This is a genomic window from Rhizobium sp. PvP014, from assembly GCF_017876855.1.
GTDB classification, from domain to species: Bacteria; Pseudomonadota; Alphaproteobacteria; order Rhizobiales; family Rhizobiaceae; genus Neorhizobium; species Neorhizobium soli.
This window is the reverse complement of record NZ_JAGIOT010000001.1, coordinates 122844-180514: the sequence shown is the minus strand read 5'-3', so window position 1 is coordinate 180514 and position 57671 is coordinate 122844. Positions and strand designations below refer to the sequence as shown.

The 57671-nt window shown below is 59.0% G+C and carries 51 protein-coding genes and 1 pseudogene (2 of these 52 cut by a window edge); 25 read left to right on the top strand and 27 right to left on the bottom strand.

Translation table 11 applies throughout. The features are described 5' to 3' along the window. The 5 genes from J3A65_RS00800 to J3A65_RS00780 form a co-directional block, all read right to left on the bottom strand. A protein-coding gene (locus J3A65_RS00800) for a tripartite tricarboxylate transporter permease (RefSeq protein ID WP_209898501.1) crosses the window boundary here: on the bottom strand, positions 1–959 show its 5' portion. The gene continues 556 nt to the left of window position 1, outside the view; the window shows 959 of its 1515 coding nt (coding positions 1–959); the start codon lies at positions 957–959; its stop codon lies beyond the left edge, outside the window. A gap of 17 nt (positions 960–976) precedes the next feature. Further along, the gene (locus J3A65_RS00795; RefSeq protein ID WP_209898498.1) at positions 977–1471 is read right to left on the bottom strand and encodes a tripartite tricarboxylate transporter TctB family protein; all 495 of its coding nucleotides are present in this window, start codon (positions 1469–1471) and stop codon (positions 977–979) included. A 70-nt stretch (positions 1472–1541) separates the two neighbouring features. Beyond that, complete coding sequence (locus tag J3A65_RS00790) at positions 1542–2531, bottom strand: tripartite tricarboxylate transporter substrate-binding protein (protein WP_209898495.1); 990 nt, start codon at positions 2529–2531, stop codon at positions 1542–1544. 623 nt (positions 2532–3154) lie between these two features. Continuing rightward, positions 3155–4132 (bottom strand): amidohydrolase family protein, encoded by a 978-nt coding sequence (locus tag J3A65_RS00785; RefSeq protein WP_209898492.1) that lies wholly within the window; start codon positions 4130–4132, stop codon positions 3155–3157. Then, positions 4133–5452 carry an MFS transporter gene (locus J3A65_RS00780; RefSeq protein WP_062458697.1) on the bottom strand — a complete coding sequence of 440 codons (1320 nt, stop codon included), beginning with the start codon at positions 5450–5452 and terminating at the stop codon, positions 4133–4135. A 135-nt stretch (positions 5453–5587) separates the two neighbouring features. Between J3A65_RS00780 and J3A65_RS00775 the strand changes: the two genes are divergently transcribed. Then, positions 5588–6634, top strand: a complete 1047-nt coding sequence (locus tag J3A65_RS00775; RefSeq protein ID WP_062458703.1) for a LysR family transcriptional regulator — start codon at positions 5588–5590, stop codon at positions 6632–6634. Between the two features lie 41 nt (positions 6635–6675). Here the strand turns inward: J3A65_RS00775 and otnI are convergent, their stop codons facing one another. Next, complete coding sequence (gene otnI, locus J3A65_RS00770; protein WP_209898487.1) at positions 6676–7443, bottom strand: 2-oxo-tetronate isomerase; 768 nt, start codon at positions 7441–7443, stop codon at positions 6676–6678. A gap of 4 nt (positions 7444–7447) precedes the next feature. Then, positions 7448–8362, bottom strand: coding sequence for an L-threonate dehydrogenase (gene ltnD, locus J3A65_RS00765; RefSeq protein ID WP_209898484.1), 915 nt, complete (start codon positions 8360–8362; stop codon positions 7448–7450). A 123-nt stretch (positions 8363–8485) separates the two neighbouring features. Here ltnD and J3A65_RS00760 point away from each other — a divergent pair, with 123 nt between their 5' ends. From J3A65_RS00760 to otnC, 3 genes are read left to right on the top strand one after another with little or no spacing between them, the layout of a single operon-like run. Next, complete coding sequence (locus J3A65_RS00760) at positions 8486–9529, top strand: LacI family DNA-binding transcriptional regulator (RefSeq protein ID WP_245341371.1); 1044 nt, start codon at positions 8486–8488, stop codon at positions 9527–9529. A gap of 33 nt (positions 9530–9562) precedes the next feature. Next, positions 9563–10825 (top strand): 3-oxo-tetronate kinase, encoded by a 1263-nt coding sequence (otnK, locus tag J3A65_RS00755; RefSeq protein WP_209898477.1) that lies wholly within the window; start codon positions 9563–9565, stop codon positions 10823–10825. Continuing rightward, complete coding sequence (gene otnC, locus J3A65_RS00750) at positions 10822–11469, top strand: 3-oxo-tetronate 4-phosphate decarboxylase (protein WP_062458713.1); 648 nt, start codon at positions 10822–10824, stop codon at positions 11467–11469. The genes otnK and otnC overlap by 4 nt, the downstream gene beginning before the upstream one ends. 32 nt (positions 11470–11501) lie before the next feature. On the opposite strand, the gene J3A65_RS00745 is transcribed toward otnC, so the two are convergent. The 3 genes from J3A65_RS00745 to J3A65_RS00735 form a co-directional block, all read right to left on the bottom strand. After that, a complete protein-coding gene (locus J3A65_RS00745) occupies positions 11502–11711 on the bottom strand; it encodes a hypothetical protein (RefSeq protein ID WP_062458716.1) in 210 nt (69 codons plus the stop codon). A gap of 145 nt (positions 11712–11856) precedes the next feature. Then, complete coding sequence (locus tag J3A65_RS00740) at positions 11857–12738, bottom strand: MBL fold metallo-hydrolase (protein ID WP_209898474.1); 882 nt, start codon at positions 12736–12738, stop codon at positions 11857–11859. Positions 12739–12783: 45 nt separating this feature from the next. Beyond that, the gene (locus J3A65_RS00735) at positions 12784–12984 is read right to left on the bottom strand and encodes a hypothetical protein (protein WP_062576573.1); all 201 of its coding nucleotides are present in this window, start codon (positions 12982–12984) and stop codon (positions 12784–12786) included. A 276-nt stretch (positions 12985–13260) separates the two neighbouring features. Between J3A65_RS00735 and J3A65_RS00730 the strand changes: the two genes are divergently transcribed. Next, complete coding sequence (locus J3A65_RS00730; protein WP_062458725.1) at positions 13261–13596, top strand: hypothetical protein; 336 nt, start codon at positions 13261–13263, stop codon at positions 13594–13596. A gap of 199 nt (positions 13597–13795) precedes the next feature. Beyond that, the gene (locus tag J3A65_RS00725; protein WP_209898471.1) at positions 13796–14200 is read left to right on the top strand and encodes a host attachment protein; all 405 of its coding nucleotides are present in this window, start codon (positions 13796–13798) and stop codon (positions 14198–14200) included. A 134-nt stretch (positions 14201–14334) separates the two neighbouring features. On the opposite strand, the gene J3A65_RS00720 is transcribed toward J3A65_RS00725, so the two are convergent. The 6 genes from J3A65_RS00720 to J3A65_RS00695 form a co-directional block, all read right to left on the bottom strand. Next, a complete protein-coding gene (locus tag J3A65_RS00720) occupies positions 14335–14742 on the bottom strand; it encodes a response regulator (protein ID WP_209898468.1) in 408 nt (135 codons plus the stop codon). 11 nt (positions 14743–14753) lie between these two features. Next, positions 14754–15860, bottom strand: coding sequence for a PAS domain-containing protein (locus J3A65_RS00715; protein WP_062458733.1), 1107 nt, complete (start codon positions 15858–15860; stop codon positions 14754–14756). A gap of 182 nt (positions 15861–16042) precedes the next feature. After that, positions 16043–16579 (bottom strand): hypothetical protein, encoded by a 537-nt coding sequence (locus tag J3A65_RS00710; RefSeq protein WP_192078658.1) that lies wholly within the window; start codon positions 16577–16579, stop codon positions 16043–16045. Positions 16580–16657: 78 nt separating this feature from the next. Next, positions 16658–17419, bottom strand: a complete 762-nt coding sequence (locus J3A65_RS00705; protein WP_113165070.1) for an amino acid ABC transporter ATP-binding protein — start codon at positions 17417–17419, stop codon at positions 16658–16660. Beyond that, the gene (locus J3A65_RS00700; RefSeq protein WP_209898465.1) at positions 17416–18096 is read right to left on the bottom strand and encodes an amino acid ABC transporter permease; all 681 of its coding nucleotides are present in this window, start codon (positions 18094–18096) and stop codon (positions 17416–17418) included. The genes J3A65_RS00705 and J3A65_RS00700 overlap by 4 nt, the downstream gene beginning before the upstream one ends. A gap of 94 nt (positions 18097–18190) precedes the next feature. Beyond that, positions 18191–18964, bottom strand: coding sequence for an amino acid ABC transporter substrate-binding protein (locus J3A65_RS00695; protein ID WP_209898462.1), 774 nt, complete (start codon positions 18962–18964; stop codon positions 18191–18193). Between the two features lie 272 nt (positions 18965–19236). Between J3A65_RS00695 and J3A65_RS00690 the strand changes: the two genes are divergently transcribed. Further along, a complete protein-coding gene (locus tag J3A65_RS00690) occupies positions 19237–19443 on the top strand; it encodes a hypothetical protein (RefSeq protein WP_209898459.1) in 207 nt (68 codons plus the stop codon). A 424-nt stretch (positions 19444–19867) separates the two neighbouring features. Continuing rightward, the gene (locus tag J3A65_RS00685) at positions 19868–20533 is read left to right on the top strand and encodes a DUF6030 family protein (RefSeq protein WP_209898457.1); all 666 of its coding nucleotides are present in this window, start codon (positions 19868–19870) and stop codon (positions 20531–20533) included. 14 nt (positions 20534–20547) lie between these two features. On the opposite strand, the gene J3A65_RS00680 is transcribed toward J3A65_RS00685, so the two are convergent. Beyond that, the gene (locus tag J3A65_RS00680) at positions 20548–20688 is read right to left on the bottom strand and encodes a hypothetical protein (RefSeq protein ID WP_209898454.1); all 141 of its coding nucleotides are present in this window, start codon (positions 20686–20688) and stop codon (positions 20548–20550) included. A gap of 1096 nt (positions 20689–21784) precedes the next feature. On the opposite strand from J3A65_RS00680, the gene J3A65_RS00675 reads away from it, so the two are divergent. Beyond that, complete coding sequence (locus J3A65_RS00675) at positions 21785–22465, top strand: sugar transferase (protein ID WP_256413911.1); 681 nt, start codon at positions 21785–21787, stop codon at positions 22463–22465. A gap of 85 nt (positions 22466–22550) precedes the next feature. On the opposite strand, the gene J3A65_RS00670 is transcribed toward J3A65_RS00675, so the two are convergent. The 4 genes and pseudogenes from J3A65_RS00670 to J3A65_RS00655 form a co-directional block, all read right to left on the bottom strand. Further along, a complete protein-coding gene (locus J3A65_RS00670) occupies positions 22551–24788 on the bottom strand; it encodes a glycosyltransferase family 4 protein (protein WP_209898451.1) in 2238 nt (745 codons plus the stop codon). Continuing rightward, entirely contained in the window at positions 24785–28018 is a 3234-nt protein-coding gene (locus tag J3A65_RS00665) for a glycosyltransferase (RefSeq protein WP_245341367.1), read from the bottom strand. Before J3A65_RS00665 ends, J3A65_RS00670 begins: the two co-directional genes overlap by 4 nt. A gap of 76 nt (positions 28019–28094) precedes the next feature. Then, positions 28095–29237: pseudogene (locus tag J3A65_RS00660) on the bottom strand (glycosyltransferase family 1 protein); the annotation flags it as partial. A 71-nt stretch (positions 29238–29308) separates the two neighbouring features. Next, the gene (locus J3A65_RS00655; protein WP_209898448.1) at positions 29309–30451 is read right to left on the bottom strand and encodes a glycosyltransferase family 4 protein; all 1143 of its coding nucleotides are present in this window, start codon (positions 30449–30451) and stop codon (positions 29309–29311) included. Between the two features lie 216 nt (positions 30452–30667). On the opposite strand from J3A65_RS00655, the gene J3A65_RS00650 reads away from it, so the two are divergent. Beyond that, complete coding sequence (locus tag J3A65_RS00650) at positions 30668–32341, top strand: FAD/NAD(P)-binding protein (protein WP_209898444.1); 1674 nt, start codon at positions 30668–30670, stop codon at positions 32339–32341. 4 nt (positions 32342–32345) lie between these two features. Here the strand turns inward: J3A65_RS00650 and J3A65_RS00645 are convergent, their stop codons facing one another. After that, the gene (locus J3A65_RS00645; protein ID WP_062576553.1) at positions 32346–33077 is read right to left on the bottom strand and encodes an MOSC domain-containing protein; all 732 of its coding nucleotides are present in this window, start codon (positions 33075–33077) and stop codon (positions 32346–32348) included. A gap of 99 nt (positions 33078–33176) precedes the next feature. Here J3A65_RS00645 and J3A65_RS00640 point away from each other — a divergent pair, with 99 nt between their 5' ends. From J3A65_RS00640 to J3A65_RS00605, 8 genes are all read left to right on the top strand, one after another. After that, complete coding sequence (locus J3A65_RS00640) at positions 33177–33578, top strand: NUDIX hydrolase (RefSeq protein WP_209898440.1); 402 nt, start codon at positions 33177–33179, stop codon at positions 33576–33578. A gap of 172 nt (positions 33579–33750) precedes the next feature. Beyond that, positions 33751–35574, top strand: coding sequence for a 4-alpha-glucanotransferase (gene malQ / locus J3A65_RS00635; protein ID WP_245341365.1), 1824 nt, complete (start codon positions 33751–33753; stop codon positions 35572–35574). Positions 35575–35735: 161 nt separating this feature from the next. Next, positions 35736–36650, top strand: a complete 915-nt coding sequence (locus J3A65_RS00630; protein WP_245341363.1) for a hypothetical protein — start codon at positions 35736–35738, stop codon at positions 36648–36650. A gap of 222 nt (positions 36651–36872) precedes the next feature. Then, complete coding sequence (locus tag J3A65_RS00625; protein ID WP_245341362.1) at positions 36873–37901, top strand: HWE histidine kinase domain-containing protein; 1029 nt, start codon at positions 36873–36875, stop codon at positions 37899–37901. 70 nt (positions 37902–37971) lie between these two features. Further along, the gene (recX, locus tag J3A65_RS00620; protein ID WP_281064455.1) at positions 37972–38553 is read left to right on the top strand and encodes a recombination regulator RecX; all 582 of its coding nucleotides are present in this window, start codon (positions 37972–37974) and stop codon (positions 38551–38553) included. A gap of 437 nt (positions 38554–38990) precedes the next feature. Next, positions 38991–39938, top strand: a complete 948-nt coding sequence (locus J3A65_RS00615) for a class I mannose-6-phosphate isomerase (protein WP_209898433.1) — start codon at positions 38991–38993, stop codon at positions 39936–39938. Then, positions 39935–42223 (top strand): glycosyltransferase family 4 protein, encoded by a 2289-nt coding sequence (locus tag J3A65_RS00610; RefSeq protein ID WP_209898430.1) that lies wholly within the window; start codon positions 39935–39937, stop codon positions 42221–42223. Before J3A65_RS00615 ends, J3A65_RS00610 begins: the two co-directional genes overlap by 4 nt. A gap of 33 nt (positions 42224–42256) precedes the next feature. After that, complete coding sequence (locus J3A65_RS00605; RefSeq protein WP_209898427.1) at positions 42257–43561, top strand: glycoside hydrolase family 130 protein; 1305 nt, start codon at positions 42257–42259, stop codon at positions 43559–43561. A gap of 49 nt (positions 43562–43610) precedes the next feature. Here the strand turns inward: J3A65_RS00605 and J3A65_RS00600 are convergent, their stop codons facing one another. Next, positions 43611–44537 carry a manganese catalase family protein gene (locus J3A65_RS00600; RefSeq protein ID WP_113110092.1) on the bottom strand — a complete coding sequence of 309 codons (927 nt, stop codon included), beginning with the start codon at positions 44535–44537 and terminating at the stop codon, positions 43611–43613. A 216-nt stretch (positions 44538–44753) separates the two neighbouring features. On the opposite strand from J3A65_RS00600, the gene J3A65_RS00595 reads away from it, so the two are divergent. Next, positions 44754–45665: a hypothetical protein gene (locus J3A65_RS00595; protein WP_062576535.1), complete on the top strand. Its 912-nt coding sequence runs from the start codon at positions 44754–44756 to the stop codon at positions 45663–45665. A gap of 144 nt (positions 45666–45809) precedes the next feature. Here J3A65_RS00595 and J3A65_RS00590 read toward each other — a convergent pair whose 3' ends face one another. The 3 genes from J3A65_RS00590 to J3A65_RS00580 form a co-directional block, all read right to left on the bottom strand. Further along, complete coding sequence (locus J3A65_RS00590; protein WP_209898425.1) at positions 45810–46601, bottom strand: metallophosphoesterase family protein; 792 nt, start codon at positions 46599–46601, stop codon at positions 45810–45812. A gap of 101 nt (positions 46602–46702) precedes the next feature. Next, positions 46703–48007 carry a UDP-glucose/GDP-mannose dehydrogenase family protein gene (locus J3A65_RS00585; RefSeq protein WP_062458806.1) on the bottom strand — a complete coding sequence of 435 codons (1305 nt, stop codon included), beginning with the start codon at positions 48005–48007 and terminating at the stop codon, positions 46703–46705. Between the two features lie 232 nt (positions 48008–48239). Then, the gene (locus J3A65_RS00580; RefSeq protein WP_062458809.1) at positions 48240–49259 is read right to left on the bottom strand and encodes an Ldh family oxidoreductase; all 1020 of its coding nucleotides are present in this window, start codon (positions 49257–49259) and stop codon (positions 48240–48242) included. Between the two features lie 215 nt (positions 49260–49474). Between J3A65_RS00580 and J3A65_RS00575 the strand changes: the two genes are divergently transcribed. The 5 genes from J3A65_RS00575 (at position 49475) to eutC (ending at position 55164) form a co-directional block, all read left to right on the top strand. After that, positions 49475–51769: an FdhF/YdeP family oxidoreductase gene (locus tag J3A65_RS00575; protein ID WP_062458812.1), complete on the top strand. Its 2295-nt coding sequence runs from the start codon at positions 49475–49477 to the stop codon at positions 51767–51769. Continuing rightward, positions 51766–52056 (top strand): hypothetical protein, encoded by a 291-nt coding sequence (locus J3A65_RS00570; protein WP_348635241.1) that lies wholly within the window; start codon positions 51766–51768, stop codon positions 52054–52056. Before J3A65_RS00575 ends, J3A65_RS00570 begins: the two co-directional genes overlap by 4 nt. 605 nt (positions 52057–52661) lie before the next feature. Beyond that, complete coding sequence (locus J3A65_RS00565; protein WP_244631534.1) at positions 52662–52916, top strand: hypothetical protein; 255 nt, start codon at positions 52662–52664, stop codon at positions 52914–52916. Positions 52917–52990: 74 nt separating this feature from the next. Continuing rightward, positions 52991–54388, top strand: coding sequence for an ethanolamine ammonia-lyase subunit EutB (locus tag J3A65_RS00560; protein ID WP_209898422.1), 1398 nt, complete (start codon positions 52991–52993; stop codon positions 54386–54388). Continuing rightward, positions 54385–55164, top strand: a complete 780-nt coding sequence (eutC, locus tag J3A65_RS00555) for an ethanolamine ammonia-lyase subunit EutC (RefSeq protein ID WP_209898418.1) — start codon at positions 54385–54387, stop codon at positions 55162–55164. Before J3A65_RS00560 ends, eutC begins: the two co-directional genes overlap by 4 nt. 63 nt (positions 55165–55227) lie before the next feature. Here the strand turns inward: eutC and J3A65_RS00550 are convergent, their stop codons facing one another. Continuing rightward, a complete protein-coding gene (locus J3A65_RS00550; RefSeq protein ID WP_062458822.1) occupies positions 55228–56556 on the bottom strand; it encodes a dicarboxylate/amino acid:cation symporter in 1329 nt (442 codons plus the stop codon). Between the two features lie 214 nt (positions 56557–56770). On the opposite strand from J3A65_RS00550, the gene J3A65_RS00545 reads away from it, so the two are divergent. Beyond that, on the top strand, positions 56771–57671 hold the start of the coding sequence (locus J3A65_RS00545; protein ID WP_209898415.1) for an ATP-binding protein. The gene runs 989 nt beyond the window's last position; the window shows 901 of its 1890 coding nt (coding positions 1–901); it begins with the start codon at positions 56771–56773; its stop codon lies off the right edge, out of view.

The following is a 57671-nucleotide window of genomic DNA, read 5'->3' as shown; positions in this document are numbered from 1 at the left end:
AGCATCGGCAGCATGGCGCAGGTGCCGGCCGAGTGGTCGGCGGTTTCCGGTGCAACGATACCTTCGGGACGGCCTGTGCCAAACTTTTCGCCTGGCTTCGACCACTGACGTGCAAGACCATAGCTCATGAACGATGCTGCGGTCGGGCCACCGGGCGTGATGCCCATCCAGATCCCGACGGCAGACGAACGCACGATCGTGGTGAAGTATCTCGGCAGCTCCAGCATGGTCTTGAAGACGTCGCGCGGATCGATACGGGACGCGACTCCGCGGAATTTCAGCCCGTCCTGAACGGTTGCCAGAAGCTCGCCGATCCCGAACAGACCGATGACGACGACCAGGAAGCTCACGCCGCTCAAGAGTGCTTCGATGCCGAATGTCAGGCGAAGCGATCCGGTAACGGTATCCATACCGACAGTGGACAGAAGAAGGCCGAGGCTGAGCGAGACGGCCGTCTTGATCGGCGAAGCGCTGCCCATGCCCACAAAGGCGCAGAAAGCGAGGAAATAGACGGCAAAATATTCAGCCGCGCCGAAACGAAGCGCGAAGCGTGCCGCCCAGGTGGACAGAAGCGTGATGACGACGATACCGACGAAGGCGCCGATGCCGGCAGACATGAAGGCAAGCGTGAGTGCGCGGGTCGATTGCCCGGATCGCGCCATCGGATAACCATCGAAAGTGGTCGCCACCGAACTCGGCTCGCCGGGAATGTTGAAGAGGATCGAGGTCGTCGAGCCGCCGAACAGCGCGCCCCAATACATCGACGCCAGCAGAATGATTGCCGAGACCGGGTCCATTGTGAAGGTCAGCGGAATGAGCAGCGATACGCCGTTCGGAGCCCCGAGGCCGGGGAGGACGCCGACGATCAGCCCGAGAAGGACGCCGACGATCATCAGGGTGATGTGCATCGGCGTAAGTGCCGTCGCAAAGCCACCCATAAGCAGTTCAAAATTTTCCATGATCAAGCTCCGGGTGCTTAGTAAATGCCGAGCATTTCTTCGATCGGGCCCTTATGCAGCGGCACCTGGAACGCTTTTTCGAAGACGAAATAAAGCGCGATGGAGAAGACAACACCGATCAGGATCGCGATCCACGGCTTGTAGCCGCCGTTGCGCCAGGCAACGTAGAAGAGATACAGCGCTGTCCCGATATAGGTGCCGAGAAAGACCGTCACGATGACGAAGACGATCATCGGCAGAAGGAAGGAAAGAACCCTTCGCGTCTGTTCCGGCTCAAGGAACGTCTCGCGCATCTCCTCGCTGCCCATTCTCAGCCTGAAAAGGGCCTGGGCCGCGCTGGCAAACGCCGCAACGATCAGGATGATGCCGACGTAAAACGGAAAGTAGCCCGGCATGGGGCCGGATTCACTCCAGCTGACGCCGAGTTCCAGGGCACCTGTTGCACCCAGCGCGCCGACGGCGGCAAGAGTGATGGCGGTGACAATCTCGACATGGAGTCGCTTGATACGCATGATTGATTTCCCTCGATCGAAAGATCCGGCATGAACATGCCGGACCTAAAATCGTATTGGCGTCAGGATTTTACTTAACCAGCCAACCTTCGGCTTCGAAGACGCCGACGGCGTTCTTCTCGCTGGTAACAATGAAGTCCTGCAGCTTCTGGCCAGACATGAAATCGCCGGTCTGCGAGGTCTTGCGGATATAGTCGGCCCATTCTGGGGTCTCGCTGACCTTTTTCAGAACGTCGCTGTAGTAGGCGACCGCATCATCAGGCGTTCCTGCCGCGGTCCAGACAGTGCGGGGCATCTTGTAGGACGGAATGTTGACGCCGCTCGAGGCGCAGGTCGGGATATCGCCCCAGCCCTTGCCGTCATGGACCGGATCGCTCTTGGCCATCGGCTTGTCGGAGAAGACGCAAAGCGGCTTGATCGCGCCCGCCTGCCACTGGCCGACATTCTCGTTCGGATTGTTGACGTTGGCAGCGACATGGCCGCCGGCCAGCTGAACGCCGACTTCGCCACCGCCATTAAAGGGCAGATACTTGAAATTGGTGCCCGTCGTCTGCTCGATCAGAGCGACCAGGGTTTCATCCGTGTCCTTCGACTGGCTGCCGGCGAAGGAAAGCATGTTCGGCGCAGCTTTCGCGGCTTCGATGAGATCCGTCGGCGTCGCGTATTCGGAATCGCCCTTCACCCAGATCAAAAATTCGTCGAATGCGAGCGCTGCGACGGGACGCAGGTCCTCCATCGAATAGGCAAGCTTTGCGACATGCGGCAGGAGATAAGCGTTGTTGGTTCCGAAGTAGAGCTTGTTCGGATCGCCTTCATTCTTGCGGGCGTAGAGGAACGCTTCCGCACCGCTGCCGCCGCCCTTGTTGAGGACCACCATCGATTTTTCCATCAGCTTGTGCTTGGCGATGATCGACTGGATGGTGCGGGCAAAGTTGTCGGTGCCGCCGCCCGGGCCGGATGCGACGACGAACTCGACGGGGCGTGTCGGTTCGAAGGCAAGCGCCTGTCCCGCCAGCACGACCGCGGCCGCAAATGTCAATCCTACGGATAGCTTCTTCATCTTATTCCTCCTTTAGATGAAATGGCTGCAGGTTTGCCTACAGCCGATCGGTCCTCGTGTTCACGAAGCGGCAGCGAACTGCGTCCTCGGCGCACCTCGTGAGATCGACCCGGCAATGAGCGGCCAGGCAGACGCCGGCTGCGATCTCGTGATGTCGGGCAGTTCTTTGAATTCGAATGAGAAAGAAGCGAGCGCGCTGAAGCCACTCTGATCGTGGCGGTTGGGCCTCGCCGAGACGCCTCTTGCGGGCGCAAGTCCGACTGATTTTGGGCTTCGTCCTGACGCCATAATCTCCTCCATCCGAGGAAAATCATAGGCCATCTATTAGCACACATCAAGTCTTCAGAATTTTGTATACAAAATTTTGCGGACAGGGAAGCGCAGGCGGCGATACGATCGATCAGCGCGATCTAATCGATTTGCTCTTGCTTTACGCGATAGCCCGACTGTTCAAACTCGCGTTTGCGAACGCGAGTTTGAACAGATCGCGAGATTTTTTTTAGAGAACTTAGGCTGATCGGCACCGGGAACCGTCATGCGGATAGCACAACAGCAACCTTAGATTCAGGTCCCGATCGGCGATTCGCGATCGCAGCCAGGTCTATTCAGCCTTCGACTGCGTGCTACCCAAAGAGAGCCGTCCGGGCGACCTCAGGCGCGGTGCCGGTCATGCCGGCTTCGTTCGCCATCGGCAGCCGGTAGTATTTGCGTGCAGTCCCCGCAAAGAGTTTTGCCTGATCTCTCAGGGAATAGCGTGCCGCCACGTGCTTGAAGCCCGAATAGATCGTGTCAAATGAACCGCATAGACTATCGACCGGGAAATTGCTGGCAAACATCGTCCGCTCGGCTGAGAACATAGCAATGGTTTCGGTGATGATGGCGCTGTTGTCCTCGATTGACCAAGGCCGCCCTTTCTGGCCGATCCCAGAAATCTTGACGCAGACATTGGGCATATCCGCAAACTTGCCCATCGCCGCGTGCCATCCCTTCATCCCTTCGCTGGATCGATCCGATGGCAGACCCGTGTGGTTGAGGATGATGGTCGTGGAAGGAAAATCCCGTGCCAGCAGCATGGCCTCGTCGAGATGCCACCAGTTCGTCTGGAGATCGAAGCTCAGTCCATGCGTCTCGAGAAGGGCGTAGCCTTTGCGCCAGGTCTCGTCGGTCATGAGAGTTCGGTGATCGGCAGCAACAGCGGCGCTTTCGGCGCCGCCCGGCTTGTGACGCACGCTGCGCACCAGCTCGAACGCTGCCTGATCGGCAAGGACGTCAGCCACATCGGGCCTATCGAGCCATGCCTGGGCGACGATGGCATTGGGAAGCCCGAATTCATCCGCGACCTTGGTTGCGTATCGGCTTTCCCCAATGGGATCGGCCGGATCCCACTCGGTCTCGACATAGACCGTCTGCACGACGTTGTGACCTTCCGCGTCCTTCAGGTAGTCGGGCGGAAGATAGCGCCGCTTGATCGAGCTGTAGTCGCCATACCGAAAGGGGATTTTTGCCTCCGGCTTTAGCCAGGGATGGTCGTTGGCTACGGGGTCCCAGAAATGCTGATGCGCATCGACGATAGGGCCGTCCCAAAGAGGAAAGTCGTCCAATTAGCTGCCCTTCCGTTCACGAGTACCTTCGTTGAAGTCGATGGTGAGAGTGGCGATGACATAGACGACGGCGCAGCCCGCAAAGAAGCCGAGCACGGTGCCATAGGAGCCACCAGTCCATTGAAGGATGAAGCCTGTCAGGATCGGGACGATGATGCCGCTGACACTGCCGGCAAAGTTCATTGTGCCGCCGATGACGCCGACCCGGCTCTTAGGCGCGAGGATCGAGGGAAGGCTCCAGTAAAGGCTGCCGAAGTAGAGCAGGAAAAGCGTGGCGGAGAGAAGCGCGACCGCGGCAACCGGGCTGCTCACATGCGGCAGAGCGATGAATGTCGCGGCGACGCCGAGGCCTGTGATGCCCAGAAGAAGCTTGTAGACGACGGATCGTTTAAACCCTGCGGCCACCATCTTGTCGGCGACGAAGCCGCTTGCGAGCGAACCCAGCATGCCGGCGAGGAAGATGACGAAAGTCGCTCCGCCCATTTCCTTGAGGTTGAAGTTGCGCGCCTGCGCAAGATAGCTCGGGCCCCAGGTCAGCAAACCGAAATTGATCATCGCCCATCCGGCGCGACCTGCCACGAGGCTGACGATCGACCGGCGAAGGATTTCGGTCGGTTCGCTTTCCGTAGCCTCGGACTTCGGTTGCCCCACTTCGTTGATGATATCCATTTCCGTAGCGTTGATGCCCGGATGCGTGGACGGATTGTCACGGAGGTAACGCCATGCGAGCCAGCCCAAAAGAATGGTCACGAGCCCGGCGACGATGAAGGCAAGCCGCCAGCTTCCGAGCGTAAGGATGAGCCAGCTGATCAGGACGCCGCCGATGGCAGCCCCGAGCGGGGCACCGCTATCCATGAAAACGGCACCGCGTGCCCGTTCCCGTTTCGAAAGCCAGATCGAATTGAGTTTTGCTCCGGCCGGGAAGAGAGGCGCTTCCGCCGCGCCGAGACCGATGCGGGTCAACAGAAGCGAGATGCCGCCGGTCGTGAAGCCCGCAATGGTCTGGAAGATACCCCAACCGAGTGTGGACACCGTGATGACCGAGCGTGCGCCAAAGCGGTCGATCAGCATGCCTCCGGGGATCTGCATCAATGCATAGCTCCAGAAGAAGGAGCTCAGGATAAGACCCTGCATGGCGGGGCCGAGCGAGAATTCGGCGGCAATGCTGGGCATGGCGATCGACAGAGCCGTACGGTCGACCATGTTGATGACAACGAGCAGGAAAACGACGACGAAGATGTACCATCGTACATTCGTTGCCGCTTTACCCTTTAGCTCCACGCGGCCAGCGGCAACGGGTTGCTGTTCAATTTCGGACATAGATACAAATCCTCCCTGACTTGTCGGCGCAGGCCTCATCAGGCTTGCATCCACCCGGTTGTCACCGACCTCCTTGATCGGCGTTCCTCTCCACCGTGCATCCCGGGAATATAGTTGACTGGCTATGCCGAAATAATGAAATATACAGATCATGTGATCGGCTTTTCCGATCACGGCATCCGCCGGCTGAAATGGATTGCGCCAATGACATCAGAGCGTTTCGACCGCGGGCTGTCGCTCCTGCGCCATCTGAAAAGCACTCAACTCCTGCTTCTCGTCGAGCTTGGAAAGGTCGCGAGCCTGCGAAAAGCCGCGTCGGCTCTCAACATGACGCAGCCGACGGCGACGAAACTGATTCAGGATCTGGAAGCGGCCGTCGGCCATCCGCTGTTCGAGCGCAGTTCCAGGGGCATGCGCGCAACGCCCTATGGCGAGGTGATGATCAGACATGCGCGGCTCATGCAGATGGAAATCGTCCGGACGAGGGAGGATCTCGATTCGCTGTCGTCGGGCGCATCCGGCACGTTGCGGATCGGGGCTGTCATCAGCGCCGTTCCGTTTCTGCTGGCAAAGGCTGTCGCTGCGCTCAAGCGCGAGCATCCCGGCCTGCAGGTCTCGATCGATGCTGGGACAAGCGATGCGCTCGTTGGCTCCCTGTTGAACGGTCACCTCGATGTGCTGCTGGCACGACCGATCGTGCTCGGCGATCGCAACGACTTCGATTACGTCGATCTCATCGACGAACCGCTGAAAGTCGTCGGCCGGCGGGACCATCCGCTCGCGAGCAGGTCGTCCGTCACGGTGCGCGAGCTCGGCGAATGGCCCTGGACGCTTCTGCCGGCCGGAAGCCCGATGCGAAAGGTTCTGGCGCCCGTCTTTGCCGAAATGCGACTGTCCGGTCCCCAAAACATCGTCGAAACTTCGTCAATGATGACGATGGTGGCGCTGATGCACGAGAGCGACATGCTGGCCGTGATGCCCGGCGACGTATCGGACTTCTACATCCGCCATAACCTGCTGGTCGAGATCCCGGTCACGCTGCCTGCGGTGATGGGATCATACGGGATCGTCACGCGTCGAGATCGGCCGATGACGCCCGGCGTCGAGGCGTTCTTGACGCAACTCCAGACGGCGCTGCAAGAACAGCGACGGATCAGGGCGGAACTGACGAGCGACGGATGATGCAAGCCGGATGCATACTTCGGTAAAGGGGTGAGCCGGGTTCAGATCGAACTCATCCAGTCCAGTCCGTCCTCGGTTACTCCCGCAGGCCGGTATTCGCAGCCGACATAACCCTGATAGCCGAGGGCGTCGATCCCTTCGAAGATCATGCGGTCGTTGAGTTCGCCTGTCATGGGTTCATGCCGGGTAGGAACCGCCGCAATCTGGATATGCCCGATGCGCGGCGCCATCTGCCTCAAGGCTGTGATGACATCTCCGTGCATGATCTGGCGGTGATAGATGTCGAACTGAAGACTGACATTGGGGCGATCGAGATCGACCACGAGATCGAATGCGCGATTGAAGTCGTTGAGAAAATATCCCGGCATATCGCGTTTGTTGATCGGCTCGATGACGAGACCGATACCGGCTTCGGCCGTTGCATCGGCCGCCTTTTTCAGATTGTCCACATAGCAGGAAGCAGCGGTGGGATCATCCGCTGGCGCGATCCCGGCCATCATGTGAAGAAGCGGCGTTCCGAGCGCCTTGCCATAGGCAATTGCCTTGACCAGCGACGACTCGAACTCCTCGCGCCGGTCGGAGAGGCTCGCAAGACCCCGATCGCCGCCTGTCCAATTCCCGGGTGGCATGTTGAACAGGGCCTGGTTTAGCCCGGCATCACGAAGCTTCTCGGCGACGACCTCGGCTGGATAGTCGTAAGGGAAGAGATACTCGACGGCGCTAAAGCCAGCCGTGGCCGCAGCCGCGAACCGCTCCAGGAACGGTCGCTCGTTGAACATCATCGACAGGTTTGCGGCAAACTTCGGCATGGGCCTATTCTTTCTCTGGCATGCCGGGCAGGTGAAGCCCGGTGATCTGGGCGAGCAGCCGCGCAACCGAACTGTCGTCATCGCGACCCATCCCGGCGGCCTCGGTCATGATGAAGAGTTGCAATGCGGCCGCGGTGATCGGAAGCGGAAACTTCTGCTGGCGGCCTATGTCGGAGACAATGCCGAGATCCTTGGTGAAGATCGAGACCGCACTGTGAGGGCTGTAATCGCCATCGAGCACATGCGGTATGCGGTTTTCGAACATCCAGCTATTGCCAGCCGATTTGGTGATGACGTCAAAGACCCTGGCAATGTCGAGATCGAGGCTTTTCGCGAATGTGATCGCTTCGCAGGCGGCCGCTATATGGACACCTGCCAGCAACTGATTGACGATCTTGAAGGAGGAGCCGACACCCGGCTGGTTGCCAAGCTCGTAGACGGTGGCCGCCATCGCATCGAGCGCCGGCCGCGCCGCCTTGAATGCTTCAGGCGAGCCCGATGCCATGAAGGTCAGTTCTCCCGAATGCGCCTTTTTCGAGCCCCCGCTGATCGGGCCGTCGAGATAAAGCAGCCCGGCTGCCTCGGTCCGTGCGGCGAAGGATTTCGCATCGCTGGGCGAGACGGTGGCGCAGCAGACGATGACGCCGCCGGAATGCATCGCGCTGACGATCCCGGCCTTGCCGAAAAGGACTGTTTCCGTCTGTGCCGCATTGACGACCACGACGACCGCGATGTCAGCGCCTTCAACAGCATCGCCCGGCGAGGAGGCAGCAACGCCACCCTCATTTTCGAGGGTCGAAAGCGCGTCCCGGTTGACGTCGAAGCCGCGAACCTTGTGACCGGCGCTCAGCACAGAGCGTGCCATGCCTAGTCCCATTGAGCCGAGGCCAATGATGGCGATAGTGGTTGGGCTGGACATGAGCGGCACCTCCATGAAGCGCTGTGTAGTTAGAATCTCAGCGCTAACATGTTTTCAACCACATCCTCTTGCCCTGTTCAAGCGACATATGTTAGCGCTGAGATAAATGGAGGAGAGAACGACTTGGACGGGGAGGGGAGGTCGATTGCAGACGATAGCGTGCCCTCGGCCGCTGAGACGCCGACGCTTGCGCATGTCGCTCGGCTGGCAAAAGTTAGCGAGAACACCGTCTCGCGCGTGATCCGCAACAAGGGGCCGATCGCACCGGAGACAAGACTCCGCGTCAATGCGGCAATCGACGCACTCGGCTATGTCCCTAACAGGGCTGCCGGTTCGCTTGCGTCCTCGTCTTCGCCGATCATCGGCGTCATCTTGCCGTCGTTGTCGAACATCGTTTTTCCCGAAGTGCTCAGGGGTATAAATGCTGGGCTGATCGGCACGTCCTATCGCCCGATGATCGGTGTGACCGATTACAGTCTCGAGACCGAGCAGGATATTATTTCGTCGCTTCTGGCCTGGCATCCGGCGGCGATCATCACCACAGGTTTCGAGCATACCACGGCCGCAAGACGCATGCTTGAAGGCAGCCGGGTGCGGATCGCCGAACTGATGGATATCGATGACCGGCCCATCGACCTTGCGGTCGGCCTGTCGCATCGCGAGGCCGGCCGCGCGATGGCACGCCATCTCGTTCAGCGCGGCTATTCGAGGATCGGCTATGTCGGCCATGACTGGACTGCGGATCGGCGCGCGCGTTTACGGTATGAGGGGCTTTGCGAAGGTTTGTCTGAGACGGGCCTGTCGCTGGTCGCAGAGTATCGGACAGAGGCGCCAAGTTCGACGCTCGAAGGACGTCGAGCTCTGGCCAGTCTTCTTGCCGACGGTGCCGCCATCGATGCGGCGGCGTTTTCCAACGACGACATGGCGGTGGGCGGTTTCATGCACTGCATGGCGGCCGGAATGCCGGTGCCGGACGGTCTCGCGTTGATGGGCTTCAACGGGCTCGAGATCGGACAGGTTCTGCCAAAGCCGCTGACGACGGTGCTTTCCAATCGCTTTGCCATCGGCAAGACGGCAATCGAAGCCTTGCTGGAGACACCTCAGCGTCCGCAGGAGGCAAGGATCATCGACACGGGTTTTTCAATTGTAGAGGGGGCAACCGCCTGAAGGCGGAGCCCATCCTCAAGACGGGAGAATGATATGCTGCTTGGCGCAATCGCCGATGATCTGACCGGCGCAACGGACCTTGCCCTGATGCTGTCGAGGGAGGGCATGCGCACGATCCAGACGGTGGGCGTTCCGCCCGCCGATTTCGATCTGAGCGATGTCGACGCGGTCGTCGTCGCCCTGAAATCCCGTACCAATCCCGCTGACGTGGCGGTCGCGATGTCGCTCGAGGCACTGCGTTGGCTGAAGACGGCCGGTGCCCGCCAGATCATCTTCAAATACTGCTCGACCTTCGATTCGACGCCGAAGGGCAATATCGGGCCGGTTACCGATGCGCTCGCACGCGAGCTTGGGACGGATCTGACGATCGTCTGCCCCGCTTTCCCTGCCAACCGCCGGACGATCTACAAGGGTCATCTCTTCGTGGCAGATCAACTGCTGTCGGATAGCCCCATGCGCCATCACCCCCTGACGCCGATGACGGATTCGTCGCTGGTGCGTCTGATGGCGGCACAATCCAAACTTCAGGTCGGCCTTGTCTCACATGAGAACGTCGCAAAGGGTGCCGAGAGCGTTCGTGCGGCATTCGACGAGGCGCGTCGGCGTGGTGACGGCGTCGTGGTCGTCGACGCGATTACCGACCAGGATCTGCGCGTGATCGGTGAAGCAGTCGCGGAGTTCCCGCTTATCACCGGCGGTTCCGGCATCGCAATCGGTCTGCCCGAGAACTTTCGGCGCGCGGGGCTTTTGCAACGAGACATCACGGCAGGACAGTTTCAGGCGCCGGACGGGAGAGCCGCCATTCTTGCCGGTTCCTGTTCAGAGGCGACACGGGGCCAGATCAAGGCCGCTATCGAGGCCGGCATGTCAACGCTCAAGCTCGATCCGGTCGATATCGCACAAGGGCGTATGGACGTTGACGAAGTGATCAGATGGGCTCTGGCGCAGGAAGGCGTTCCACTGATCTACTCGAGCGCCGATCCCAAGGATGTTCTGGCAGCCCAAGACAGCCTCGGACAGGAAAAGGCTGGCGAGATCGTCGAGCAGTTCCTCGCAAAAACCGCCATCGGACTGCGCGAAAACGGGGTCCGGAGGCTGATCGTTGCCGGCGGAGAAACGTCAGGCGCCGTCGTTGGAGCACTGGCGCCGTCCGCCTTGTTTATCGGCCGCGAGATCGACCCGGGTGTGCCCTGGACACTGACGATGGGTGATGGAAAACCTATGGCGCTTGCACTCAAATCCGGCAATTTCGGCACCGCCGACTTCTTCCTCAAGGCGTGGGAGCTTTTGAAATGACGGCAGTTCTTTCCGAGGAAACAAAGCTTCGCGACGAGATCGTCACGGTTGGCAAGTCGCTTTTCGACCGGTGCTTCACGTTCGGATCGACCGGCAACATCAGTGCGCGGCTATCGAATGGCGATATGCTGATGACGCCGACAAACGCATCGCTTGGCGCGCTCGATCCGGCGCGCCTTTCGAAATTCTCGGCTGAGGGCGTGCATGTCTCCGGCGACAAACCGACCAAGGAAGCGTTCCTGCACCAGTGCATGTATTGCGAACGCAGCACGGCGTCAGCGGTCGTTCACCTTCACTCGACGAATGCCGTCGCGATCAGCCTCATCGAAGGACTGAACCCGGAGGATCTTCTTCCTCCACTGACGGCCTATTACGTCATGCGGGTGGGAAAACTGCCGATGGCTCCGTATTTCCCGCCAGGCGATGCCGCTTTGGCGGAAGCGGTGCGGGAGCGTGCTCGCGACAGTCACGCCGTTCTGCTCGCCAATCACGGGCCGGTGGTTGCCGGGAAATCGCTGCGCGAGGCGCAATACGCGACAGAGGAGCTCGAAGAAACGGCGAAACTATTCCTGATGCTGCGTGGCGAAAAAATCAGGCCACTGACGCAGGAGCAGCGTGACGATCTTATGGAGCGCCACGGCTGATCCTGCTGGGGTAGGTGACCGCGTGCTATGCTTCAGCCGCGGAAACTGCCTTCGTTCATGTCCTTGGGATCATAGTTGAGATCAAAATCCTTTTCGGATTTCTTTCCCGGCGCATCGCGGTGAACGGTCGCGTCTTCAGAGCCCGTCACGACTGTCGGCTTTGCGCTGTGAACCCCTGTCGCCTTGCGATCGGCCTGGGACGGGGCGTACTGACCCTTTGCATCGTCTTCCGGTTTACTCATTGCAGTGCTCCTCTTCTGTCCTATCCAACAGACAGGAATAGCAGGAGTTCCGTGACGAGCAGTCTGAAACTCGCAAAAGGGGAACGAGGATTGTTCTCGCGCTCCGTCCGGTTCGAGCAAACACGCGTGCCGGAGGACGGACAGTTCAGATATAAGCGACACCGGCCTTCCGGGCTTCCGCTGTCGCATAAAGGTTGGACCGATGGCAGCGTTCGTAAAACGCTACCGTTTCGCCCGGCATATCCTCTGGCAGGCTCAGGAAGTCCCGCAGGCGCAAGCCGTCTTTCTGGTCGAGATCAGCGTTGGCCAACGCGGAGCCGTCAAGAGCGGCGACGCGGTCGTGCAGTCGTGAAAAGTAAGCAAGGTTCGATTCAACGATCGACGGTGCGGAGGTCTGGCCGTGAGCTAGAACGACGTGGCGGGCATCAAGATCACGGATTGTTTTCAACGAGCAGCAAAGCGCCTTGAGATCGTGAGGATCCTTGCTCCAGACTTCGGGGATCGGCCACTCGACGGCATCGACCGCAAGACAGGTTCGGATGGAAGGGATCCAGACCACGACATGATCGGGCGTATGTCCGGGCGTGTGAAGCAATTCAAGGACCAGATCGCCGCCATCCAGGATCATGCTCTCGCCAGCGAAGCATAGATTGGGGGCAACAATCTCGACATCCCGAAATCGTGCGTCGCGCTGTTTTTCGACCAGCTTATCTCGTGCAGCGGGATCGTTCAGCCGCTCCAGCGCCTTGGCGTGCGCGATGATCGGTATGCGATCGCCAAGCCCGGAATTGCCCCAAAAGTGGTCCCAGTCCATGTGGGAGTTGATGACCAGCAGAGGCCGGTCGCCCATCTGGTCGTCGAGCAGTGCTAGCGCCTCCCGACACAGGGATGGGGTGCCAAGCGTATCGACGAGGACATTGAACCGATCAGTCCGCACGAAGACGGCATCGACCTCGTCGCCAGCCCTCACGATGACAATCCGATCATCGAGGCCAGGGTAAGTCGTGAGCCGAACCGAAATATCCATCGCCAATCCCTTGCGATGCGTCAATTGAAAAGGCGATGGCCCGCGTCAGCGGAACGAGGGCAACCCATGACTAGGTTTCGGCATATCCAGCTTCGGCAGAGAATTCGCGAGAGCCGCAGCCTCGCCGGAATAAGGGAAGTCATCGCCCAACTGGCGATCGCCTTCGTACACCTTGAAGGATGGCCCATCGACCTCGACGATCTTGTAACCGTTCACGTATTCGACCTTCGGCGTTTTCCAACCCATATCGATCTCTCTTTCTTGAAAGCTGACACGACGGTCAGCGCGATGTCATGACGGTCGATCCGTTGGCAAAGGTCTAACAGGTACACGCTCAAACGCCTAATCATGACCGAGCGGCAGCCGAGCGCTTGATCGGCGCAGGAAATCGCTAAGGCCACCACGCCGTGCGTATCCTGTTGTGCCACAATCGGCGCGGCTTAGCCTCAGGATCGAAGGGAACAAATCGAGGTCAAATGCATTCGAGGTCGCAGTCAATGCCGACTTTTCTTGGGGGCCCTTATGAAACGACTTTCCGTGACCGCCTTTGCCGCTCTTTGCCTCACCGCCGGAGCAACCTACGCCCAGACGAACAACGACGAGGCAGCCCAGGCATGCCAATCGACCGGCTTGCTGGCGCTGCAGGAAAAATCGTCCGCCATCACCGATCTCGTGCTCGACATGGAAACCCTGGCCGTGAGCTCGGCCGATACCAAGGTCGAGAATGTCGCGGTGAAGACCGTCGTCATGGGCGATGCCTATATCGCACGCGGCGGCGAAACCGGTAAGCCTGATCGTTTCGTCTGCCTTCTGGGCGAAAAGGGAAAAGTGCTTCTGACGTTTTTTACCGCGCAGTAGCCGACGGACCCGCGTCGCAGCTGGTGCCCGATTTGCGACAGTTCGACCAGGTACGGCGGGTGTCAAGGATCAAATAACTCAGCGCTATCCACGTCATTTGCTCGGAACCGATCCGCCGCTGCGGGATTACTGTAGGCCTCGAAACATGCACCGGCTGGTTCCTCGAAGGAAGCAGGCGGTGCTGACTATGGAGACCCTTATGCAGCTACCACAGAACACGATCGTTGCCGTTGCCGATGGCGAAAAGCTCAGCCTTTTCAAAAATGAAGGTGACGCAGCAAACGTCAAGCTGAGAGCGATGCCGACCACGGACATCGACAGTTCGAAAATTTCTTCCGGTGCACGCCATTCCAGCAGCTCCGCAAACCCGGATGACAGCCAGCAGGACGAAGACGGTTTCAGCAACGGCATTGCCGACATGCTGAACAAGCATGTGCTGGATGGAAAGATCAAAAATCTTGTTGTCGTGGCGGCGCCCCGCACACTCGGCGAAATGCGCAAGAGCTACCACAAGTCGCTGTCTGACGTTCTGATTGGCGAACTCGACAAGGACCTTACGGGCCATTCGATCCAGGATATCGAAAAGGCGCTGGCTGCAGCCTGATCGCTACACCAGACCCGGAAGTGGAGGCCCTGCAGCAGCGGGGCCCTACTTTCGAGAAGCGAAGGCCATCAGTATCCGATGTCTGCGGATAGATGGACACTGTTAGACAGGGCGGCGCCCATGCTTCTAAACAGTCAGGCGACCTCGGAGGCCAGGATCAGGCCAGGAGGGGGGCTCGATACTTCCCCACCTTCGACCCGTAGCGCTAGATAATCCAAAGCGTTCTGCAGTCCGTTCATTGTGTACGGCTTCTCTATTGCGCCGAGCGCGCCTGCAAAATCATCCGGGATCCGCTTCAAATTTCCTGAAACAAATATGTAAGGGACGTTTTTCGAAGCAAGGAATTTTCCGACGTCGATCCCTGTCGGGCCATCAAGAAGTTGGATGTCGACGAAAGCGAAGTCAGGCGCAGTCTTTTCAGCAAGTTCGTATGCGGTCGAGCTTGAAGCCGCCTGGCCGACAACATCGTGACCCGCAGCCTCGACCTCAGTTTCAAGTTCGAGCGCCAGCAGCGCCTCGTCTTCCACGATCATCACGCGCAAAATTCTGTTCCTTACTCATTGACCATCAGGGTAACGCTCACTTCTGTGCGCTTGCCATCCGTTTTCCGTTCGATTTCAGCGCCCAGCTGCCTGGCACAGGTCTCTAGCATCAGTCTGCCGAAGTCGTGTTCGCGCTGGTCAAAGACAACGGGGGTGACCGTGTCGACGACCCTTACCAAGAAGTGTCCGTTCAGGCGTCTCACTTCCAGGTGAATTTCGCCGCCCCCATCGCTCAGGCCGCGTCGAACGACATCACCGATCAGCTCGTTCAAGATAAGAGCAAGAGGTGATGCCTTGTCAGCCGGGACGATGACTTCGTGCAGGTCGGTTGTCATCACAATGTCAGATCGCCTAAGCGCACCGACCACATCGACGATCAGGTCGCCTGCGAACTCTGCAACATCGAAATGGCCGACATCATCGTCATTCAGAAGCTTGCGGTGAACAGTGCTCAGCGCCTCGACGCGGCTGAGGACGGAAAACAGGGTCCGCTTTGCCACTTCGTCCTCCGCCATCCGCGCCTGGAGCTTGACGATCGAGGCGATGGTCAGGAGATTGTTTTTGACGCGGTGGTCGACTTCGTGAACGAGCGCGGTCTTTGTTGTCAGCGCGTCCGTCAGGTCCGCTGTCCGCCTTGCGACTTCCTCTTCCGCGATATGCCGAGCCGCCGCTAGTTCTGCCTCTTTGCTTTTGATGTTGGTAAAGTCCAACTGAGACGCGAAGAAGTAGATGACTTGCCCATCTTCGTTCCGAACCGGGCTGACGAAGAGAGCATTCCAGAAGGTCGTGCCGTCGCGCCGGTAGTTGAGAATGTCGATCGCAAGATCCCGCTCTTGCGACACCGCTTCCCGAATTTTGGCAACAGCCGCAGGGTCAGTTTGCGGACCCTGTAAGAGGCGGCAGTTGCGCCCAACAAGTTCCTGCGCCGAGTACCCGGTTAACTTCGAGAACGCCCGATTTGAAAAGATGATCGGGTTATCGACCTGGCGTGGATCGGTGATGATCATCGGCATGCGTGTTGCTTTGAAAGCTGCTGCGAACGGATCTCCGGATGCGTGGGCGGCGATTAGCCGGTCGCCTGCGTCTCTTGCGCCGCGAACATCTTTTTCCACAGCCATAAAGTCCGTCGCCCCTCATAAGCGTTGCGAAAAATAATGCTTTAACCGCGGACAGGTTCCGACATCCTGTTAAAATTGACGGTCGTCAGCAATCCGCTCCATTCTCTAGGGAAAACCTGAAAATTCCGTGTTTCCAGATGTTGCGGAGATTAGGCACTGTGCAGTCGCGGGATCACAAATGGTTAGTGGCGCTCACGTCTGGTCTCAAGACCGGCATAACGTATCGCAATAAAGGCCATCAGGCATGCGACCGAGAACATGTTGAGCCTGAGCAGGATGGCAAGGTCAGGATCGCTCCAGACCCGCAATGGTGGACCGAGAAGATACTGCGAGAATAGAAACACAGCGAAGACAAAGGCCGCCATGCTGCGCTGCCACCACTTCTCCTGGGCAAAAAAGGACAGTGCGGAAAGCATGAAGCAGGCACCAAAAAAAAGCGCTGTCCCCGAACCATGCCCGAACAGTTTTGTCTCGAACAACGTGTCGAGCGTGCCGACGATTGGCAACGCCAACCGCGCCATGAAGGGTGATTGGCGAGCAATGAAAGGGATCGCGAGAAACAGGGGGGCGGCAAGCAAGGTAGCGCATGACGCAGCCACGCCATTGCCGACGAGATACCAGACATAGACGGGATAGAATGGCTTGTTGAATACGATCACCCAGGCGATCGTGACCGTCGCCTGGGTGAGGGGATCGAGTGGCGGTCGTGTCTGTGTCATCGCTCGGCAACCCCTGTCTTTGAATATGCAAACAACGGCCGCACGCGGTTTCAGCAGTGGCGTGCAGCACCGGAATGGCTACGCCGAGAAGGTCTGCGCGGCGTTGATCGACGACACGAACTGACGTGTGCGTTCGTGGACAGGGTTGCGAAAGACCTGTTCGGCGCTGCCGATCTCGACGACCTGCCCCGCCTCGAGAAAGACAACGAGATTGGCAACCTGCGAGGCAAGTCGCAGATCGTGCGTCGCCATCACCATGGTCGTGCCCTCTTTGGCAAGGGTGCCGAGCACGTCGACGACCTCGGCGGAAAGCTCCGGGTCAAGCGCCGAAGTCGGTTCGTCGCACAAAAGAACCTTCGGCGAGGGCGCGAGCGCCCGTGCAATTGCCACACGCTGCTGCTGGCCGCCTGAGAGATTGGCGGGCCAGGCATCGGCCTTGTGTTCCATGCCGACTTTCGTCAGCAATTCCATGGCGCGCGCCCTGGCTTTTTCGCGGGACCATTTCTGGACGACAAGCAGCCCTTCCATGACGTTTTCGATGGCCGTGCGATGTGGGAAAAGCTGGAAGTTCTGAAACACCATTCCCGTCTGGCTGCGCACTTTCTGAATGGATTGCCACGGCGCCTTGCGGCCGGGTTCAAAGTCGACGCTCTCAGCGCCGATGCGGACGCTTCCGGCGGTCGGTTGCTCCAGGAGGTTGATGCAGCGGAGCAAGGTACTCTTGCCGCCGCCCGACGGTCCGACCAGAGCCGAAACGCTGCCCTCCGGAAAGCTGAGAGAGATATCCTTCAGAATTACGGCGTCGCCGAAACGCTTTTCGATATGCGACAGTTCGATCATCGGTTGGCCTCCAGCATGCCGCCGTATCGGGCAAAGCGAAATTCGAGCCGGGACTGCAGGTGAGACAGGATGGAGCTCAAAGCGAGATAGATGATGGCGGCCTCGATATAGAGGATGAGCGGCTCATACGTCGTGGCAACGATACGCTGCGCGGACTGGAAAAGTTCGGGCACGGTGATTGCCGCGGCAAGCGAGGTATCCTTGACCAGCGATATGAACGTGTTTGACAGAGGCGGCACGGATACCCGGCTTGCCTGCGGCAGGATCGTGCGCCGCATCGCCTGGCGCCAGTTCATGCCGGTGGAATAGGCGGCTTCCCACTGACCCTTGGGGACGGAGGAGATGGCTGCACGGATGATTTCCGACGTGTAGGCACCGACATTGAGCGTAAAGCCGATCAGGGCCGCCGTAAAGGCATCAAGCAGAATTCCCACACTCGGCAGGCCGTAGAAGATCACGAAGAGCTGCACAAGGAGTGGTGTACCGCGAATGATCCATACATAGAAGCGAGCGATTGCTGAAACCGGCCACGGCCCGAACAACCGTGCGACCGCGGTGACAAGCCCCAGCGATAGGCCCAGTACAAAGGAAAGGAGTGTCAGCGGGATCGTAAATTGCACGCCGGCCCACAGAAGTGTCGGCAACGAATCGATCATCAATTGAAGCCAGTGCGGCACGGCGAACCTCAAAACATATGACGCCCGGCGATGGTCGCCGAGCGCTCTGATCTCGATACATATGGCGCAGTTTCAAGAACGGAACAGTCCGTTCTTACTTCGAAACGTCCTGACCGAAATACTTGTCAGAAATCGTCTTGTAGGTTCCGTCCGCCTTGATGTCGGCGAGCGCCTTGTTGATGGCTGAAACCAGCTCGTCGTCGCCCTTGCGAACGATGATGCCAGAGAAATCCGCATCCGCCTTTTCGGCAACGATCTTCACGGGAGCCTGAGGCTGCTTCTTCTTGAAATCGAGGAAGGAGAGACTGTCGTTGATCGTGGCATCGGCGCGGCGGGTCAGAACCAGCTGGATCGACTGGTCAAAGCCGTCGGTGCCGACGAGCTCTGCTCCAGACGCCTCGGCCAGCTTGCCGAAGTTGCTGGTCAGCGACTGTGCCGACTTCTTGCCCTTGAGGCTTTCGAACCCTTTGATCTCCTCGTCATTGCTGCGAACGATCAGCACGGCCTTGGACGCGATATAGGGGTCGGAGAAGGCATATTTCTGCTTGCGGGTTTCGGTGATGCCGACCTGATTGATGACGGCATCATAGCGTTTGGCATCGATGCCAGCGATGAGGCCATCCCACTTGCCTTCGACGAATTCTGCCTTCACGCCAAGCTTGTTCGCGACAGCCTCGCCGATCTCGACATCGAAGCCGGTCAGCTTGTTGGCGCTGTCGTGGAAAGTGAAGGGCGCATAGGTGCCTTCCGTCCCGATCTTGATCACGCCGGCGGCCTTGATCTGGTCGAGGTTTTCGCCAGCGACAGATGGGGTGATGGCAACGGCCTGCAGCAGGGCGGCAGCAGCGATGGATTTCAGCCAGTTCATGGTCATTCCTTTCGGGCATCAGGCCTGATGGCCTTTCGATGAGGTGTTATCTAGGAAAACCTGTGCTGTTGGAGGAGAGGATCGAGCAAATAAAACAGGCAAACGAGATTATTTTGCTCATTTTTCTTCGCGCATGACCCGACGCAACCATGACACAGCCTTTGCGCAGGATTTCCGGCAAGACGCCATCGTGCCGCAATCTGTTGTCCGGGAAAACCCGGGCGGAACCCTTGCGTGCTCTAGCTGTTGTTTCGCCGAACAGGAGCAACATCATGACCGACGAAAAACGCGACGTAACCGGCAATGAGGAGGCACAGGCGGAAGAGAGCCCGCAGGGCGAGCGTAGCCCGAAGCGCGAGCCGACGGCGGGCGATTCAAAGCCTCATAACAGCTCGCCGCAGACGTGGTCGGCCGATCACGGCGGAGGTGTTTCGCCGCCAACCAGCAAGCCGGTGAGTTCAGACGATAAGGCGGACTAGGCGTCTGAACATCTGGAGCCTTAGAACTGTACTAGCGCCCTTGCCAACGGATTTTGGCCGGAGGCTGTAATACCCCCGTCTAGGGTCGAATCATCGTTCGTTTAGTAGCAGCTGAATAACAAAACACCTCTAGCGTGCACTGCGGTAGCGAGATATTATGCTTTCCGTTAGCGCATGCGCTCGGGTTCAGTGCCAACGTAATATTGGAATAATAAAACGATCGATATTGCCATTTTTGTAAATAAGAAAGTCGGGTTCGCGCATTTCTAATGCACGCCAGATTGTTCTCAGTTTTTATTTCCTAAAGTACATTTCCTGTTTTTTGAAGTGCTCACGAGGTTTTCTTGGCTTGAGCAGATATTACAACGATAGGCGGTTTGCGGAAGGGGCAAGGCATCGGGGGCCGGGAGGTCTCGTCGTCTTCATGCTCCTGTTCGCCGCCTTCTCAAGCGCAATCGGCGCAAGCCTTCTCCTGTCCAATGATCACATGCGTCTCAAGCTTTTGTTGATGCGGCTGGGTTTCCAGCAAAGCAGCGTTGCGAACCTGAGCGTGCCCTTTGTCAATGCACAGTCCGCCGCTCAGGCAAGCATGGGGGCGTCGGTGGTCTTTGCAAAGAAAGCCCGCCTCTTGAAGGGCCGCGCCCCGATACGTGCTGACGAGCAGTGCGCTACTCTTGCAGCCCTTGCCGAGGTGGAACCTGTGTTTACCCGCGAAGACGGTGGCGCCAAATGGGAATGCAGCTATCTCGTGACGGGAGCGGATTTGGGACGTCAGTCATCGATATTCGTCCAGATCCGGGGTAGGGAGGCTGCAGGGAACGCGACATTTCGGCTGAAAATAAGCTTCGGAACTTTGTCCGAACGGGAAGCGCTCGCCTATCAGGCGTCCGCAATTGCAGCACGCTTGCTCGATCTCGATGCGTATTTGTCCATTTCGCTCGGAGACGCCTTGGCGCGCGGGCAAGATTTTCGCAGAGAGATTGCGGCGGCAACCATTTCATATAAGCGGGAAATGCTGGATGAAAGTCGATACAATCTCGTTGGAACGTATCCGCTTCCGAAAGCCCCTGCTCAGCAAGTCACAAACTGAGTTGCGTTTCGTATCTACTTGATACTTGCCGTGACAGTCGTGTCGTGAGGCGCGCCGATGTGCTCGGCAATCTGGCTGATGCCCTGGATGATGACAGCCCAGAGAGCAATGGAGACACCGAAAGCAAATGACAAATTTCTGAAACGACGCGACATTTTTCCCTCACAAGATGAGGAATATGTACCGCACAATAGTTCGAATACAGTTAGTGTGATCGGTCAAATTGAAGCGAACTGTAGCGCCCGCGAATCGACCATGAAAACGCTCGCCGAGAAACTTCGCGCTCAGAAAATCGGCGGGTAACAGACCCTGACGATTTCGATCTGGCGCGGTTCTCGGTAGGTGATCTCAAGCAGTTCGCATTCCTCTGTGACGTAGCTCGAGCGGACAAGATGTGTGTTCGGTTGCGTCTCGTTATACCTCGACCGCTGAATGATATCCGCCGCGTATGCCGACGCCCCGAGCGAAGCTGCGAGGAGTGATGTCGCAATAGTTAACTTCGAAATTACGTGTAAAGCGGCCATCTCAACCTCTCTAATCACCCGTACTTTGCATCTACATCTAGTATATTTTTCAGATTAAAACGCAAGGCACAAATAACATCACGCCGAATGGATCGTAGCTGTTGGCGAGTGATGTGACCCTAGTCCTGGAGTGCTGCGGCAAGAGCCTGATTGTAGGTCGGAGCGATCACCTTTTCTAACGATCATTTCAGAGCGCTTGCCGTCAGTTTCGGCGCTCACGCAATCTTTCTGTCCGTTCGGAAATCGCAGGCAGATCTTGCCGTTGTCGATCTTGTACCCGATCGTCTTACCCGTTTGGTAAGTATACCCGTCCCCTTTTTTTGCAGCGTTCCCCGAACCTTCGCTCATGCGCCCGGGGATTTCTGCTTGGAAGCAACGCACATCTCGGTATGTGCATACTGTGCGGGAAGCGACGAAATTATTGCGGCAATGATAGCTAAAACTGTGCAGCGGATAACTTGATCGATCTCTCAAGTCGTCGCCGCAAAATATCACGGTTCTCTCGAACGAACCGGAGGGCTTCGCCGCACGTTGCTGCGAATCTACGTATCGAATCTAATTTCATATGTAATAATAAAGCAATATTGCTTGTTTTATATTTAACCATTTATTAAGTTCCGGGCTGACTCGTGTTTAGAATCGAGATATGGAGTATTGATAAGACGGTCATATATTAACTCTCGTATATTGGATGGTTCCCTTGAGTGCTGTGGAGCTTGTGGTACAACTGGATGCTAGTGAGTACCTCGCCGGTAGTTCGGCGAATGATAATTATAAGCTTACATACAGTGATCAGCCTGCGGCTTGGGAATTTGCGGCCAAGCGCGCAGTCGACATGCTGATATCCCTGATTGCCCTGGTTACGCTTCTTCCCCTGTTCGTCCTGATATGCGCGATCATCCGTGCCGAGAGCAGAGGGTCACCGCTGTTTTCCCAGATTCGATGGGGGAAGGACGGTCGCAAAATTAAAATCTATAAGTTCAGATCGATGTTTACCGACCGGGGAGATGTGTCTGGCGTCGCACAGACAACTCGGAACGATCCCCGGATTACACGGGTCGGCCAATTCATTCGCAAATCCAATATCGACGAACTGCCGCAACTCATCAACGTGCTCAAAGGGGACATGTCTCTTGTCGGTCCAAGATGCCACGCCGTCGGCATGCTTGCGGCCGGCGTTACCTATGAGGAACTCGTTCCGGATTATCACCAGCGACACAGCATGCGGCCTGGTCTTACCGGGCTGGCGCAAATGCGCGGCCTGCGAGGGCCAACGGATCGTGCTTCGAAAGCCCGGGCTCGCATCGCCTGCGATCTCTATTATGTTGCCAATTTCTCGATCTGGCTTGACGTCTACATCATCCTCCAAACCATCAGGATGGAACTGACGAATGGCAAGGGCTTCTAAGCCAACCGTTCTTCGAACCGATCTAATAGCAAACGGCGGCACACTCGTGCCGCCGTCGCTTGTTTGATATTTCGGCGGTTGGGTCTCAATCAATGCTGCCTTGGATCGCCGACGACAACCCGGGGTCAACCGCTCGGCCCCCTGAAGACACAACGCTTGCTAGCAATCCGTTTTGACAAGCCCGTCCGTCGTCCCATCCCGGATGATTGGCGATCGGGTAAAGGCAAATCCCCTCGAACGGGACACCGGACTGCATGGCACGTTTTGCCTGATCCGAGACATAACGGTACCAAGGCCCACGCCGCTCATCCTCGATGCCGGTTTCTGCAATCAAAATCGGCTTGCCATAACGCGCGTAGGTTTCGGCAAGGATCCTGCTCAGCGGCTTGTAGCTGGGATGACCGATGTCGATCGGCGGCCCGCCATGGATCCATTGGTTGTTGAAATAGTAGTTGACGCCAATGATATCGAGAAACCGCTCCTGACCGCCGATCTGCGGCCACATGCGGCCGGCGATGAGGTCCCATCCCTGGAACTGCGACTGCCTGTGACCTTCAGCAACGCCGGACTCGAAAGGTCTCGATTGGTCCGCCACGACATTGATAACCGGATCGCAGTGAACGAAGCGCGCGCGGGGGTCGACCGAGAGGATTTCCTCCATGGCAGCGATTGCGGCACGGGCGAGCTGAACCTTGAGCTCGAATCCTCGACCACGCGCGAACGGGTTGAGATAGGCGGCGTCGCCGCCGCCCCACGAGAAGAATGAGATTTCGTTGACGGGGCAGTAGAACGGCACTTCGCTTGTGTTGTCGCGAACCAACCGTGCGCAGGCGCCGGCGAAGGCTGCAAACCGATCGACGAATTGCGGCGACCAGATATCGAGATCGTCAGGCCATCCGTAGTGTAAGAGGTCCCAGATGACCTGCGTGCCGGTTTTCTGCGCGGCTTCGATCATCGGCAATACGCTCGACCAGTCATAGGTCCCGGACTTTTCGATCAGATGCCAGCGAAAACCATCGCGGACCGTACGGATTCCAAGTCCTGCAAGCTGACGATAATCCTGCTCCGCAAAGCGATCGTGCTCGATTGCCGCAATCATATCCAGGCGTCGACCGGTTGTTTCGCTGTCATCGGGACGTAGTCGATGCGTCGAGCATTCGAAACCGCCCATCAGAAACGATTTGAAGATGCCGGTCGGCCCCTGCGGCGATTTCTCCGCAAGGACGTCGCTGAAAAGCTGTGTCCACTGCGGCAACACGGCCTCGATCGAGTAGCTCGCCTCGACCTTGCGCCGCAACGCTTGTCCGAGAGAACGGCGGAAACCTTCGTCGCCCGCAAGTAAGCGGATCTTGTCAGCGACGGCGGCCGGATCGTTATAGGGCACGAAGAGGCCGGAGACCTGGTCGTCGATCTGCTGCTGGGCGCCGTTGTCAGGTGTTGCGATGACGGGCAGGGCGGCGGCACCTGCCTCGGCAATGACATGCGGCATGCCTTCGCCGCGCGACAGCCAGACAAATATATCGAACGCCGACAGAAGCTCGGCCACATCCTTGCGATCGCCTAAAAACGTGACCCTGTCTGCCAAGCCCAGCCGGCGGGTGAGATCCTTCAAGTGATCGGCATAGTCCGGCATGAAAGCATCGGGTCCGCCGACAATGACGAACTGCGCATGCGCATTGTCTCTGACGACCAGTGCGGCGGCATGGATGAAGTCTTCGACATTCTTTTTCGGATCCAGCCGACCGACCCAACCGATGACGACCTGCTCGTCCCGGAACCCAAGCTTCGACCGCATGACCGAGCGGTTCGCCGAATAGAACTCGGAGAGATCGACCATCGAGGGTATCTCGAGCGCGTGCTGCTCACGGCCGGGCATTCTTGACGCAGCCGCGTCGCGGATGGAGCGGCAGACGCCGACATACCGGCTCGTGAGGTGCTTCGGGCCAGCTTCCGCCTCCGAAACAAGACCGCCATGCTCGATCAGCGGGGGGCGGAGATGGAGCCGTTCGAGCGCCGGATAGATGTCGGCAACGTTCTGGCTGGAAACGACGATGTCGTATCCAGGAACCTTGCCGGCCAGATAGCCAACCGTGTCTTCGAAGGACAGATCGTAAGGCGTCGTATCGACATCGACCCCGAGCGCCCGCAGTTGCTCGTGGGTCTGCTCCGGCATTCCGGGCTTGCGGAAGCAGGCAACGACGTCGATCCGGTAGAGATCAGGATCGAGGTTTGCCGCGAGGAGCCGCACTTCGGTCTCCTCGCCGCCGACCACCAACCACGCGAAGACGAACAGAATCCGTACAGGCTGAGGTTCAGGTGTCATTCGCCCACCTTGAAGACAACCTGCAGGAATTCCGGACGGTTTTCGATCAGGTCCGTCAGGAAGGACGGCGCGTCGTCCATCGGAATGACGTGGGTGATCATCTGCTCGCGGATGATGTCGCCATGCGTCCGGAGAAGATCGACCGTTGCGCGGGCAAGGCGGCCGCGGTTCCAGAGCGCACCAAGACCACGCGGAACGCGGTTGATCTGCGCGCAACGGATGTTGAGGCCGTTATGGTGGAACTCTTCACCCAGCCGCAACTGATCCGCGCCGCCCTGGTAGAAGGCAAGGTCGATCACCGTGCCCTGAGGCCGCAGGGCTTTCAGCGCCGTGTTGAGGCTGCCTGAATACGCACGTGTCTGGAACACGAGATCTGCACCGCGTCCCATCGCGCCATCATGCCAGCGGGCCTTGGCATGCTGCCACGCGTGCTCCTCGGTCATGGCCTGAAGGCCCATCGCTTCCGCTTTTTGACGGCGGAACTCCGATGGGTCGGTCACGATAACCTCGGATGCACCCAGGGATTTCGCAAACAGGGCAGTCATCAGCCCCACTGTGCCGGCGCCGATCACGATAACCGGGCGATCCTTCACGCCCGCACCGAGGAAGGGCACGTGAGCCCCATAGGCTTCGGCATCGGCATGCAGAATGCCGTTTGCGGCAATCGGCCCCATCTGGGCGACAAGGACGCCGAGCACGGGATCTATTTCGGCCGGCAATGGCACCAGCAGATCGTGGAACGGGTTGGCCGTGTGGCCCGATTTATGGCCGTAGGCGGATGCGACCACCTCGCCTTGCGCAAAACCGCCTGTGCGCGACTCTGAGACCCTGGCAACTTCCATGTAGCCAAGGAACGGGACCGGATAGTGCAGGTCCGGTTCGTTCTCGATAAACACCCCGCGCTCGCCATCAAAGCGCGAGCGGAAATAGGGGTTGGTGTTTTTGAGGAACGTCAGTTCGGTCCCTGCGGAAAGACCGGTGTAGAGCGTGTCGAGCCGAACCTGGCCATCGCCGGGAGGGCCTTCCTCGTATTCGAAGAAATAGGACCGCCCGGGGGCCTCGACGCCGAGCGAGCGGATGATCCGGTGGCCCGGTGCCAAGCCCGGCGCGGGTGCTTCCGGCCGAGGCTGGAATTGCAGGGGCAAAGGCTCGGGCTGGCGCATCTCTGGCGGCGCGATCGAAACCGGCTTGCCTTCCTGCACGGAGGCAACGACAGCCAGCGCCAGCCGGTGCGTTGCAAGGGCTTCGGAATAGGGGCAGCGGATCCGGTTTTCCCCGCCGCGAACGGCATCGATGAAGTCGCGATCTTCGCGCCACACGGGGTCGCCGTCTGCGCCACGGACCGGCCGGCCTCGGCCGACATCCACCATGATGTCGCGGTCGGTAAGCTCGATTGCGAGACGGTCTGCGAAGATGTGAAGCCCGACGCGATGGCTCCAGCCGAGAAGGCAGGTGGAGGCAACGTTTGCGACGACGCCGGTTTCGAATGTCAGAGCGGCCGTCGTCACGGTGGGCACGTCGAGGCCCGGAAATTCGGGCCTGTCCGTGTGACCGGCACGTCCGTAAACCTCGGTCACCTCACCAACAAGAAAACGCGCAAGGTCGAGAAGATGGGTCGCCTGCTCCACCATCTGTCCGCCGGACTTGTCCTGCTTCCACCACCACTGCGGCGGAGGCGTGCTATCCAGCCAGTAGCCGGACAGAAGCTGGGCGGGATTGTCCTTGAGGAGATTGCGGGCCTCATCGACGATGTCGAGGTAGCGCCAGTGGTAGCCGACGCCGGTCACGAGACCCTTCGCCGTCACGGCAGCCGAGATCTCTTCGGCCGTCTCGATGTCAAGCGAAACCGGTTTTTCGACGAAGAAAGGAATGCCGCGCTCGATCAGGTCCCGCTCCGGTTCCCCGTGCGCAAACGGCGGCACGCAGACATAGACGGCATCGGGGCGGACGGCGTCCAGCATGTCGCGGTGGTGGGCGAAGGATTTCGCTCCGAAGCGCGCTGCGGCCTGATCGGCGCGGCCGATATCCGGATCCGCGAACCCGACGAGTTCCACATCGTCGAAGCCGGAGATGACATCGAGATGGCGGTGCGCGATACCTCCAACGCCGATAAAGGCGAGGCGTGTCTTCTGCATGGATAGGTCCTTTTGCATGAGATTGGCAGGCTGAGAAAGGAAGCGGTCGTAGACCGCTCTCGTTTCCCTCGCCATGCGATGTGCGGAAAAGTGATTGTCGAAGCGGACGCGCGCAGCCTCGGCGACATGCGCAAGTCTCTGCCGATCCGAAAGCGCCGCGATGACGACAAAGGCCATTGAAGCGGAACTGCCGGGTGTGGCGAAAAGCGGATGGTCCTCCCCGAGCGCCTCGACGGTGCCGCCGATCCGGGTGGCAACGACCGGGCAGCCGAGCGACATCGCCTCGAGCACCGCAAGCGGCAGGCCTTCGAACAGCGATGGCAGAACGAAGAGGTCGCCAAGAGCGATGATGTTGGCGACATCCGGGCGATGTCCGGTAAATCGAATGCGGTCGGAGATGCCGAGCTCATCCGCCAAAGCCCCGAGCCTCACGCGTTCCTCGCCGGATCCGACCAGAAGAAGGCACAAGGAGGGGTGCGCCTCCAGAATCTGCGGCATGGCTTCGAGGAGGGTCTTGTGATCCTTCTGCGCGGTCAACCGTGCAATGGTCACGAGCACGATCTCGTCACGCACATCGAGGTCGCGACGAAGTGCGTCGCCTGTTGCCGTCTGCTGCGGCACGAAGATACCGTTGCGGATAACCGTCAGTCGGTCGGGCGCAATGTGCCCGCGAAAACTGTCCCGGGAGGCTTCCGAAACCACGACGTGATGGGCGACATCCCGCGTGCGTCGCTGATACTCGTCCTGCTGGTCGCGGTCGGTGAGGAGATAAGGAAGATGCTCCGTGCGAATGACCGGGATACCGGCTCGGTTCGCGGCCTCGACCAGCGCGTGCCCCTCCCATCCGATCCCCGCATGGACATGCAGGAGGTCGACATTGCTGCTGGACAGCCATTGAGCAAAGTCATCGACGTCATCCGCAAGTTTGATGCCGAGGCCGAGACGGGCAGCGCGCGGGAGCAATCCTGCCCGGTCTTCCGACAATAGCGCAATGAACGCATCAGCCTGCCCGCACAGCCCGCGCGCCAAGGCAAGCATATGCTCGCCCATGCCCGATGGGTCCAGGCTATCCGTCGCAAGGACTATCCGCGGCATCCTAGTCACGCTCGGAATGCACCAGAATGTCGTTTTTGCCGAGCAGCGCAGATGGCAATGGAGGATCTACAGCCGTCTGGTCGACGATCATCGCCATGCTCTTGAACGTGGCATCCCAGGACGAGCGCGCGAGCATCCTGTCAACCGCTTCGAGCCAGGACGTATCGGCGAGGGCAATGGCAAGCGCGGCATCGCATCCGCTGACAAAGCTGTCGGCATCGTCGGCAAAAAACACGCCCGGCGTATCGCCGTAGGTACGAACGACGTCTGCAATCTTTGTGCTGACGACCGGTCGCCCTGCCGCCAGATATTCAGGCGTCTTGGTGGGGCTGATGAAACGGGTTGCCTCGTTGAGCGCAAACGGCATGAGCGCCGCATCCCAACCCGCCAGATAGGACGGCAGGTCGGCATAGGACTTGTGCCCGAGGTAGTGAATATTGGCCGCGCGAGGCAGATCGGACGGCGATATCTTGGCGATCGGACCGAGAAAAACGAAGGAGTAGTCCGGTCGCGCTGCAGCCGCTGCGCGGATCAGGTCGAGATCGAGGCGTTCGTCGATGACGCCGTAGAAGCCTAACCGTGGGTGAGAGATCTTTGCCTGATCGCTTGGATCGGCAACCGAGTTTCGTGCTGCGCGGAAATGGTGCGAATCGACACTGGATGGGAAGGCATGGATGTTGTCATGCAGATCGCGCTTTGCCTCGTAGAGGCTCACCCCGCCGGTAAAGACCGCGTCCGCGCGCGCCATCAGCGCGTTTTCCATATCTTTCAGCTGAGGCGGCGCAAACTTGAAGTTGGCCAGCTCGTCCATGCAGTCGTAGACAACCGCCGCCGCGTCCACATGCTGCGCGAAAGAATACATCATCGGCGTGTAGAACCAGAGTATCGGCCGCCGCCCACCGTGAAGCAGGATGAGATCGTCGAGCAGGCGGCTAAGCGCCCGATCCCGCTCGGCTTCGCTCCACCAATGCGGAACTCTTGGCCGGATCGCCTTGACGGACGTATCGGCGAATGGGTGAATTTCCAGGTAGGCAAGATGATGATCGGTTGGAATGAATTCCTCGAAAAAGAAGACCTGACGATCCTGAGAAAAGCGCTGCATTAGGTGCTGCGGCCGCTGCAGGACAAAGTCCCAGCGCAGATGCGAGAAGCAGATGAGCGGCGTATCGATAGGCAGGGAGGCATCAGGCGTTTGCGGGAAGGAATTCAGAACGTTCATCAAGCACCTCGAAACAGATGCCGCCAAACAAAGCCTGGGCAGCAAAGTTCCGGACGCTCATCATAATTCTGTTACCTGTCGTTCATCAAATCTCGCAGGCGGCTGATGCTATGCTGCCACGTCCAGTTTTCCAGCACTGTCTCGCGTGGTTTCATCCCGTCGGCGAGCCCGAGCAGATCCCGGATACCGTCGTGAAAGTCCTGCTCTGAAGCCATTCGGCCCGTCTCCGGCATAATGTATTGTAATCCGCACCGAAGCGCGCTGTTGGCGAGGACGGGAATGCCGGCCAGCATATATTCGGTGAGAATGGCAGGTGCCCCATCGTCGACACCGCAGACGACGCCGATCCGTGACTGGTTCATCAACCGGTTGACGTCATCGAAGGCTATTCCCGGCGGCTCAATGAAATCGACATTGATGCCCAGCGCGTCCGCATGGCGCCTCAGCTCCGGTACGAGTTCTCCGTAACCGAAGACGCAAAGGGTCCGAAGCGACCGCGGTAGCTTACCCAGCGCTTCGAAGAGCATGTCGTGGCGCTTGTATGGCTGGGCGGCGGCCACATAGATCACGTGATAGATCTTCGGAAGGTTCAGCGGCCGGAATGTCATCTCGGATGCGAATTCGGGTCCGATCGGCATCACGACTGTGCGCATGTCAGGATGCCGGGCGCGAACAACCTCCGACTGCCACTCCGCTCCCGTGATCACGAGATCGAAATGACGGCTGACCTCGAACGGCACGCGAAGTGCCGGAGCGTCGATGGAGTTGTAGATCTTAAAGCTGTCGCGGCAGGCAAGCATGATCTCCTCGCTCACCCCAAGTCCCCAGACACACAGTATGTCAGGAGCGCCGAACGCCTCGATATGCCCGAGCATATCGTTCGAGGCAAAGGGAGCCTCCGGACCGTTCATCCGGAATGAACGGCGCACCAGCGACGGATTGCCGGAACGCCACTCTGGCGGAGGATCACCGCCGCGCCAATGCGTCCAGATTTCCGCGCAATCGACCAGCCCGTCCTTGAGGGCTGCGAGTGGAAGCCGCTCGATATAGCCGCCGTCGACAACCACGTCGTTCGTATCCGGAATGGACAGGGGAGGAGATCCGCGTGAACCTGATGACCATAGCGTTTCAAAGCTTCGAGGGGACGGGAGGTCTTCGCCGCTCCAGCTTCCATCCTGAAAATCACTGATGACGACAATACGCCGTGGTCTCATGCACGTCTCTAATCTTTGACACTGAAGAACGGGATGGCGATGTTCGACGTCACCAACTTCCGGAAATGGGAACGGTTCCACTGTCAGGCAGACATACAGCCGCACCTTAATTCTGACGAGGAGCGGCGATCATTGCGTCGTGACGGAACCTCGAGGCATCAGCCTTGTTGGCGCAGTCTCCAGACTTTCTGGTTCCTGCAAGGATAGATCGGGCATATGGCTTTGAGAGTTGCAATCATCGGATCCGGTCCGACCGGCATCTACACGCTGAAGGGCCTCATCGGGAAGTCTGAACCGCTTGAGATCACCATCTTCGAAAGCGACGCGGAACCCGGCAAGGGAACCCCCTATCGCCCCGATCTTAACGATGCGGCGATGCTCTCCAACATTGCCAGCATCGAGCTGCCGCCAATCTGCGAAACGTTGACCGAGTGGCTTCGCCGTCAGACGGACATGGAGTTGCAGCATCTCGGCGTCGAACGCGATGCCATCAGCGAGCGGGAGTTTTATCCGCGCGTGGTTCTAGGAGAGTTCCTGCACGCGCAGTTTCAGCAGCTTCTGAATGCCGCCACCGCCAACGGCCACGCCATCCACCTGAAGGCGCGGCATCGTGTCGTCGATATCGAGCTGCGCGCAGACGATATCCGGTTGAGCGTAAAAGCCTTGGATGACGAACCGGCGGAATTCGGTTTCGATCACGTGGTGATGGCAACGGGCCACGACTGGCCGGAGACCACCGAGGTGCGGCCCGGATACTTCATCTCGCCCTGGCCGGCACCGCTTCTCAAAACCATCCCTCCATGCAATCTCGGCATTCTGGGCACGTCGCTGAGCGGCATCGATGCGCTGATCACCGTCTCGACTGCGCATGGTGCCTTCATGCTCGATGGGCAGGGTGATCTTCAATACGAGCCCCTGCCGGGAACCGAAGCCTTCCGCGCAACGATGATGTCGCGCAAAGGGGTGCTGCCAGAAGCCGACTTCTACTGCGAGATCCCGTACCGCCCGCTGACATTCTGTACCGAAGCGGCGATCGAAAACGCGATCGCCACGCGGAAGCTCGATCTTCTGGATACGATCTTCGACCTGTTCAAGCAGGAGCTAGTGGCCTGCGATCCGGATTATGCAGCAAGCATCGGCCTGTCACTTCTGACCGTTGAGACGATTGCGCCTGCCTATTTCCGCGCTCGGGAAACCAACGACCCGTTTGCCTGGGCTGCTCGCAACCTCGCCGAAGCCGACCTGAACAAGAAGCTGAAGCAGACGGTGGAATGGCGCTATGCCATCCTGCGGATGCATGAGGTGATTGCGAAGGCGATACCGCATCTGGACGCTGATGACCTCAAGCGGTTCCACAAGCACTTCAAGACCGTCTTCATCGATGACTACGCGACGGTTCCGCATGAATCGATCCGCCGATTGCTCGCTCTCCATCGCACCGGCAAGCTTGAGATCGTAGCGCTCGGAAACAGCAGCGAGATCGACAACAAGAGCGTCGAGCGCGGAGCTGTCGTTCGCACGGAAGGCCGGGAGCTTCGGTTTGAGGCTTTCATCGACGCCACAGGACAGCACGAGCTGTCGGCCCGCGACATTCCGTTCCCGACGCTCGTTGGCCAGGGTGTCGTTCGAAAAGCGGCAACAAAGGCTGCGTTTTCTCTTGATGGCGCCGAGCAGGAGATCGTCCGGACAGGAGGGATCGATCTAGACGACGATTTCCGTCTGGTGTTCGAAGACAATCTCTCGAACAACCTCTACTGCGGTTCGATCGCTTTTCTGCTGCACAAGCTTCCGTTCGTGCAGGGAATCACCAGCGCACGCGATATCGGCGAGGTGATTTCGAAAGCGATCCTGAAATCGAACGCGCCGCCTCTGATCATCGCGCAAGCTTAAGGCGTCAGCCCGTCACGATCTCGACCGGGTCACCCAATGTCAGCTTCCCGGATATCTCGACATCGCCGTAAATGCCGAAGTTTCGCTTGTTTTGTCGCAACAGCGAGCGAAGCACGTCGGGGTTTTCGGGAAGCCCGGGTTGCGCGATCAGCGTCATTCCGCACCGCTTGGCTTCTTCGCAGATGTGGATGGTCGCTCCTCCCATCTGCAACCTGCATCCAAGCCATGACTTCTCCTCAAAGCCCTCGGCCGCAGGCGTTCGCAGCACGACGTTGGGGCGAAACCGGCGGCTGTCGATATCGTCGGTTCCGACGATCGTGGACAAGTGTCGAAGGGAGTTGGTCGTCACGAGATGGACCGGGCTCACTTCATAACGGTTGACGGCCGTCTGTGCATCGCCGGTCGCGGCATAGGGACGCGTTTCGACCTCGAAGCCGAAATAGAGGGTCAGCTTCGCATCGGTATCTCTCTCTCCGACACGCAGCCACTCCCCATCCGGAAATCCGATTTCAGGCCGGTCTCGACCTGATCTCGAGTGGAGGAAAAGTGCCGGTTTCCAGCGAGATTCTTTCTCGGGCGCCGCCGGATGGCCGGACTGCGCATCAGCAACGCACCATGAACGATCGCCCTCAATTCCGTCCGTTCCCAGCTCGACGGAGGTCAAACGCTCGCCACCAAGCGAGCTTACCGGGTAGCGCCAGATCTCTTCGATAGTTCCAAATTGCGGCGGTGCCATTCATTCCCTCGTCAATGCGTCTCAAGGGCAGGGAACTGAATTTGCCACAGGTGGTTCCCTCAATGCCTGCGAACGCTTCGACAGGACAGAGGAGAAACAATGGCAAAGATCGTATGCGCAGGTTTTGTCGAAAATGGAAAGATCCTGCTTGTCCGGCGCGCATTGCACCGAAAGTGGTCGGCAAATTTGTGGGATCTGGTCGGCGGTCATGTCGAAAAAGGCGAGGGCCTGGACGAGGCTCTGGTGCGGGAATGCGAGGAAGAGGTGGGGCTCACGCCACTTGCCTTCAACAAGGTCGCGACATTGTACGAGAGCCGTGACGAAAAGCAGAAATCGCCCTTCCACACCTATGCGGTACCGCTCTGGAAAGGTGGACACGCTTCCCTGCTCGGCACCGAGCATTCCGAATTGGGCTGGTTTGGCCGGGAAGACCTCGAGGCAATGGAACTGGCCATGCCGGAGTATCGCTCTGTCATCCTGCAAATGCTGCAGGACTCGTAGCGCAATTTCGTCCGCTGCAGCGTGATGTACCTCGCAGAGCAGAAACTTTCCTAGTCCGGGCATTGCGCCGGGGAACTTCCTCAACCCGCAGACGGTTTGGGCTCAGAAATCGACGTTGGAGGAAAGCTGCATGCTTTGCCTGCCGACCGTATAATATTGACGAGGTGGGCTAATGAAGCAGAATATTGACGACGCCATGCTCGATCGGGGCAAGAGCTCCGAGGCCTACGATATCGAAAACAAAAGACCCTCACCCCAGGGCAATGAGGTGCCCGTTTCGACAGCCGGCCGTGCGAAAATCCTCGAGTCGCTGGAGCGGTACCCGCAAAACAACGACCAGGACCAGGCCACCTCGGTCGAAGCTTCCGGTCAACCCCAGTGCTTTCTTCCTGATCTGCAGGGCGAGCGGGTCTGGGGCGTGGCGCTGCAGCTTTACGAAATGAGATCGCGCCGAAACTGGGGGATCGGCGATTTTGACGACCTGTCCACTTTCATCGATCTCGCCGCAGGCTGGGGTGCCGACTTCGTCGGTCTCAATCCGCTCCATGCGCCGTTCATGGCCGCTGCCGAACGGTGCAGTCCTTACGAACCCTCCAACCGGCGTTTTCTCAATCCCCTCTACATTGCTGTCGATCGGATCGACGGCTTCGCAAGCTCGCCTGAGCTGGAGGAAGATATTGCCCGGTTGCAACGAACGGAACTGGTCGACTACGGGAATGTCGCGCGGATCAAGCGCGAGGTGCTCTACAGGATCTGGACGACAGAAAAACGCCGAGAGGACCCCGCGTTTCAGGATTTCTGCCGGGAAGGCGGCGCTGAACTGAGGTTGCACGCCCTGTTCGAGGCGATCTCGGAGACCCTTGTCGCATCTGGGGGCAGCGTCGGTTGGAAGGCGTGGCCGCAAGAATATCAGGATCCGCAGTCGGAGACGGTAAAGCTGTTTGCGGAAACGCACGGCGATCGCGTCGATTTCCACCTGTGGCTCCAGTACCTGGCACATGGGCAGCTCACCGAGGCTTCAGCTCGTGCAAAGGCTGCAGGCATGCGCGTCGGCCTCTATCTCGACGTCGCCGTCGGCGAGGCACTGGACGGATCGGCCACCTGGAGCAGCCGTCATGCCTATGTCGAAGGTGCCAGCATCGGCAGTCCGCCAGATCCCATGGCGGTTTACGGTCAGGACTGGCAGCTTGCAGCGTTTCACCCTTCGGCGATCGCTTCCGGAAATCCGTCCCCATTTGAGACCACGATGGAAGGTGTCATGCGCTACGCGGGCGCGGTTCGCATCGATCATGCAGCAGCTCTGCGGCGCCTTTTCCTTGTGCCATCGGGAGAAAGCCCCGAAGAGGGTGCCTATGTCGGCTACCCCCAACAAGCGTTGATCAACACGCTTGCGGACCTCTCCAACACATATGGCTGCCTCGTCATCGGAGAAGATCTCGGCAATCTGCCGCAAGGGCTGCAGGGAGAATTGGAGGCAGCCAACATTCTCTCCTACAGAATTCTCTCCTACGAGCAGGGAAAGCAGGGCTTTCATCCGCCCGACCAGTATCCGGCGCTGGCCTTGGCATGTGTATCAACCCATGACCACCAGACGTTTTCCGGCTGGTGGCGTGCAGCTGACGTCATGATGCGGGAAAAGAACGATCTCGTGCCGGAAGACGCTGCCCGTCAGCAGAAGAGCGAGAGAAAGAGCGAAAGGCGCGACGTGCTTTCCGCATTCCGGGCGGCCGATCTTATGGGTTCGGAGGCGGTCGATCACTCCAGTCGTAGAAATCTGGCGGCGACTGCCCATGCCTTCGTTGCCAGAACCCCATCCCTCCTGATGGCTGTACGGCTCGCCGATCTCACGGACGAAAAGCAGCCAACCAACGTCCCTGGCACGAGCGACAGTTATCCGAACTGGAAACCGAAACTGTCCGTCATGCTGGAAGAGCTCGACGCACTTCCGGAACTGCATGACATCCTGGGTGAGGTCGCGGCCGCGCGGCGAAAATAAAAGCTAGGTCTTGGGAGCAATAGAAGCGCGCCGTCACTCGGTGACGGCGCGCTTCCGATGCGATGATCCTGCGTCCGCTCGTCTGCCGGCTCTAATGTTGGGGCAAAAGGAACAACCGAAACCTCTGCATGTTCTCCCCGTGCAACGAATCGGAGTTTCATTTGTCCATTTCATCGAACGACACGAATTTTGCGGCGCGCGATGCCGCCATAGCGATCAACACCTACACGACCGTCCTTCGTCGTCCAAAAGTGCCGCACGAAACGTTCGCCAATTATTGGCGCGATGTGCATGGCCCGCTCTGTTCCCGAATTCCCGGGCTTGGATGGTATGTACAAAACCACTTCAACCGCGAACAGGACGCGCATCTCTGGCCTGAAATCGACGGGGTTTCGCCATTTGAAAACTATGTCCTGGACGGCGGCGTCGAGATCGGCTTCGAGACGGCGGCCGACCAGAAGAAATTCAATGACGCCTGCTCGATCCTGTTTGCGGACGAGCAGAACATGTTTGCAGCAACCGTTGCCTATGCCCTTCCCAAGGGCTCAACCACACTCATCGATCGCAGCGCCGACCCGGTTCCCAACGGAGACGACGGACTTGATCGCATCCACGTCCATCTCGGCTCCAGGACAGGCGATGCGTTCGCCTTTGCAACGTTCATGACGAACCTTGCCGAGAAGATTTCCTCAGACCCTGCCGCTATGAAAGTGCGTCTGCACCTGCCCGATGTCTACGACAACGCAAAACCCGCACCGCCTGCTCCCGGCGTCGATCATACTGTTCCAGACGAGCGCCGGCACATTGCGGTGTTGGAGCTCGCATTCGCCAGCCCGCTTGCTCGTCGGCAGTTCTACGGCGGCGATCTGTTCCAGAGCACGCTCTCCGACCAGAAAGCCCAGATCAGCCATGCGACTGCCTTCGCAGTGAGCGGCATCTATACCTATGTCCGCGACAAGCAGCTGACGACCGCGGGATTGAGAGGAAGCCGACAGGCGCAGCTGATCGAGACGCTGGGAGCCGCCAACCAGGTCTCCGACGATGTTCGCACCCTTCTTCATAAGGGCGAATTGTAAGACTGGCTGTCGGTGCTTTCCTCCGCTGTATGGCTCGGGCGGGAGACGCCGACGATGTGAACTGTCGTCTCGCCGCCAGCTTCGAGATCGGGTCGCCTATGGCGGCTCGACGGGAGGCCGATCTTGTGCCACACGATTTCCACGATCCTCTTTGAATAGGGATTGCAGATAGTGCTAAAATTCCCCAGTTGAGCTGGTTCGTGCCACCACGTTGGGACCGATATGGCGAAAGACCAGTTGATGAAGATCGAGATACCCACAGACAAGATTTCCTCAAGAGAGCGGTATCTCGAAGCCATCGTCCAGAGCGCGATCGACTACGCGATCATTTCGATGGATCTCGATGGTCTCGTGACCAGTTGGAACGAGGGTGCTCGGCGTGTTCTCGGCTGGGATGCAGACGAGATGGTGGGCAGGCCGGCCACAGCTTTCTTCACGCTCGAGGATCGCGAGCAGGGCATCCCGCAACGGGAGATGACTGCCGCCCTGAGCCAGGGGCGTGGTAGCGACGAGCGATGGCATCTGCGCGAGGACGGTTCAACCTTCTGGGCGTCCGGCGAGATGATGGCGTTGCGATCCGATGACGATACCGTCATAGGCTTCATCAAAATCCTTCGCGACAGAACGCAGGAAAGAGAACAGGCCGACCAGCAACGCCTGCTCATGCTCGAGCTCGGTCACCGGATGAAAAACACCATCTCGGTGGTGCAGTCGATTGCAACGCAGTCGATCCGCAATGCGGCCTCGCTCGAAGATGCCGGCGAGAAGCTCCAGTCGCGCATGTCGGCCTACGCCTCGGCACACGATATTTTGCTCCAGAAGAACTGGGTGAGCGCGACGCTTGGCCAGATCGTGAACGCCGCAACGATCAACATCGGTCTTGAGGGTTCAGACCGCGTCCGAATCGAGGGACCGGAGATCGAGCTTGATCCCCAGGCCGCCCTGTCGTTTTCGCTGGTTCTGCACGAGCTTTTTACGAATGCCTCCAAATACGGCGCACTCTCCGAGAGCAATGGTCACATCGATATTGCATGGAGAATTGAAGTCCGGGAGGGAGAGGATTTTCTGATCTCGTCTTGGCGGGAAGTCGGCGGGCCACCCGTCGCTATCCCGACCAGAAAGGGATTTGGCTCTCGGCTCATCGCGTCCAGTCTGAACTCTTACGGAACCGCCACGACCGATTACGAGCCGGATGGTGTCGTCGTGACAACTGCGATGCCCTTGTCCAGTATCCAGTTCGAAAAAACCTGACCGCGGTCGGCACAACAAGGTTCTCTGATTGTCAGGTATCGCGTGATACAACTGGAACAAGGACTTGGTTTTGGAGCCTTTACCAGACGATAGCAGCAACGAGCTTGATGAAAAACCCGTATCGGATATCCCGACGACGCGTATGCTGTCATGGGCGCGCAACTCCGCTATCTATCGTCTGTCCAAACGGATGCACACGGAAAAGCAGCTCCGGCAAGCGATCACGCGCAAGGCGCGGGAAAAGTTCGAAGACATCGGCGATGCGCAAGTCGAGGCGCTTGCGGCGTTTGCCGTGAAGTTCGGCTATGACAACAGCGCTCTCGATGATCAGGCTTACGCAGAAGTCGCGACCCGTTCTGCGCAACGAAGCGGCCGGTCGAAACGCGCGATTTCGCAGCGGCTCGTGATCAAGGGAATAGACCGGGAAACCGCCTCCGAGGCAGTCGCTGACGTGAACGATCTGCGTGCCGCGGTCGTGCTCGCGCGAAAGCGGGCATTTGGCCCGTTCAGGAGAGTGGAGCTCGATCAGAAACGCAAGGCCAAGGAGCTCGCATCGTTTGCACGCGCAGGCTTCAGCTCGGAAATCGGGAGGCAGGTTTTCGAGATGCATCGCGACGATGCTGAGGTAGTCCTGAGCGAAGACGTGGTGTGAAGGAGCGCCGAACAGCTCTCCGGTCATTGGGGCGATGCTGGCTAGATGTTGCAGCGTATTCCTAAGTCGTAGAAATGCGTGTCGATAGTAAACCTTTGCATTTTTTGCGCTTTTAAAGCGTATCTCATCAGTACCAGCTAAGTAAATTACCAATATACTTATAATTTATAAAATCTCTGATGCGTGAAGATTTTGATTTTGTTGCGGTTGGTGGCTGATTTTATTTAAAAATTGAAATCCGTAGGACATAACCCTATATCAGGTATGCCTGCGCAAAGCCTGACAGGCTGCCGGCGCGAATGGCCCGGCGGGTTCCGATATCCCAGGGCGCGTTTCAAAACCTGACATCGTTGCGATAGCGACCGTTCCACCTGATTTGCTGGCGCAGCTACCGACCTCAGATCGAACTGATCTTAGCGGCATACCCACGAGGTATCATGACGGTAGAACATCTAGGCGTGCAGCCCGCAGCAAAGCCGTGGGGCCGTCGTGAACTGAAGCCGTGGAGCCAGTCGGACGGCACGACTGTCATTGGTGAGCTGCGCTACGCGCGCAACTGTCCAGACCGTGACGCTTCGGCACTGCTTCTCAAGTTGCTGTTCACGTCTCAGGCACTGTCGATCCAGGTCCATCCGGATGACGCGGCCGCGCAGGCCGTCGGCATGAGGAACGGCAAGACGGAAGCGTGGTACGTCCTGTCTGCTGACGACGGTGCCGAAGTGGGGATCGGGTTGAAAACGCCCGTTTCCAAGCAGGAGTTGCGCGACGCCATATCCGACGGTTCGATCGGTTGCCTGCTCAACTGGCAAAAAGCCTATGCGGGTGATGCGTTCTTCGTCCCTGCCGGAACCATCCACGCGATCGGTGCGGGGCTCGTCATTGCCGAAATCCAGCAGGCGAGTGACACGACATACCGTCTCTTCGACCATGGAAGCGCGCGTGAACTCCATATCGAACAGGCAGTTTCAGTGGCGCAGCTGGGACAGGCACCGCGCCAGGAACCGATGCGTCATCTGACGAAAGAGAGAACGCTACTCGTCTCCTGCGACTTCTTCGTGCTTGAGCGGGTGACACTTCCTGCAAACACGCTGTGGCAACTCAAGGCCGAAAGCGAATGCTGGCTCCTTCTCCTTGCGGGCGAAGCGTCGATAGGATCGATGGCGCTGAAGCTTGGTGATGCCGCTTTCCTGGAAGCGGATGACGCATCGATACAAGCCGGTGCTGCTCCGATCACAGCTTTGCTCGCCTATGCCGGCAAAGACGCCCGGGAAAACCTGCTGCGGGACGTCGGTCCGCTCCGGGACATGCCGGATCCCAGGAAGACGACCTTTGTTCAACCCTTAGCGGACGTTCCAGCGTTCCCTTCAACGGAGACGCTGTCATGACCCAGACCAGGAAAATTGCTTTCGTCGGCAACTCACTGCCGCGCCGCTGCGGCATCGCGACCTTCACGACGGATCTTGAGCAAGCGGTATCGAAAACCTCGGCAAACGTCGAAACGGCGATTGTCGCCATGACGGATCATGGCCAGGTGTATGACTATCCGCACAGCGTCCATCTGCAGATCGCGGACGACGACCTTGCGGAATATGTCGCAGCCGCGAAATACCTGAACGCTGAGAAATTCGATATCGTCTGCCTCCAGCACGAGTTCGGCATCTTCGGAGGCAATGACGGAAGTCATATCCTGGCGCTGTTGTCACGGCTGACGATGCCTGTCGTAACGACGTTGCATACGGTCCTTGCCGAACCGACACCATCTCAGCGCCGGGTCTTCAACAATATCGTCGATATCTCGTCGAAGGTGGTGGTGATGGCCGCGCGGGGGCGCGAGCTGCTGCAGGAAGTCTATGATGTGCCGGCGGAGAAAATCGAGTTCGTCCCGCACGGAATCCCGGAAATCGCCTTCAGCGAGCCGGACGAGGCGAAGACGAAACTCGGTTTTGAGGGGCGATCCGTTATCCTGACGTTCGGCCTGTTGTCACCCAACAAGGGCATCGAGGTCATGATCGACGCGATGCCGGTGATCCTGCAGAGCAGGCCGGACGCAGTCTACGTCGTGCTTGGCGCGACCCACCCGAATCTTGTGCGGACCGAGGGCGAGACGTATCGACAGTCGCTCGTAGCGCGTGCGGAGGATCTCGGCATCGAAGACCATGTGGTCTTCCTCGACCGTTTCGTCGACCTGCCGACCCTCCTCGACTTCATTTCGATGTGCGACGTCTACGCGACGCCTTATCTCAACGAAGCCCAGATGACCTCAGGCACGCTTGCTTACAGTTTCGGGCTCGGCAAAGCCGTTGTATCGACCCCGTACTGGCACGCGAGCGAGCTCCTTGCGGATGGCTCCGGCGTTCTCGTACCGTTCGGCGATTCCGAGGCGATCGGTCGGGAAATCGCAGCATTGCTGACCGACGATGACAGTCGCAACGCGATACGCCGTCGCGCCTATGCCGCCAGTCGGTCTATGACCTGGCAGCGCACGGGCCAGCGATACCTCTCGCTGTTTGAGGCGGTCATCCAGCCAAAAATCCGGCCCGGTGCTGTCCCGCCAGTTGGCCGCAAGCCGTCGGCCCTCGGCTCGCCCGGTGTGCCCGAGCTCCAGTTCGCATACCTCTTGTCGATGTGTGACGACACCGGACTATTCCAGCATGCCGTCCATTCTGTCCCGGACCGGTCGCATGGTTACTGCGTCGACGACAATGCCAGGGCACTGCTGCTTTCAGTCACTCTCATGGCCTCCGGCGAAACCCAGTTGCCCGATATCCTGACCACGCGGTTTGCGTCCTTTGTCCAGCATGCGTGGAACCCGGATCAAAAGCACTTTCGCAATTTCATGGGTTTTGACCGGCGATGGCTGGAAGACAAGGGCTCGGAAGACAGCCATGGCCGCACCCTCTGGGCGCTTGGACAGTGCGCGCTCAACGACACCAGTTCGGCGAGACGCAGCTGGGCTACCGATCTGTTTGCCGAAGCCCTGCCGACAGCAGTCGATTTCACCTCTCCTCGCGCATGGGCATTCACGTTGCTGGGACTGGACGGATACTGTGCGGCCCGGCGCCACGACATCAATGCCCGACGGGTTCGGTCCACTCTTGCAGATCGGCTGATGGCGCTTTTCTCGCGTGTGGCCACACCGGATCGGCCGTGGTTTGAAGAGGGGTTGTCCTATGACAACGCCCGTCTGCCTCAAGCTCTGATCCTTGCGGGTCTGGCCGCTGAGAAGCCAACCCATATTTCGGCTGGCCTGCAAAGCCTGCGCTGGCTGATGACGATGCAGACTGCACGGACAGGGCATTTCCGCCCGGTCGGTTCGGATGGTTTTGGTGATGTCGACTTGCCGCCACAGCATTTCGACCAGCAGCCGGTCGAGGCGGCCGCAACCATCTCTGCCTGCCTGACGGCCTGGCATGCCGAGAAACGCCCTGAATGGCAAAGCAATGCACGGATGGCGTTGGACTGGTTTACGGGTGCCAATGATCTTTCCGTCCCGCTCGTGGATATCGACACCGGAAGTTGTCGCGATGGGCTGCATCGCGCACGCCCCAACGAGAACAGGGGGGCCGAGTCCGTGCTCGCTTACCTCTTAGGCCTCGTCGAATACCGCAGGATCGTGCGGAGCGGCAGTCAATCGGCAACCTCCTCCCAATTGCACGCCCTGAGTGCCTGATCCCGAATTCCGTTCAAATGAAATGAGATCGCTTTGTCAAAAGCCGTTGTTGTCAACCGCCAATCGCTCTTCCTACGACCCGATTCCTCCCGCGTGGTCGTGCGTCCGTTCAAGCCCGCTACCGAACCCCGGGATCTGAATCCGACGGATAAAACCCGCGCGAACCTTATTGTCGATCGGGTGCTGGCGCTGGAACCGCAGGCCGCCGATCTTCTTCTTGCGGACGTGCTCGAGAATTTTGAGGGCCGCCACCGTAACCTCCTGGCGACGTTCGAAGCACGCGCGAAGGAGATGGAAGAAGCCTTTGCGCCGCACACGGTTTTCAGCCCGACGCAGCGACAGCTGATCGGGGCCTACTTCCTCAACGAATATTCGTTTGAAGCCTCGGCACTGTTCAACCCCAGTATCGTCGCTCATCCGGATCAATCGGGCGTGCCGGAGGGTAGCCGCCGGTTTGTCTTGAGCCTGCGCGCCGTCGGCGAGGGGCATGTCTCCTCGTTGACGTTCCGCACGGGACTGATCGCGCCCGATGGCGGCGTGGATATAGAACCGACTGCACGGCTTGCATCCACCCCAACGATCCAAACGCCGCTGTCAGGCTCATCGGATGAGAGCGTCGAACTCAGTTTCAGCGCCGACCAGCATATCAGCGAACGCGTCATTTTTCCGGTGACACCAGCTCAGTCGAACGGCATCGAAGATGCACGCTTTGTCGAATTCGAGACGGAGGAGAATGAGGAAAAGACGTTCTATGCGACCTATACCGCTTACAGCGGCAAGGCCATCCGGTCGGAGTTACTGCAGACCAGCGACTTCATCTCGTTCAAGATGACGCCGTTGACCGGCACGGCGGCGATGAACAAAGGGATGGCGCTGTTTCCGCGGAAGATTGATGGTCGCTACGCGATGATCGGTCGGCAGGACAACGAAAATCTCTACCTGATCTATTCCGACGACCTGCACGAATGGAACGGCGGCCAAGCGATCCTGCGCCCCAAATTTCCCTGGGAGTTCGTGCAGATGGGAAATTGCGGATCCCCAATCGAGCTCGACGAAGGATGGTTGCTGCTCACACACGGTGTGGGCCCGGTCCGTCGGTATGCGATCGGGGCCGCACTTCTCGACAAGAAGGATCCCTCGAAGGTTCTCGCCCGGTCACGCGATCCGCTCGTTCGTCCGGAAAAGTCGGAACGTGAGGGGTACGTCCCGAACGTCGTCTACACATGCGGTGGAATGCGGCACGGCGACCTGATCATATTGCCATACGCAGTCTGCGATACGGTTTCCAACTTCTCGACGATCAGGATTTCGGAGCTGCTGCAGACCCTGGACGGGTGACACGTCCAGTGAAAAACGGCGGGGACCAAAGTCCCCGCCGCCGACTGAATTAACGCGACTTCTTGTAAAGCTTTTCTGCGATCTCGAACATTTCTTCCGGCGCGTAATCCGGCGTGAATGCCGAGGGAACGCCGGTCAACTGGTGGATCTTGCCACCGTCGGGCATTCCATCGATCACTTCGAGTTCGCCCGGAGGATCGTTCGGGAGGGCGACTTCGCCATTGCCCCAGATGCCCGCCATTTCCTTGTAGTCGTTCGGGCTGAACGTGTAGAGCCGGCGATGCGAACCCTCATCCAGGTATTTCTGGCATTCCGGGATCTTGGAAAGCGGAATGTTCGGCGTCGGCAGGAACTTTTCGATTTCAACGCCGGTGATTTTCTTCAGCGCCAACGCGTAGGCATGGGCGTGAACCGAACCGCGCACGAGAAGATAGCCGCAAACTTCGCGACCCGTCGGGTCCGTCAGCGTTTCGTAGACGCGCAGCTTGTGCAGTCGGGCACCGCATTCCAGATGGAAATTGTGCAAGAGATCGACGACGACATTGCCCGTGCTGGTGATGAAATCGTTATTCCACGATACGCCGTTGCTGTTGATCGGAGCCGCTCCACCGCCACCGGACAGAAAAGCCGCGGCCAACCGCATATCCTTCATATCCTCGAAGGGTGCGCCCGAAATATCGCCACCGTCGCCTTCGTCGCCCCCTGGAATGTCCGGGCCGTTGTTGAGCATTCCAACGCCATTGCTGACAAGCTCGACATGGCCAAGTTCTTCTGCAGTGATACTGGCAACAAGGCTGTAGAACGGCTTCAGTTTTTCCTTGGACCGAAAGTTGAAGCTCTGAAACATGTAGTTTCCAAGCGTCGACATTTCTCCATATTTCCCGCCAAGCAATTCCTGGAGTGCTGCAGCAGCATTGGGGTCAGCACGTTTCGGTGCCGGCAGATTTGCCTGCAGCTGATCAACTCGCATGAACATTGAGGTATTCCTTTGGTTGTAGGTCTCGTCCCAACCACCGGGCAAGATGCTTGTTCCCCGGAAATATTACTCATGCTCAGAATTAACCGTCGAAGGTGATTATGTTGCTTTTGTTCCAATATTTCGTGATGTCCGACGATTTTGACGGAACTTGAATGACGCGAAACTGTTAACGGCGCACTCACGCGTCTGTGAGGCGCTTTAAGGATCACCATCATGGTAACACCAGTCACAACCCATCTACCGCACGAAACCACTCATGGCGTCTCAGTCAATGCGACGTCGGCATTGAACAAAGTATCCTGGGGAGCAATCTTTGCAGGCGTCGTCATCGCGCTTGCAGTGCAGTTCCTGCTCAATCTTCTCGGCGTCGGTCTTGGTGCCGCGGTGCTTGATCCGGTCACCTCCGACAACCCGACTGCCAGCACCTTCTCAATCGCCGGCGGCATCTGGTTTGTCATCGCCGGGATCATTGCGGCCTTCGTCGGCGGCTACGTCTCGAGCCGCCTGTCCGGCCGCCCGAGCAACTCGACGGGCGGTTACCATGGTCTGACGACCTGGGCTGTTACAACGCTCGTGGTCCTCTACATGCTGACAACCTCGATCGGCGCTCTCGTCGGCGGCGCATTCAGCGGCCTGTCGAGCGTCATCGGTGGCGTTGGCCAGACGGCAGCAACGGCTGCGTCGACCGCAGCGCCTGCAATTGCCAATTCCGCCAACCCGATGGCCGGTATCGAGCAGCAGATCCGCAGCACAACCGGTAACGATCCGCAGGCTCTCCAGAACGCTGCAGTTGCCGCTGTTCAGGCAGCCGTAACCGGCGACCAGGCAAAGGCAGAAGATGCCCGCAACCGTGCCGCTGAAGCAATTGCCCGCTCGCAGAACATCCCGGTCGAACAGGCTCGCCAGCAGGTTCAGCAGTATGAGGCAACATACCGCGAGAACGTCGAAGCTGCAAAGCAGCAGGCACTTGAAGCCGCAGAAGCCACGGCAACTGCCGTATCTGCTGGTGCAATCCTTGGCTTCATCGCCCTGGCACTCGGTGCAATCGCCGGCTGGGTCGGTGGCAGCTTCGGGACGAAGAAGAACGTGGTCGTAACGGAGACCGTCGGTCGCCGCACGGTCTGATCTGACAAGCAAAACAACGAGCCCGCGCCAACGGTAGATGCCGATGGCGCGGGTTTTTTCATGCGAACAATGTCTGCTTGAAGTCGTGGCGCAGATCGGCCTCGCCAGCGCATCTGATGGTAACGAGTGCAGAAGGCTTGGTCCTCACCGCAGAATCGAGATCTCCTCACCATCGATACGCAGAACTGTCAGTTTTCCGGAATAGACTGCTCCGGTATCGATCCCGATGCGACCGATCCCATAATCAGGATCTTCCTGCGGCGTATGCCCGTGGATTACGATGAGATGTGGAAGTTCAGGCCCTTGCTTGAGGAACGCCCCGCGGATCCACATCATATCCTCATCGCGCTGCTCTTCGATCGGTATGGCCGGTGCCACGCCCGCATGAACGAACAGGACTTGGCCGGCCTTGAGGCTGACAGGCAGATCCATAAGAAATGATCGGTGCGTTTCAGGTACCGCCTCCTGCAAGACGTGCATGAGAGACGCGCCGCTACCTTTGCGGCGGAGGCTCAGATGCTGCAGATCCACGCCGTAGGATGCGAGCGTCTTGTCGCCGCCCATTTCCAGCCAGTGCATATACGCTTCGGGACGCTCCAGAAAGCGCAGGAACAGATCGTCGTGGTTGCCGCAAAGCGTCACGCGTTTCAAACCGAGAGCGCTGGGGCTCGAGAGATGTTCGAGCACCTGCGCCGATGCGGGTCCCCGATCGACGTAATCGCCGAGGAGAACAACGAGCCCGGGGCGTCCCAATCGCCTCATGTCATCCGCGATGACGGCTTCAGCCCTTTTCAGCAGGTCAAGACAGCCGTGAACATCGCCGATCGCGTAAAGCGGGTAGGGTAACGGTTCGCTTCCAAGGTCGAGCCTTCGCCTGCGCTGCTCGCCAAGTTGCGGTGAGGCGCGCAAGGTCAACCAGCGGATCATCTTTCGCATGCGCCGTAATCCCCGTTCGAAATCCGCCAGGGATTACGGTCGCTTTGAAGGTTCTTGCTTGTCCCGCTCAAGGCAACACCGCCATGTGCCGGATCCCGGGTTCAGATGCTCTTGCCCACACCCGTATAGGCAAAGCCGTGTGCTTCAACTTCCTGAGCGCGATAGACATTGCGCAAGTCGACGAGAACCGGCGTTTTCATGATGGACTTCAGGCGGTCGAGGTCGAGGGCTCGGAACGCATTCCACTCGGTCACGAGCACGGCGACATCCGCACCTTCTGCTGCTTCATAGGGTCCCGCTGCGAACTCGATGTCCATCATCTGCTTGGCATTTGCCATGCCTTCGGGGTCATAGCCGGACACGATCGCGCCGGCATCCTGCAAAGCCTGAACGACGGCGATTGCCGGGCTGTCGCGCATGTCGTCGGTATTCGGTTTGAAGGTAAGGCCGAACAGAGCGACTTTCTTGCCGCGCACATCGCCACCGGCAGCGGCGATCACCTTGCGGCCCATGGCACGCTTGCGGCTGTCGTTGACAGCAATCGTGGTCTCGATCAGACGCACGGGTGCGTCAAAGTCCTGTGCCGTCTTTGCCAGCGCCAGCGTGTCCTTTGGAAAGCAGGATCCGCCATAGCCCGGACCTGCGTGCAGGAATTTCGATCCGATGCGACCGTCGAGGCCGATCCCGCGCGAGACGTCCTGAACGTCGGCTCCGACCTTCTCGCAAAGGTCCGCCATCTCGTTGATGAAGGTAATCTTCATGGCGAGAAAACCATTGGCGGCATATTTGATCAGTTCGGATGTGCGGCGTGATGTAAACAGCAGCGGCGACTGGTTGATGAACAGCGGCCGGTAGACCTCGGTCATCACAGCCTTGGCACGGTCATCCGAGAGGCCGACAACGATGCGGTCCGGACGTTTGAAGTCATCGATCGCTGCCCCTTCGCGCAGGAATTCCGGGTTGGAGACAACGGCGACATCCGCATCCGGATTGGCTTCCCGGATGATCCGCTCGACTTCGTCGCCGGTGCCGACAGGCACGGTGGACTTCGTCACGACGACGGTGAAGCCCTTGATCGAAGCTGCGATCTCTTTTGCGGCAGCATAAACGTAACCGAGGTCGGCATGACCATCGCCACGACGCGAGGGGGTGCCAACGGCGATGAAGATGACGTCGGCTTCGCTGACGGCCGGCGCAAGCTCGGTCGTGAAGGAAAGACGGCCGGACCTGGCGTTGCTTTCGACCAAGGCATCAAGGCCGGGCTCGAAGATCGGGATGACGCCATTCTTCAGGGCATCGATCTTTTCCGCGGCCTTGTCGACGCAGATCACGTCATGGCCGAAATCTGCAAAACACGCTCCGGACACAAGCCCGACATAGCCCGATCCAACCATTACGATACGCATGAAATCTCCTGAGAATTGGGTCGCTTATATTTGCGCAAGTTAAAATGTAGTAGGTCAGGCTAAAGATTGTCGATGTAAATTGATTCCAAGCATTCCTTACATGCCTCCTTATGTTTTCTTGCAAGCAAAAGGCAAAGGGTTTGCTGCGTTATAGTTACCCCCGATGACAAGTTTTTTCTCTTCCGCGCGGTGAAGTTCATATTCGCGAAATTGCATTTGCAAATACGAGACATCAGGGTGTAGCGAGAGCCATCAGCATGTCATGGTTTTGGGGCGAGAGCGGTATGCCATTTGCGAGGGCAGCCTTTCGAGTGTTATGTCTCCGCTCCCCGGGAAGACGATCTTGACCGGCATCGAGGACAAGGTCGCAGATCTGCGCAACACGGTCGGCAAAAGCGTAATTGCCGCCCCGCTCGGGATCGATAACCACAAAAAACTGGCCAGTGAATGGCGTCTGCGCACCCTTGTGGCCACTCCAGTCGAACTCACCTGAAAAATAGCCGCCGGTCAGGGCCGCACTGAGGATTTCGATCATCAACGCGATCGAATTGCCTTTATGCCCGCCGAATGGCAGCAGAGCACCGCCGTCAAGAATTGCCTTCGGGTCGGTTGTCGGTTCTCCGTTGCGGTCGACACCCATGCCGGGCTTCAGGTCATGCCCGGCGCGTGCCGCGATCTGCACGTCGCCGTGAGCGATCGCAGAAGATGCCTGATCGAATACGAATGGAGCAGAGCCCGCGCGCGGCGAGGCGAAGGCAATCGGGTTGGTGCCAAACACCGCCTTGTGGCCACCGTGCGGTACAACACAGGCCATGCTGTTGACGACGCTCAGGGCGACAAGCCCCTCATCCGCAAACGGTTCGACATCCGGCCAAAGCGCGCTGAAGTGATGCGAGCGACGGATAGCAAGGACCGCAACGCCGTTGGCTTTGACTTTTTCGATCAGGTGGGACCGCGCGGCGAAGAACGCCGGCTGGGTAAATCCGCCCTTGGCATCGACGCGGAGAAAGGCCGGGGCGACGTCCTCCACCTCCGGCACGGCTTTGCCATCGACCCAGCCGCTCTTCAGAGAGGATACATATCCCGGCATGCGGAAAATCCCGTGGCTCAAAGAGCCATCGCGCTCACAGCCGGCACAGTTTTCGGCAAGGATCTGGGCATTTGGCTCAGATACGCCGTTGCGAACGAAAATCGTCTTCAGCAAAGCGACCAGATCGTCAAAGCCGATATGGATGGCAGCACTTTCTGTCATGTTCTCTCCTGCGTAGCCGTTCCGCTCGGTATCTAGATGTCGCTTCAGTTCGGCGCGAGAATAGCCGCAGACGCCGCGCTTTCAATCCCGGTGATGAGAAGTTCCGCGACGGACCACCATAAATCGGAGCCCCTTAGAAGGACGATAGATATTTCCTATCAAGCCATGCTGTTCTGCCGCTTGATCAAATCGTCCCCGCGACAAATAGATGCAGCATGGATACAGGATTTATCGGTAAAAAATCGTCGGCCGCAGGCGGCTGGGGCGCATTGAAAAGCTGCGGCAAGCAGCTGCTGAACAGCGGCTCTCCGCTGTCCGGTGCAAGGGCAATGCTGAAGGCCAATCAGCCTGACGGTTTCGACTGTCCCGGCTGCGCCTGGGGCGATCCGGAGCATGGCTCCTCGTTCGAATTTTGCGAGAATGGCGTGAAGGCCGTCTCGTGGGAGGCGACCGAAAAGCGCGCCACACCGGCATTTTTCGCGGCACACACCGTTTCCGAGCTGCGCCGTCAGTCCGACTATGAGCTTGAGCTCAACGGTCGTCTCACCCATCCGATGCGTTACGACGCGGCAAGCGATCGCTATCTCCCGGTCACATGGCAGGACGCGTTCGCCGAGATCGGCGACATCCTCAAGGGATTCGACAGCCCAGACCGCGCTGAATTCTACACGTCCGGCCGCGCCAGCAACGAAGCGGCATTTCTCTACCAGCTGTTCGTGCGCGCCTACGGCACCAACAATTTCCCCGACTGTTCCAACATGTGCCATGAGGCGAGCGGCGTGGCTCTTCGCCAGTCGATCGGCGTCGGCAAGGGAACGGTCCTGCTCGAGGATTTCGAGAAGGCCGACGCGATCTTCGTGATTGGCCAGAACCCGGGTACCAACCATCCGCGCATGCTGGGCGACCTGCGGCGCGCCGCGGTCCGCGGTGCCCAGATCGTCGTCTTCAACCCGGTCAAGGAGCGCGGTCTGGAGCGGTTCTCGGATCCGCAGGACAAGCTGCAGATGCTGCGTGGCGGCGCGACCGATATCGCCAGCGACTATCTTCAGCCGCAACTGGGCGGCGACATGGCCGCCGTGCGCGGGATGTCGAAAGCGGTTCTGGCCGCGGAAGCAGCAGCTGTTGCAGCCGGCCGTCCGTCCGTGCTCGATCACGCGTTTATCGCCGAACACTGCGAAGGCTTCGACGCCTATCTGGCCGCGGTCGAGGCAACCAGCTGGGATGAGATCATCTCGCAGTCTGGCCTGACCCGCGAAGCGATCGAACGCGCTGCAGACGTCTACATGCAGGCAGAGCGCGTCATCTGCACCTGGGCCATGGGTATCACCCAGCATCTGCACTCGGTCGCGACCATTCGCGAAATCTCGAACTTCATGTTCCTGCGCGGCAATGTCGGCAAGCCGGGAGCCGGACTGTGCCCTGTGCGCGGTCATTCCAATGTTCAGGGCGACCGGACGGTCGGTATCAATGAGAAGCCGCCGGCTGCCTTCCTCGACGCGCTTGAGAAAGAATTTGGTTTCGCGGTTCCACGTGCGAACGGTCATAACGTGATCGCTGCAATCGGTGCGATGCTGGATGGTTCCGCACAGGCGTTCATCGGGCTCGGCGGCAATTTTGCCCGCGCCACGCCCGATAGCGCATTGGTCGAGCAGGCGCTTCGCAAGCTCAAACTCACCGTGCATGTCGCAACCAAGCCCAACCATTCTCATCTGATGCCGGGCGATGTCTCGTTCATCCTGCCCTGCCTTGGCCGCACCGAGATCGATCTTAACTCTGCCGGCAATTCGCAGCTCGTCAGCGTCGAGGATTCGATGAGCATGGTGCATGGCTCGGCCGGCATCAACAGGCCTGCCTCGCCGCATCTTCTCTCAGAAGTCGCGATCGTTGCCGGCATGGCCGCGTCCACCGTCGGCTCGGACATGATCAACTGGGCGGCTCTGGCCGACGATTACGACCTGATCCGCAAGCATATCGAGGCGACCATTCCGGGCTTTGAGGATTTCAACGCGCGTCTGCGCAAGCCGCGAGGCTTCCACCTGCGCAACACGGCTGCCCATCGTGAGTGGGTCACGCCGACGGGCAAGGCATCCTTCTCCGACATCGCCCTGCCGTCCGAGACCGTCAATCAGGCCGCCCTCAAGCGCCACGATCACTTTGCGCTGCAGACGTTCCGCTCACATGACCAGTACAACACGACGGTCTACGGTCTCGACGATCGCTATCGTGGCGTTTACGGCGAAAGACAGGTCATCTTCATGCACCCCGAGGACGTGAAGGCGCTGTCCGCAAAGGCTGGGGAACGCGTCGACGTCGTCTGCGAGTACACTGACGGCATCGCCCGCGTTGCATCTGATTTCCGCCTTGTTCCCTACGACATTCCGCGGGGCAGCATCGCCGGCTATTATCCCGAACTGAATGTTCTCGTACCGATCGGAAGCGCGGGCGAAGAGAGCGATACGCCCACATCCAAATCGGTGATGGTCTCCGTTCGCCGTCGCGAGGCGGCGTGACGGGCAACCCGCCGGATCCAGACCGGTTTATGGCGCTCACTGCCAGGCTGCAACAGCAGGATCCCCGCCTCAGCGGCATACAGGCGGGGATGATCATTGCGCTCGAACTCGATGTTGCCAGGGACAGCCGCAGCTTTTCGCGGCTGTTCGGCATCGAGCATTCGATCGTGCTGCGTGAACTGACGGACATTCCGGGTGCCTGGCTTCAGGTCACCAGCAAGGATGAACGCACGCTCAGGACATTTTACCGCCGGCCTGACGACGGCGCGGCTGTTCCCGTCGAATAAAAAGCTTTGTTGGAGGCGGTTGCAACCTCTTTCCCGCGCTGACCTCCGGTGCGGGCATGAGGACGTCATGTCTCACCATGGTCCCACTGCCTATAAGGTGCTGCAATCGAAGTCCGGGTGATCGGCCCGGGCTTCTGTGCGTCGGTGACTGGTATCCATACAGCAAAGTCCGTCGCCTCCATCTCTCGCATCGCTCAATGGCGGGACATTCCCTGCCGTGCGCCTGGGTTCGTTCGTCTTGTATCCGCCGACGTTCGCCAACCTCGTTGATGATGCTTTCCCTAAGTGCTGTGCTAGCTGACTAGTTGTCTCGACCTTGCGACGATTGTTGTCGCCGCCGTGGCACTTTCTGCGTCTTGCTTCGTTTCAGTTGCGATCTTGACTGGGGTTGTGTTCCTGAAAGTCGTGACAGTCAGATCTGTGCATTGCAGCAACGAGTGAAAGGGCTGTCGGCGCTGTCGATGGTGCGTTGCTCGTGACCGCGAGGATTGTGCGTTGCAACTAACTTCTTGCGGTTGCAGAGGTTTTTCCGCACGGGCCTGAAACTTATCTCATTTGTAAGAAAGTGATGACCCGCCTCTTGAAGCTTGCATCGCATCGACCAAATGATGGCCGTCACTGAGAAGTTTGAGTTTGTCATGCCCGCATTTATGGAAAAGACCTTCGGCCCCACGGAACTTGAAGTCCTCGATATCGTACTCGAGAATTGGCGAGCGAAGTATCATCTCGAGAGGAGCGATCCGGACGTCAGTATCGCGGCTGCGGTCATGATCAACCTGTTCCGGGAAGGCAATCACACGATTCCAGAACTGGAAACAGCGCTTGCCGGCCACAAAGCGCTCGCCGATCTCATTTCATGACGCTTGCCGCTTGCATCGGTCGGAGCCTGGCGTGATGATGGACGTGATGTTCCTCTGAGCCGGTAAATCGCCTGATGCCCTACCAGACCACGATCGAGCAGACGGTCTTTCGTTTCCGTGATCTGAAGGATCTCTTGGCCAAGGCGACGCCCGAGCGGTCTGGTGACCAGCTTGCGGGGGTGGCGGCAGAGGGTCCGGTAGAGCGGCTTGCGGCGCAGATCACACTCGCAGACCTGCCGCTTAAGGCATTCCTCGCCGAGGAGCTGATCGCGGCCGAGACCGACGAGGTCTCGCAACTGATTGCCGACCAGCACGACCTTTCGGCATTCGCACCGATCTCGTCGCTGACGGTCGGCGAGTTCCGCGAGTGGCTGTTGAAGCCCGAGACGGGACAGCGTCAGCTGGAGGCAGTCACCTTCGGCCTGACGCCTGAAATGGTCGCAGCGGTCTCCAAGATCATGCGTGTTCAGGATCTGATCTCGGTCGCCGCCAAGCGCGAGGTCGTCACACGCTTCCGCTCGACGATCGGCCTTACCGGCCGGCTTTCCACGCGCAACCAGCCCAACCATCCAACGGATGACTCGCGCGGCATCGCAGCGTCTGCAGTCGACGGCCTCCTGATGGGGTCGGGCGATGCAGTGATCGGCGTCAATCCTGCAACCGATAGCATCGAGGATTACGTCCGGATCGTCTCCCTGCTCGATGAGTTGCGCTCCCGTCTGTCGATCCCTACCCAGACCTGCTGCCTCGGCCATGTCACGACGGCCATCCGGGCAATCGAGCAACAGGCTCCTGTCGATCTGGTATTCCAGTCGATCGCCGGCTCGCAAAAGGCAAACGAAGGTTTCGGTGTCGATCTTGCCATTCTCAGGGAAGCACATGACGCGGCGCGGGCTCTCAAACGCGGCCCTGTCGATGCGAACCTGATGTATTTCGAAACCGGACAGGGTGCCGCGCTTTCGGGAGATGCGCATTTCGGTGTGGATCAGCAGACAATGGAAGTGCGAGCCTATGCGGTCGCCCGCGCGTTCGACCCTCTTCTGGTCAATACCGTCGTCGGTTTCATTGGTCCCGAATATCTCTTCAACGGCAAGCAGATCATCCGCGCCGGGTTGGAGGACCACTTCTGCGGCAAGCTCATGGGTCTGCCGATGGGGGTCGACGTCTGCTACACAAACCATGCGGATGCCGACCAGGAAGACATGGATACGCTCCTGACCCTGCTCTGTGCCGCCAATGTGAACTTCGTCATCACCGTGCCAGGCGCTGACGATATCATGCTCAATTACCAGTCTCTGTCGCACCACGACGCCGTTTACTGCCGCGAGACTCTAAAACGCCCGCCTGCACCGGAATTCGAAGCATGGTTGAACGAGATGGGGCTCACCGATCCGGCAGGCTATTTGAAGGACGATCCGGTGCGGCTGACCCGGCACCTGTCCGAGCTTGCTCTTCTTGGAGCCTCGGCATGACGGATCGCGATCAGCCTGTCCCGGTGGAAGACGCCGAAAAGCGCAGCCTCGATCTCAGGTCGATGACCGCGGCCCGGGTATCGCTCGGACGCTTCGGCGCCGGTCAGCCGACAAAGGTGCAACTCGCGTTCCTGATGGATCACGCACGGGCGCGCGAGGCGGTGTGGAGCGGGATGGATCGCGATGGCCTTTCGCAGCGTCTGAAGTCGATGGGCCTTGGCGCAATCGAGGTCACAAGCCTTGCGGAAGATCGCGGAACATACGTCCGTCGCCCGGATCTTGGCAGGCAACTTTCCGGACCGTCTGTCGATTTGCTTCGTTCGGTGAGACCCGAAGGCGGCGACAATTTCGATGTGGTCATCGTTGTCGCCGATGGGTTGTCGTCCAATGCGGTGGAAATCAACGCAACGCCGCTGATCGAGGCGCTTCAAACACGCTTGAAGGAATTGAATCTTTCCCTGGCGCCGATCGTTCTGGCTGAAAATGCGCGGGTTGCGCTGGCCGACCCGGTCGGCGAGGCACTGGGGGCCAAGGTATCGATCATTCTCATCGGAGAGCGACCGGGGCTTTCGGCAGCCGACAGTCTTGGCGCCTATGTCACCTACGAACCGAGGTCAGGCACGCCCGATTCCCGACGCAACTGCATATCGAACATCCGCGACGGCGGGATGTCGATTGCCAGCGCGGCCGATGCGATCACGGCTCTGGTCAAGGCAATGCTGCAGACCGGTATAAGCGGCGTGGCTCTACGGGAGGCAGCAGCGCTCCTGGGTTAGGCCACATATCAAAAGGGCGGCACCTTAGAAAGGTACCGCCCGTTTGACGCTTGGGAGCGTATCTTATTCCGCCGGCTGCAGGACAGGGGCTACCGGATCGCCGGTCAGCTCACCGGCCATCGCCTTGTCCAGCATGTCCTTGTCCAGCTCGTTTTCCCAGCGTGCGACGACAATGGTCGCAACCGCGTTGCCGACGAGGTTGGTCAGGGCGCGGCACTCCGACATGAAGCGGTCAATGCCGAGGATGAGCGCCATGCCGGCGACTGGGACGGAGGGAACAACCGATAGCGTTGCAGCTAGCGTGATGAAGCCTGCACCGGTGATGCCGGCGGCACCCTTGGAACTCAGCATGGCCACGAGCAGAAGCAGGATCTGATCACCAAGTGACAGGTCGATTCCCGTCGCCTGAGCGATGAAGAGCGCTGCCAGCGTCATGTAGATGTTGGTGCCGTCGAGGTTGAACGAGTAACCGGTCGGGATGACCAGGCCGACAACCGAGCGCTTGCAGCCTGCACGTTCCATCTTCTGCATCAGGCCGGGAAGCGCTGCTTCCGACGACGAGGTGCCGAGAACGAGCAGCAGTTCCTCTTTGATGTAGCGGATCAGCGAGAAGATCGAGAAGCCGTTATACTTCGCCACGGCGCCCAACACCACGATCACGAACAGAAGTGCGGTGATGTAGAATGTCAGGATCAGGTAGGCGAGGTTGGCGACCGAGCCGATGCCGTATTTGCCGATGGTAAATGCCATCGCGCCGAAGGCACCGATCGGAGCGGCCTTCATCAGGATCGCAACAAGACGGAAGATCGGGGCAGTGAGCGAGATCAGGAAGTCGGTGACCGGCTTGCCCTTTTCGCCGACCATGCCGAGCGAGATACCGAACAGGACCGAGAAGAACAGGACCTGGAGAATGTCGCCCTGGGCAAACGCGCCAACGATGGTTTCCGGGATGATGTTCATCAGGAAGCCGGTGATCGTCGTCTCATGCGCCTTGGTTGCGTAGGTCGCCACGGCCTTGCCGTCCAGCGTGGACGGATCGATGTTCATTCCGGCACCCGGATGCAGCAGGTTGCCGACAATCAGGCCGACGATCAGTGCGAGCGTCGAGAAGGTCAGGAAGTAGAGCATCGCCTTGCCGGCGACCCGGCCAACCTTCTTCAGGTCGGACATGCCGGCGATGCCGGTTGCCACGGTGAGGAAGATCACGGGAGCGATGATCATCTTGACCAGCCGGATGAAGGCGTCGCCAAGCGGCTTCAGGCTGGCGCCGAATTCAGGCCAGAAGTGGCCGATCAGCATGCCCGCGATGATCGCGACGATAACCTGGAAATACAGGTGGCGATAGAATGGCAGTGCCGCCGGCTTGCCGGCAGCGGGTGTCGAGATATCCATAAAGTCCTCCAGTCGCCCCGCTCTAGGTTCCCACCCGGGGCATGTTCTTAGAATCGAACTTGAGGCGAGCAAGGGACGTGCCAGATCCGCACGGGTCGACTAAGCTATTGAATTAACTTGACGGCGCTATCTTAACCCGGAGTCACGCAAAACGATTTGTGCGAACTACCGCACCCATCCTTGATGTTTGTGCGAAATCATGCTCATAGGGGCAATGTCCTACACAAACGATCCTCAGCCTGCTGAGCACCTGGTTCGGAAATTTCGGCTGGCCTGGATCGTGTTTGGCGTCGCTGCGATCAGCATCGTGGTCGCTGCAGGGTTTGCGGTCGAGCGCTACGGCCGTGCATCAGCTTTAACGCGACTGGAAGCGCAGGCTCGAACGGATGCGGACTTGAAGGTTGCTCTCCTGCAGGCCGTCCTCGAGCGACCGCGGGCGCTACCGTTGCTTCTGGCCGGTGACCGCGAGGTCCGCGACGCTTTGGTCGACTTGAGCGCCGATGCGGCTATTGCGAAGAGAGAGGCACTGGATGCCAAACTCGAAGACCTGGTCGTTAAGACCAATGCCAGCGTGATCTATGTCGTTGGCCCGGACGGGATTGCGATCTCGTCGAGCAATTGGCGGGAGCCAACAAGCTTCGTCGGCAACGACTATACGTTCCGTGCCTATTTCACGCGGGCGATGCAGGAGGGGGCGGCTGAACATTTCGCACTGGGAAGCGTCAGCAAACGGCCCGGTCTCTACATCTCGCAACGCGTCGGTCCGGCCGAAGCGCCGCTCGGCGTGGTCGTTGCAAAGATGGAGTTCGATCAGCTGGAAGCGGACTGGCGCAACTCGCAGCGCCCTTCGTTTGTTGTTGATTCCAGCAACGTCGTACTGATCACCAGCCTCCCATCCTGGCGGTTCATGACGACGCAGCCGCTGGATCCGGACGATCTCGGCGCCATTCGCCAAAGTCTGCAATTCGGCGATGCGCCGCTTCTTCCCCTGCCATTCATCCGCCAGCAGCCGGTCGGAGACAACGCGCGGACGCTGCAGGCTATTCTTCCGGGAGGCGCGGGAGCAGAAGACTTCCTGGAGATCACGACCCCGATCCCGTCCACCCCCTGGCGCT

Excerpts from the sequence above, each read along its gene's own strand:
- malQ (WP_245341365.1), top strand. The coding sequence starts at position 33,751 with ATGAAGCAGAATATTGACGACGCCATGCTCGATCGGGGCAAGAGCTCC.
- J3A65_RS00735 (WP_062576573.1), bottom strand. The coding sequence starts at position 12,984 with ATGGGTTGGAAAACGCCGAAGGTCGAATACGTGAACGGTTACAAGATC.
- otnI (WP_209898487.1), bottom strand. The coding sequence starts at position 7,443 with ATGCCGAAGTTTGCCGCAAACCTGTCGATGATGTTCAACGAGCGACCG.
- J3A65_RS00695 (WP_209898462.1), bottom strand. The coding sequence starts at position 18,964 with ATGAACTGGCTGAAATCCATCGCTGCTGCCGCCCTGCTGCAGGCCGTT.
- otnK (WP_209898477.1), top strand. The coding sequence starts at position 9,563 with ATGCTGCTTGGCGCAATCGCCGATGATCTGACCGGCGCAACGGACCTT.
- J3A65_RS00745 (WP_062458716.1), bottom strand. The coding sequence starts at position 11,711 with ATGAGTAAACCGGAAGACGATGCAAAGGGTCAGTACGCCCCGTCCCAG.
- J3A65_RS00615 (WP_209898433.1), top strand. The coding sequence starts at position 38,991 with ATGACGGTAGAACATCTAGGCGTGCAGCCCGCAGCAAAGCCGTGGGGC.
- J3A65_RS00690 (WP_209898459.1), top strand. The coding sequence starts at position 19,237 with ATGACCGACGAAAAACGCGACGTAACCGGCAATGAGGAGGCACAGGCG.
- J3A65_RS00585 (WP_062458806.1), bottom strand. The coding sequence starts at position 48,007 with ATGCGTATCGTAATGGTTGGATCGGGCTATGTCGGGCTTGTGTCCGGA.
- J3A65_RS00550 (WP_062458822.1), bottom strand. The coding sequence starts at position 56,556 with ATGGATATCTCGACACCCGCTGCCGGCAAGCCGGCGGCACTGCCATTC.
- J3A65_RS00595 (WP_062576535.1), top strand. The coding sequence starts at position 44,754 with ATGGTAACACCAGTCACAACCCATCTACCGCACGAAACCACTCATGGC.
- J3A65_RS00795 (WP_209898498.1), bottom strand. The coding sequence starts at position 1,471 with ATGCGTATCAAGCGACTCCATGTCGAGATTGTCACCGCCATCACTCTT.
- J3A65_RS00610 (WP_209898430.1), top strand. The coding sequence starts at position 39,935 with ATGACCCAGACCAGGAAAATTGCTTTCGTCGGCAACTCACTGCCGCGC.
- J3A65_RS00725 (WP_209898471.1), top strand. The coding sequence starts at position 13,796 with ATGCAGCTACCACAGAACACGATCGTTGCCGTTGCCGATGGCGAAAAG.
- J3A65_RS00645 (WP_062576553.1), bottom strand. The coding sequence starts at position 33,077 with ATGGCACCGCCGCAATTTGGAACTATCGAAGAGATCTGGCGCTACCCG.
- J3A65_RS00715 (WP_062458733.1), bottom strand. The coding sequence starts at position 15,860 with ATGGCTGTGGAAAAAGATGTTCGCGGCGCAAGAGACGCAGGCGACCGG.
- J3A65_RS00655 (WP_209898448.1), bottom strand. The coding sequence starts at position 30,451 with ATGAGACCACGGCGTATTGTCGTCATCAGTGATTTTCAGGATGGAAGC.
- J3A65_RS00775 (WP_062458703.1), top strand. The coding sequence starts at position 5,588 with ATGAAATATACAGATCATGTGATCGGCTTTTCCGATCACGGCATCCGC.
- J3A65_RS00560 (WP_209898422.1), top strand. The coding sequence starts at position 52,991 with ATGCCCTACCAGACCACGATCGAGCAGACGGTCTTTCGTTTCCGTGAT.
- ltnD (WP_209898484.1), bottom strand. The coding sequence starts at position 8,362 with ATGTCCAGCCCAACCACTATCGCCATCATTGGCCTCGGCTCAATGGGA.
- J3A65_RS00665 (WP_245341367.1), bottom strand. The coding sequence starts at position 28,018 with ATGCCGCGGATAGTCCTTGCGACGGATAGCCTGGACCCATCGGGCATG.
- J3A65_RS00580 (WP_062458809.1), bottom strand. The coding sequence starts at position 49,259 with ATGACAGAAAGTGCTGCCATCCATATCGGCTTTGACGATCTGGTCGCT.
- J3A65_RS00740 (WP_209898474.1), bottom strand. The coding sequence starts at position 12,738 with ATGGATATTTCGGTTCGGCTCACGACTTACCCTGGCCTCGATGATCGG.
- J3A65_RS00780 (WP_062458697.1), bottom strand. The coding sequence starts at position 5,452 with ATGTCCGAAATTGAACAGCAACCCGTTGCCGCTGGCCGCGTGGAGCTA.
- J3A65_RS00650 (WP_209898444.1), top strand. The coding sequence starts at position 30,668 with ATGGCTTTGAGAGTTGCAATCATCGGATCCGGTCCGACCGGCATCTAC.
- J3A65_RS00730 (WP_062458725.1), top strand. The coding sequence starts at position 13,261 with ATGAAACGACTTTCCGTGACCGCCTTTGCCGCTCTTTGCCTCACCGCC.
- J3A65_RS00590 (WP_209898425.1), bottom strand. The coding sequence starts at position 46,601 with ATGCGAAAGATGATCCGCTGGTTGACCTTGCGCGCCTCACCGCAACTT.
- otnC (WP_062458713.1), top strand. The coding sequence starts at position 10,822 with ATGACGGCAGTTCTTTCCGAGGAAACAAAGCTTCGCGACGAGATCGTC.
- J3A65_RS00640 (WP_209898440.1), top strand. The coding sequence starts at position 33,177 with ATGGCAAAGATCGTATGCGCAGGTTTTGTCGAAAATGGAAAGATCCTG.
- eutC (WP_209898418.1), top strand. The coding sequence starts at position 54,385 with ATGACGGATCGCGATCAGCCTGTCCCGGTGGAAGACGCCGAAAAGCGC.
- J3A65_RS00680 (WP_209898454.1), bottom strand. The coding sequence starts at position 20,688 with ATGTCGCGTCGTTTCAGAAATTTGTCATTTGCTTTCGGTGTCTCCATT.
- J3A65_RS00710 (WP_192078658.1), bottom strand. The coding sequence starts at position 16,579 with ATGACACAGACACGACCGCCACTCGATCCCCTCACCCAGGCGACGGTC.
- J3A65_RS00670 (WP_209898451.1), bottom strand. The coding sequence starts at position 24,788 with ATGACACCTGAACCTCAGCCTGTACGGATTCTGTTCGTCTTCGCGTGG.
- J3A65_RS00600 (WP_113110092.1), bottom strand. The coding sequence starts at position 44,537 with ATGTTCATGCGAGTTGATCAGCTGCAGGCAAATCTGCCGGCACCGAAA.
- J3A65_RS00790 (WP_209898495.1), bottom strand. The coding sequence starts at position 2,531 with ATGAAGAAGCTATCCGTAGGATTGACATTTGCGGCCGCGGTCGTGCTG.
- J3A65_RS00705 (WP_113165070.1), bottom strand. The coding sequence starts at position 17,419 with ATGATCGAACTGTCGCATATCGAAAAGCGTTTCGGCGACGCCGTAATT.
- J3A65_RS00625 (WP_245341362.1), top strand. The coding sequence starts at position 36,873 with ATGGCGAAAGACCAGTTGATGAAGATCGAGATACCCACAGACAAGATT.
- J3A65_RS00685 (WP_209898457.1), top strand. The coding sequence starts at position 19,868 with ATGCTCCTGTTCGCCGCCTTCTCAAGCGCAATCGGCGCAAGCCTTCTC.
- J3A65_RS00565 (WP_244631534.1), top strand. The coding sequence starts at position 52,662 with ATGATGGCCGTCACTGAGAAGTTTGAGTTTGTCATGCCCGCATTTATG.
- J3A65_RS00575 (WP_062458812.1), top strand. The coding sequence starts at position 49,475 with ATGGATACAGGATTTATCGGTAAAAAATCGTCGGCCGCAGGCGGCTGG.